This is a genomic window from Streptomyces sp. NPDC006879 (assembly GCF_042869595.1).
GTDB lineage: Bacteria > Actinomycetota > Actinomycetes > Streptomycetales > Streptomycetaceae > Streptomyces.
This window is the reverse complement of record NZ_JBIAGC010000004.1, coordinates 111,534-168,361: the sequence shown is the minus strand read 5'-3', so window position 1 is coordinate 168,361 and position 56,828 is coordinate 111,534. Positions and strand designations below refer to the sequence as shown.

Sequence of the window (56,828 nt, the reverse complement as noted above, 5' to 3'; positions counted from 1 at the left end):
GCCAGGGGGTACCGAGTTGGCGATGGAGAAATGCCAGCCGGTGGCGCAGGTTCCGCGCCCCGGGGGACCAGCGGAGCAACTCCAGCCCTTCCGCCTCCAACCCGTGCAGCAGTGCGCCGCGCACCTTGTCGGGGTCCGGGGACCGCACGGGTCGATCGGTCAGCTCGATGCTGCCGAGCCGGGTCACGCGGCGGGCCACCACGTCCCCGCTCTCCCAACGCACTTCCTCGCCCTCGGAGTACAACTGCGCGGCGGCGGTGCGGGCGCTCGCCTCGTCGATCACGGCGGCCAGGGTGACCCGCGCCGAGGCGGAGCTCACCGGTCGGTCCGCCACTGCCACCGCCAGCCACTCGGCGCCGCGCAGCCCGGAACCTGCGCCCAGCTCCGCCCCGGTGCCGGAAGCCATGAGGTACGTGCTCTCCCCGCGGCGACGGGCCACCCGCTCGGGGAAGGCCAGTGCCACCACCAGCCCCACGAGGGCGTCGTCGGTGAGCGCAGGGCCCGGTGGCGCAGCGGGTGCAACCGGGAGGGAAGCCGCCAGGCGGCCCGCCTCCGCGCGCCAGCGTCCCCGGTAGGCGTCCGAACCCGCCCGGGCCCTGCGCCAGACGGCGGCCAGGTCGTCCCCGTACTCCCGCGGCGGCTCCTCGCTCAACAGCGCCACGACCTCCGCCACCCGCCGGGCCCCGGCCACCTCCGACGCGTCCAGCAGGGCGCGGGCCAGCCGCGGGTGCAGACCGAGTCGGGAAAGGCGTACCCCGCGCTCGGTGGCCCGGCCGGTGCCGTCCACGGCCCCGACCGCTTCCAGGACCGTGCGGGCTGCGCTCATGGCGCCTGCGGGGGGTGTGTCGAGCAGCGCGAGCCCGGTGGCCCCGGGGTCCCCCCAACAGGCGGTCTGCAGGGCGAAGGCGGTCAGGTCGGCGAGCCGGATCTCGGGTGCCGGGAAGCGGGGCAGCAGGCCGTCCTCCGCTTCCGTCCAACACCGGTAAACGGCGCCCGGAGCCTCTCGGCCCGCGCGCCCCGCGCGCTGTCGGCCGGCGGCCTGGGAAGCCCGTACCGTCGTCAGCGCGCCCAGCCCGCGGGCGTGTTCGGTGCGTGGTTCCCGGGCCAGACCGGAGTCGACCACCACCCGCACTCCGGGCACCGTCAGGCTCGACTCGGCGACCGAGGTCGCCAGGATCACCCGTCGCCTGCCCTCGGGAGAGGTAGCAAGCGCGGCGTCCTGCACATGGGCCGGGGCCCGTCCGTGGACCTGGAGCAGATCTGCCTCGACCCCGCTCAACTGGGCGGCCACCCGCGCGATTTCGCCGACACCGGGCAGGAAGCACAGGACGTCTCCGTCCCGTTCGGCCAGTGCCCGCCTGACGACGGCTGAGACGTGGGTGAGCAGCGCGGGATCCACCCGCATACCGTGCGGCGGGCGTACCGGACGAGCCGGCGGCGCCCACACCACCTCCACGGGGTGCGAGACGCCCGGCGTCTCGATGACGGGCGCGTCCCCCAGCAGCCGTGCCCAGCCTGCCGCGTCCGTGGTGGCGGAGGCGGCCACCAGGTGGAGCTCGGGCCGCAGCGCGGCGCGGACGTCCAGCAGGAAGGCGGCTGCGGTGTCCGCGTCCAGGTGGCGCTCATGGCACTCGTCCAGAACGACCACGTCCACCCCGGCCAGTTCCTGATCCCGCTGGAGCCGCTGGAGCAGGACCCCGGTGGTCACCACCTCGACCCTGGTCCGCGCCCCCACCACCCGTTCCCCGCGCACGCTGAAGCCGACGGAGGCGCCGACCGGCTCGTCCAACAGCCAGGCCATCCGGCGCGCCGCCGCCCGGGCCGCGATTCGCCGGGGTTCGGCCACCAGCACCCGGCGTTCCGGGCCCCCGTGAAGCAGACCGGCCAGCGCCAGCGGCACCAGGGTCGTCTTTCCGGTCCCCGGCGGAGCGCACAGCACGGCTGCGCCGTGGGTCCGGAGCGCTCGGCTGAGGGCGGGCAGCGACTCCCGCACCGGTAGGGCCCGAAGGGCTTCGGTCCGCACCACGTGCTCAGTCCCGTACGCAGACGAAGACCGCGGTGCCGGGGATCAGGTTCCCGCGCAGCGGGGACCAGCCTCCCCACTCCTGGCTGTTCCACTCCGGCCACTCCGGCTCCACCAGGTCCTCCAGCCGGAACCCGCCCGCCACCACGTCGCGGACCCGGTCCCCCAAGGTGCGGTGGTGCTCCACGTACACGGCCCGGCCCTGTTCGTCCTGTTCCACGTAGGGGGTGCGGTCGAAGTAGGAGGCGGCCACGGACAGGCCCTGCGGTCCGGGCTCGTCGGGGAAGGCCCAGCGGATCGGATGGGTGACGGAGAAGACCCAGCGGCCCCCCGGTCGCAACACCCGGTGGACCTCGCGCATCACGTTCACCGGGTCGGCGACGAAGGGCACCGCGCCGTAGGCGGAACAGGCGAGGTCGAAGCTGGCGGAGGCGAAGGGCAGCGCGCCGGCGTCCGCCTCGACCAGGGGTACCCGGCCGCCGATCCGCAGAGCGTGCTGGAGCTGGCGATGGGAGAGGTCCAATGCGACCGGTCGGGCGCCCTGGGCGGCCAACCAGCGGGAGCACTGGGCCGCGCCGGCGCCGATCTCCAACACGTCGAGCCCCTTGAGGAGGGCGGTCGGGCCGAGCAGCTCGGCTTCGGCTTCGTCCAGGCCCTCCGGCCCCCAGACGAAACGGTCGTCGCCGAGGAAGGCGCCGTGTTCGCTCTGGTACTCGTCGGCGTTGCGGTCCCACCAGCTGCGGCTGGCCCGACTGCTCTCCGCCTCGCCGGCGCTGCGTCGGGTCGCTTCGGCTTCGTCGTATGCGCCTTCGGTGGCGCCAACCTCTTGGTTCATGGGGCCCGTCGTCGTAGTCTTCGCTGCGAATCGCCGTGTCCCGCACCCTCCGGTAGCGGGCTGTGACGAGGAAAGTCAGCACGAGTTGTGCCGGGTATGCGCTATACGCCCCCTGGTGTGCACCTTCGCGCATTGACCCTGTCCGGCTGCCCCCGTATGCTACAAGTTGCGCTGCGAGCCTGTGCTCCTCAGACCTAGCAGGCTGCGCTCGCGTCTGTAGTAGTCCCCTCGGTTTTCGGGGCCTTTCCGCTTGTGCGGAAGTCTGGGCCTCTTTGGCTGTCTGGTCGTATGCAGAGGCGATAAGGGCTCCCGGCGTAGCAGTACCTACGACTTTCTGTCCGTAACCGGAGCCCTTTCCCACATGACGAGCAGCACCGAGACCACCGCCACCACTCCGCAGGTTGCGGTCAACGACATCGGTAACGAGGAAGCCTTCCTCGCCGCGATCGACGAGACGATCAAGTACTTCAACGACGGCGACATCGTCGACGGCGTCATCGTGAAGGTCGACCGGGACGAGGTCCTGCTCGACATCGGTTACAAGACCGAAGGCGTCATCCCGAGCCGCGAGCTCTCGATCAAGCACGACGTCGACCCCAACGAGGTCGTTAAGGTCGGCGACGAGATCGAGGCCCTGGTTCTCCAGAAGGAGGACAAGGAAGGCCGTCTCATCCTGTCCAAGAAGCGTGCGCAGTACGAGCGCGCCTGGGGCACGATCGAGAAGATCAAGGAAGAGGACGGCATCGTCACCGGTACCGTCATCGAGGTCGTCAAGGGTGGTCTCATCCTCGACATCGGCCTCCGTGGCTTCCTGCCGGCCTCCCTTGTGGAGATGCGCCGCGTCCGCGACCTCCAGCCCTACGTGGGCAAGGAGCTCGAGGCGAAGATCATCGAGCTGGACAAGAACCGCAACAACGTGGTCCTGTCCCGCCGCGCCTGGCTGGAGCAGACCCAGTCCGAGGTCCGTCAGACGTTCCTCACCACCCTGCAGAAGGGGCAGGTCCGCTCCGGCGTCGTTTCCTCGATCGTCAACTTCGGTGCCTTCGTGGACCTCGGTGGCGTCGACGGTCTGGTCCACGTTTCCGAGCTGTCCTGGAAGCACATCGACCACCCGTCCGAGGTTGTCGAGGTCGGCCAGGAAGTCACCGTCGAGGTGCTCGACGTGGACATGGACCGCGAGCGCGTCTCCCTGTCGCTGAAGGCGACCCAGGAAGACCCGTGGCAGCAGTTCGCCCGGACCCACCAGATCGGCCAGGTCGTCCCGGGTAAGGTCACCAAGCTGGTTCCGTTCGGTGCGTTCGTCCGCGTGGACGAGGGCATCGAGGGCCTGGTCCACATCTCCGAGCTGGCCGAGCGCCACGTGGAGATCCCGGAGCAGGTCGTCCAGGTCAACGACGAGATCTTCGTCAAGGTCATCGACATCGACCTGGAGCGCCGCCGGATCTCGCTGTCGCTGAAGCAGGCCAACGAGTCCTTCGGTGCCGACCCGGCCTCGGTGGAGTTCGACCCGACCCTGTACGGCATGGCCGCGTCCTACGACGACCAGGGCAACTACATCTACCCCGAGGGCTTCGACCCGGAGGCCAACGACTGGCTGCCCGGCTACGAGAAGCAGCGCGAGGAGTGGGAGCGCCAGTACGCCGAGGCGCAGGTCCGCTTCGAGCAGCACCAGGCGCAGGTCATCAAGTCCCGCGAGGCCGACGAGGCCGCTGCTGCCGAGGGTGCTGCCGCCCCGGCCGCCGCCAGCAACGCCGGTGCGGGCATCTCCGGCGGTTCGTACTCCTCGGAGTCCGACGACAACGCCGGCGCCCTGGCCTCGGACGAGGCCCTGGCTGCGCTCCGCGAGAAGCTGGCCGGAGGCCAGAGCTGATCGCAGAGCTTCGCGCCCCGGCGCGAGCCTGAGCTGAAACGGTAAGGCCCGTCCCCCTCGGGGGGCGGGCCTTACCGCTTTCTGGGCCGCGGCGGGCGACGCCCGACCCTCGGGGTAGGTCGGCGGGAGGACAACCGTCGATGGGGGATCTCGACGACGGTGCGCAGCAGTTGTGCGGACAGGGGAATGGTCATGCGCCCGATGGCGTTCTGGTGCAGTGAACGCGAGGAGGAGTGGTAAAGGTGCTGGATCCAAGGGACTTGTACGAGTGGGACGAGAAGGGCCTTGCCGTGGCCGATGTGGCACTCGCCCAGGACTCAGCGGGGCTGGTGATGCTCTACCACTTCGAGGGGTACATCGACGCAGGTGAGACCGGCGAGCAGATCGTGGAACGGCTGCTGGAGACCCTTCCCCACCAAGTGGTGGCGCGTTTCGACGCGGACCGACTCGTGGACTACCGGGCCCGGCGCCCGCTGCTGACCTTCAAGCGCGACCGGTGGACCGATTTCGAGGAACCCCTGATCGAGGTCCGCCTCGTGCAGGACGCCACAGGTGCCCCTTTCCTGCTGCTCTCCGGCCCCGAACCGGACGTGGAGTGGGAGAGGTTCGCGCGGGCGGTCGACCAGATCGTCCAGCGTCTCGGAGTCCGCCTCGCGGTGAACTTCCACGGCATCCCGATGGGCGTCCCCCACACCCGGCCCGTGGGCATCACCCCGCACGGCAACCGCACCGACCTGATGCCCGGGCACCGCAGCCCCTTCGAGGAGGCCCAGGTTCCCGGCAGCGCCGAATCGCTGGTCGAGTACCGCCTGGCCCAGGCCGGCCACGACGTGCTGGGAGTCGCCGCACACGTTCCGCATTACGTGGCCCGCTCCCCTTACCCGGACGCCGCGCTCACGGCTCTGGAATCGATCACCGCGGCCACCGGGTTGGTCCTCCCGGGAGTCGCGCATGCACTGCGCACCGAAGCGCACCGCACGCAGACGGAGATCGACCGGCAGATCCGGGAGGGTGACGAGGAACTGGTCACCTTGGTGCAGGGCCTGGAGCACCAGTACGACGCGGCTGTGGGGGTGGAGAGCCGGGGCAATCTGATGGCCGAGCCGACCGAGATCCCCTCCGCCGACGAGATCGGTAGGGAGTTCGAGCGCTTCCTCGCGGAACGCGAGGGAGACGCCTGAGCGATCCTGTGTGGACCGGGGCGAGGTGTCGTGCCCACCCGCAGTATCGGGTGGGCCGACTCCGCACCGTTCAGCTCGTGATGGCGGCGCGTTCCTTGAGCTCCGCCCAGATCTTCTGGACCTGCGGCTCCAGTGCCTCCAGCGGGCCGTCGTTGTCGATCACGAGGTCGGCCACGGCAAGCCGCTCGGTGCGGGTGGCTTGCGCGGCCATCCTGGCCCGGGCTTCGGAGTCGGTCATGCCCCTCAGGGTCGTCAACCGGGCCAGCTGGGTCTCGGGTGAGGCGTCCACGACGATCACCAGGTCGTAGAGCGGCGCCAGCCCGTTCTCGGTCAGCAGGGGTACGTCGTGGACAACGATGGCCCCGGGGCCCGCGGCCTGCTGGAGGGCCTCCGAGCGGGCGCCGACCAGCGGATGCACGATCGCGTTGAGGGTGCGCAGCTTCTCCGGATCGGCGAAGACGATCGAGCCCAGTCGTGGGCGGTCGAGGGCGCCGTCAGGGGTCAACACCGACTCGCCGAACGCTTCGGCGACGGCGGCGAGCCCTTCGGTCCCGGGCTCAACGACCTCCCGGGCGATCCGGTCCGCGTCGACGACCACCGCTCCGTATCTGCCCAGCAGGCGAGAGACCTCGCTCTTGCCGGCACCGATTCCACCCGTGAGCCCGATCTTCAGCATGCTCCGAAGCCTACGGGTTGCTGTGGCGGTCGTTGAAGGGCGTCCGAGGGGGGTGATTCCAACCGTGGTCGGGTTCGTAAGGGGGGACGTCCGGACCGGGCTGGTAGTGCGGGCCCTGGTGGATATGCCGCACGATCATGAACATATCGATGATCACGACCGCCAGGAGCACTCCGCAGGCCGCTGCCCACCCCGGTCGGCCGACCAGGGAGAAGGCGACCGTGCCGGCCGCGGACCACAGCAGCCCCCACACGCTCAGCCAGAAACGCAGCCGCAGGGGGCTGCGGGCGGTCAGAGGTTCGTTTCCGGTGCGCTGCATGGTCCTCGCCTCAAGGCCATGGTCTCACCGCCTGCCTTGAGCTCTCGCCCTACGGGAGGAAAAATCCACATCAGGGCCGGAACGTACCCGCAGTGGTGCTGCGGGTCATCGACGGCGCCGGGCGCCCCTCCCGCAAGCGCGGGGGACCACGCCCCGCAGGCGGGCCCGGCCCTTGGCGGACCGACCGTCCCGACCAAGGAACACCAGGTCGCGGAGGTTGTCACCGGGCCGTCCTAGACTCGCTGGGAAGGACGCTCGGCAGTACGCCCGGCGCCACAGGACACCGTGTCTAGCCACCCGGGAAGGGGGAACCGATGACCCCGCACTCCCTGATCCGCAGGGCTGCGGTCTTCCTCCCAGCAGACGTGCCCAGGGAAGGGACGTTCGCCTTCTGGTCCCCGGACGGGGAGCCGGAGGGGGACGCCGACAGCACCCTGACCGTGGTGCTGGCCCAAGGCGCCCAGGCCACCGTGCGGACCGTCCCGGCGACCCGGCTCACCCTCACCGAGGCGCTTGCGCTGTTGGCCCACGCCCGTCGCGAGGGCACCGCCCACCCAGCTACCCGCTGCTGGGCAGCCGCGGCCCTGCACGCCCTGGGCCTCGTCGCGCGGGGAAGATTGCTGCCCGGGCTCACCGCCGCAGACCAGGACGCCTGGCGGGTCGGGCCGCTGGACCCCGAGGACGTGGCGCACCTGCGTTCGGTCGCCGCGGCCCTGCCCGTCGAGGGGTACGCGACGCCCGTGGACGGCAGTGGACAGCTCGTACTTCCCCAACCGGAGGCGCTGATCCGTGCTTTCCTCGACGCGGTCGCCGACACCCTGCCGCGCACCCCGGCTGGTGAGCACGCGTTCGGTGCGCCCTTCGCGGGAGTCGCGGCCAGGCCGCTGGCCGCGCCCGGGAGTGTCCGGGCGTGGGCGGCGCAAGTGGCCGAGGGCACGGATGCCGGTGTCGCCGTCTCGCTGCGCCTCGACCTGAGCGCCCTCACCCTCTTCGACGCCTCGGCTGAGCCCCTCACATCACACGGAGCCGAACTCGCGGGCAGCGCCCCGGTGCGCCGGGCCGGATCGGCCATCGTCCAGGTGCACAGCCGCACCGATCCAACCCTGATCACCGATGCCGCCCTCCTGTGGGCGGGTGAGGCCAGCGATCTCTTCGGCCCGCGGGCCCGGTCCGAGGCGACATTGGCCCTGCGCCGGGCCGGCCGGGTCTGGCCACCGCTGACACGGCTGTTGGAGCAGCCCGTGCCGGATGTGCTCGCGCTGTCGGATCCGGAGCTGGAAGACCTCCTTGGAAGCGCTGCCGGGCGACTCGCCGCGGCCGGGGTCAGCGTGCAATGGCCCCGGGAACTAACCCGGGCCCTGACCGTCAGGGCAGTGGTGCGACCAGCCCCGGGATCGGCCACCGACGGGACCGCCTTCTTCGAGGCCGGCACGCTCTTCGCCTTCGCATGGGAGGCGGCTCTGGGCGAAGACCGGCTGACCACCGCCGAGATGGAAGCCCTGGCTGATGCACACCGCCCCGTCGTGCGCCTGCGCGACCAGTACGTTCGCGTCGACCCCGAGCTGGTACGCAAGCTCCGCAAGCGGGACCTCGGGCTGCTTGACCCCGTCGAGGCGCTCTCCGTCGCCCTGTCGGGTTCGGTGGAGGTGGACGGGGAGTTGGTCGAGGCCGCCCCGCTGGGAGCCCTCGCGGACCTGCGCAACCGGCTGGGTGCCGGGCCGCCACCGCTGGCGGCGCCGGCGGGGCTGGCGGCCAGCCTGCGGGGCTACCAGTTGCAGGGGCTCGCCTGGCTCGCTCAGATGACCTCGCTCGGCCTAGGCGGCTGCCTGGCCGATGACATGGGTCTGGGGAAGACGGTCACCCTCATCGCGCTCCACCTGCACCGCAGAGGTGATCCGGCCACCGCGGGGCCCACCTTGGTGGTCTGTCCGGCATCGCTGTTGGGCAACTGGCAGCGAGAGATCAAACGGTTCGCGCCCGGTGTCGCAGTCCGTCGCTTCCACGGGGTGGAGCGGAGCTTGCAGGGCTTGGTGGCGGACGAGTTCGTTCTCACCACCTACGGCACCTTGCGGGCCAGCGCCGGACAACTCGCGGAGCAGCCGTGGGGTCTGGTGGTGGCCGATGAGGCGCAGCACGTCAAGAATCCGCGTTCGGCGACGGCGCGCGCCCTGCGCATGCTGCCCGGCCGAGCTCGCGTCGCGCTGACCGGTACACCCGTGGAGAACAACCTGTCCGAACTGTGGGCCATCCTCGACTGGACCACTCCGGGTCTGCTCGGCCCGCTGACCGCCTTCCGGGCCCGGCACGCCCGTGCCGCGGAACAGGGGGAGGACGCGGAGGCAGTGGCCCGGCTGGCGCGATTGGTGCGCCCCTTCCTGTTGCGGCGCCGCAAATGCGATCCCGGGATCGCACCCGAGCTGCCTCCCAAGACCGAGAGCGACCATCCCGTCTCCCTCACCCGCGAACAAGTCTCGCTGTACCGGGCCACCGTGGAGGAGACCATGGCGCTGATCGAGGGCAGCGAGGGCATCGGCCGCCGAGGTCTGATCATGAAGTTGTTGTCCTCGCTCAAGCAGATCTGTAACCATCCGGCGCAGTTCCTGAAGGAGGAGCGGCCCACGACCGCCAATCGCTCGGGCAAGTTGGCGCTGCTCGACGAACTGGTCGACACGATCGTCGCCGAAGGGGGGGCGGTGTTGGTCTTCACCCAGTACGTCACGATGGCGCGGCTGATCGAGGAACACCTGCGCAGACGGGGGGTGCCCACCGAGTTGCTCCACGGCGCGACTGCGGTGCCCAAGCGCGAGGAACTGGTCGACCGGTTCCAGGAGGGCGCCTTCACGGTGTTCCTGCTCTCCCTCAAGGCGGCCGGGACCGGCCTGAACCTCACCCGGGCCGGCCACGTCATCCACTACGACCGGTGGTGGAACCCAGCAGTCGAGGAACAAGCCACCGACCGTGCGCACCGCATCGGCCAGAGCGGACCGGTCCAGGTCCACCGCCTCATCGCAGAAGGCACCGTGGAGGACCACATCGCCGAACTCCTCACCGCCAAACGCGCCCTGGCCGACGCGGTCCTCGGCCACGGCGAGAGCGCCCTCACCGAACTCACCGACGCCGAACTCGCCGACCTCGTCGCACTGCGGAGGCCGGGATGACCGGCACCGTTGACCACCGCCGTCGTAGCTTCGACTCCGTGCCGGCAGGGCTGGAGCCGGACAGTTGGTGGGGGCATGCCTGGGTCGACGCCCTGGAGAACCGCGCCCGCGACTCCGCCCGACTCCTGCGGGGGCGGGCCTACGCGGCCGAAGGGCGTGTCCAAGCGATCACCGTCACCCCCGGGCGGATCGTCGCCTACGTCCGAGGCGGTCGGGTACGGCCCTATCGCGCCGAGCTACGCCTGGAGACGCTGGCGCCTGAGGACTGGGACCGGCTCCTGGACCTGATCGCAGCCGATCCCGCTCATCTGGCGGCCCTCCTGGCCCGCGAGGTACCCCGGGCCCTGGCTGATCTCGCAGCACGTGCCGGTGTTCGACTCCTGCCCGGCCCGGGTGACCTGCTGCCCGTCTGCTCCTGCCCAGACCACGGCAGACCCTGCAAGCACGCAGCCGCGCTCTGTTATCAGGTCGCTCGGTTGCTCGACGACGACCCCTTCGCGTTGTTGCTGATGCGTGGCCGGGGCGAGCGCGAGCTCCTGAAGGCGCTGTCCCGGCGCAACGCGGTGCAGTCCGCCCGCGAACGCCGCCCCCGGGCGCCGGCCCTGCCCGTGGTTCTCGCCGAGGACGCCATCGCCGCTCCCGTATTCGTACTGCCACCCCCGCTGCCGTCACCCAACGGCCCCGGAGTGCCGCCGGCCTATCCGGCGGCGGCCGGAGCCCCAGACCCCTTGGCCCTGGAGCACCTGGCGGCCGGCGCAGCCGCCCGGGCCCACGCCCTGCTGACCACTGGAGCCGACCCGGTGGCCGCACTGACGGAGTGGCAGGACGCGGTACGGCTGGCTGCCGCCCACCCGACCGCGGGGTTGACCGCCGGCACCCGCAAGCTCTACCGCGATCTCTCCCGGGCCACCGCGCGCACCCCCACCGAACTGGCGAGGGCGGTGGCCGCCTGGCGCCAGGGCGGTCTGGCTGCCCTGTCCGTCCTGGACGACCCGTGGGATCCTCCCGCCGGGCCCTTCGACCGGGCCCGGCCGCTTCTCCTCGCGGCCGGTCTCGGTGCGTTCCGCCCCGACCGCAACCGCCTTGCCGACGCGGGGCGTCAGATCCGGCTTGGCCGGGACGGCCTTTGGTACCCGTACGAGTCCGAGCCGGGCCAGCAGGACTGGTGGCCCCGGGGCCGTCCGTGCACGGATCCCGTCCAGGCCCTGGCCGCGCCTTAGGAGAAGGTCCGGACGGGCTACTCGAAGGAGTGATTTCCTCACGACCCATAACCCGAATGGTCCGTTCTCGGTTGATTCCGTTGCGGGCAGAAGCCCGAGGAAGACTCCGGAAAGCAGGGAACTGATGAGGCAGGTTCGCCGTAATGGCCTGATCACGGCCGTCGTCGCAGGTGGCGCCCTCGCCATCACCGGGTATGCCCAAGCGGATTCGGGCGCTGACGCGCAGACGACCGGCTCACCCGGGCTCATCTCCGGGAACGCCGTGCAACTGCCTGTGGACCTTCCGGTGAACCTGTGCGGCAACACCGTGAACGTCGTAGGCCTCCTCAACCCGGCCATGGGTAACGCATGTACGAACAAGTCCGCCGAACACCCGCACCCGCAGAGTCAGGGCAGGGGGCGGGCCGTCAGTCCCGCCTCCCACAGCTCGGCTGGTGGGGCGCACGAGGGGCGAACCGACGCCGTCAGCCATGTGACGGGCTCGGCCGGAGTGCTCTCCGGCAACGGCCTCCAACTCCCGGTGGAACTCCCGGTCAACGCCAGCGGTAACACCGTGAGCGTGGTGGGCATCGGCAACCCGGCGTTCGGCAACACTGCCGTCAACGAGTCCGCGGCCCTTCCACCGGCCCCGGAGCCCGAGCAGCCCCGACCGGTAGAGCCGGAGGTTGCCCCGCCGGCGCCCCCGGCTCTGCCGTCCACCCCGCAGCAACCGGTACCCCCCGCCGAAGTCCCTGAACGGCCCGGTTCGGGGCTTGCTCACACCGGGGCGGAGGGGATCGGGTACGCGGTGCCGGCCAGCGCGGCCCTCCTGTTCGGCGGAGTGCTGCTCTACCGACGGTCCCGTTCCGCCACGGGGTCCTGATCCGACTGCCGCCAGGCCGTCAGTACCGCCTCGATCACGGGTGCCAGCCGGGCGCGTGCTTCCAGCCGGGGGGTCCCCGCCAGGAGGAGCGCGTCGTACTCGGTGTCGTGGTGGCGTACCGACGCCCGCACCGCGGCGGTGACCGCGCCCCCATCCAGGGCGCGGCCCGCCGCGCTGCGCCCCACCCGGCCACTGCCCCTCAGGGCCGTATGAGCGGCCACCGCCCGGGCTCGCGCGGGCGGTATCCCCGGGAACAGCCGCTGGATCTCCGCGGCGAAGGCCTCGGTGAAGCGCACGTCCTCGGCGGCGCGGCGCGCACGGTCACGGGACCGGCGGTGGGCTCGGGCTTCGGCATCGGCTTCACACCGGGTCAGGGCCCGCTGGAGCGCTTCCGCTTCGACCAGCAGCCCCTGCCGCTCGTAGCGGCGTCGACGTCTGTTGAACCGCAGCACGACCGCGCACAGCGAGCTTCCCTCACGTGACCTTCGCGTGAGGGCCACGTCCCCACGCGGCAGATAGACCAGGTGCCCCAGGCCTGTGCAGTCCAGGCACTGTGGGACGCCCGCTTCGCGGACCAGCCGGAGCAGCGGTCCGTGATGACAAAGGGCACAGTGGATCGGCTTCAGCACTTCGATGACCTGAGCAGGCATATCGAGGTGATACCGCCGTCCGGCCCGGATCTCACCCCTCATCAGCCTGCATCTCAACTACGCCGCTGCCAAGGAAACTTGAGCGGGGTGAGCGGAGTCATCGGGTAGGGGCGGCGGTATCGTGTGCTGGTTTTCGGACACGGTGTCCGACCAGGTGGAGGTAGCTCATGCGTGGAGTGCAGCGGACCGATCGAGCGCGAATACGCGGGTCGTCCAAGACCGCGGGCGGTGCCGCGGTGCCGCTTCAGGTGCCCGCGGCCACTTCGAGAGCCTCGGACGACCTGGTCTCCGGCGTGATCCTGGCCGCAGGCAGCGCCGAGCAGCCGATGCGCGTCCGGACCGAGGCTTCCACCGATGTGATCGTCCGGGAGATCACCATCCAGCCTGGCGGCTCGACCGGCTGGCACTACCACCCGGGACAGTTGATCGCGGTGATCAAGTCCGGGACGCTCACCCGGACGCTGTATGACTGCTCGGTCGAGGTGACACCAGCCGGAAGCAGCTTCGTCGAGGCCTCCGGTCCACGCCACGTCCACCTCGGGCGCAACCTCGGCACCGAACCGGTGGTCCTGTACGCGACCTACGTACTCCCCCAGGGGAGTCCGCTCGCGATCGCCGCCGATCCACCCCGCTGTGCGGCGCGTACCCTTTGAACGAGCCGGTCCGGAGTGAACCCGGCAGGGCCACCGGGGCCCCGACGCTCAGACCAGTCGCCGGATCTCGCCCCGAACCCGGTAGAAGCCGGCCGCCGGGTGCAGCGCGTCCACCACATAGCGTGCGCCGGCCTGCCGTATGCCGCGCGGGAACTGCACGTTCCAGTCCTGCTCGTAGCCTGTGGACACGGCGTGTACGCGCAGCCGACCGCCGACTTGTACGCATTCGACGATGATGCCGTCCGCCGGGACTGACTCGATCGTCGCCACCGCCGTCACCGAGTCGGCCGGGGTGTACGTGGGCAGCGCGGCTCGGGACTTCACGTCCACCGCGGCCGGCACGGTCCCTTGCTGGGCGGCGGCGATCGCCGCTTCGCTGGCGTCCACGCACACCAACGAGCCGTCGGTGGTGACCAGGTAGAGCCGGTCGTCCAGGTACTGCATCGACAGTGCGGACCCACCGCCCGTACCCAGCTTCCACAGGCGGGTGCCGTCGGCGTCGAAGCAGTACACGGAGGACGAGGAGTCGCCAGCGAAGACGTGCCGCCCACCCGGGGCGGTCGCACAGGAGTAGACCGCCGTATCGCACTGGTAGGTGGCTTCGACCGCGCCGGTCCTCTTCGACAGGCGCTGGACCACGTGACGTCCCGTGCCGGCGTACACGGAGGTTTCCTCCTGCCACCCGAACAGCACCCCTCCCTGGGTGCGGGTGTGCCACAACTGCTGCCCGCCGTCGGCCGCGTAAGCCGTCACTCCGTGAGAATGCCCGTGGTACACGCCGCGGTCGTCAGCACGCACCATCCACGCGGAACGCCCCTGCGACTTGCGCGACCACTGGAACTCGTCCTCGTGGTCGATGACGGTCAGTCCGCCGGCCGCGTCAGCGACGTTGAGCACGCCCTCGTGAATGTCCAACCAGAAGATGTCCACGTCTTCGGCGATGTCGTAGGCCCCGAAGGGGAGCTTGGAGGACAGGTCGTACACGGTGCCGTCGTCGCAGCCCGCGTAGATCCAGAACTCGTCTGCGACCAGGCACTTGACCCCCTCCGGCAGTGAGTAGCGCGCCAGCACCTCCCCGCTGTGGCTCAGCGTGTACACATCGCCCGCCTGGTTGCCGACCCAACAGCGGTCCTCGTCGATGTGGATGCCGAAAGCCGAGGCTCCGGTGCGAAAGCGCCACAGCACGGGGGCGGTGGAACGGGCCGTCGACGGAGCCGAGGTGACCTGCCGTCGGGTCACCGGCCGGGCGGCCCGCCTGCCCTGCACAGCCGGTGCGTACCCCTTGCGGACCTTCTCGCCGATCTTCTTCGCCGCCGCGGCCCGGGCCTTCTCGGCCGTCGGGAAGGAGGAGGTCTGGATCGCTCCGTCAGCGCCGATCCTGCCGTAGCGCACGGTGACACTGGTGCCCTCGACCACCACTTCGTAGAACTTGTGCGCGCCTCCGCCGTCCTGCGAAAGCTCCAGATAAGTCCGCTCTCCCGACGCGCTGTTGCTCGTGCTGACGGATGACATGGCACACCCCTCCCAGGGCGGATCCCGCGGAGGTGTTCCGCGGTTGATCCACTGAGAAGAACGCTAGGGGGAGGCACTGACAACGCTGGAGGCGATGAAGAACGCGCAGGCCGCGAGGGCGGCGAGGGTCCGCAGGTGGTTCCCTACCGTCCACACCCGCAGGTACTTGCGCCAGAAGGCGGCGCTCGACGGGTCCGAGGGGTCCAGCGCGGCCAGTGCGTCGTTGCGGGGGACATGGAAGGCGATGGTCCAGATCACCGAACCGAGCAGTTGGGTGAGCGCACCCGCCAGCGCCCAACCGGTGCCTGGCCCACCCCACTTCACGAGGGCCAGCACCCCGGAGGCGGTGGCCAGCGCACCGGCGCCGAGGAAGGCGGCCAGGAACCAGAAATTGATGACGGCAGCGTTGATGGCCTGCATCGCGGCGATGCCCTGCGCCGGCGGGAGCGCCCCGAGGGCTCGCATGACGCCGGTGGAGAAGGCGTAGAAGACCCCGGCCACCAGGCCGGAGGCGACAGCCGAGACGAAGACCAGGGCGAATCCGAGGGTGTTGTCCACCGGTCCAGTTAAGTCGACGACCTGCGCGGAAGGGAGGGGTCCGGGGCAGCCGGCCCGCCGGTGGCACATGATGGGAGGGTGCGGATGGAATCGATCACCTGGGACCTGCTGGCCGACCGGCTGGCCGCGCACCTGGAAGGGTTGGACGTCGCAGGCCCCTGGCTACGGGTGGCTGTCGACGGGGCCCCGGCCGCCGGAACCGGGCCGCTGGCCGGGGCGCTCGCCGAGCAGCTCCGGGTACGGGGCCGGCCGGTGCTGGTGGCCGCCGCCGACGGGTTCCTCCGCCCGGCCTCGCTGCGGTTCGAGTACGGCAGGCAGGACCTCGAAAGCTATCTCGACGGCTGGTACGACACCGCAGCGTTGTGGCGGGAGGTCTTCGACCCCACCGCACCCGCTGGCAGCGGGCGAGTCCTGCCCGATCTGTGGGACCCGGCCCGTGACCGGGCCACCCGGAGCCCGTACGTGGAACTGCCGCCCGGTGCCGTGGTGGTGCTCCACGGGCCGCTGCTGCTGAGGCACTGGTTCCCCTTCGACCTGAGCGTGCACATCCGGCTGTCGCCGGGCGCACTGGCCCGCCGTACCGAGGAACGCGAACTCTGGACCCTACCTGCCTTCGCCCGGTACGAGGAGGAGATCGGCCCGGACCGTACGGCGGACGTGGTGGTGAAGGCCGACGACCCCCGACACCCTGCTTGGAGCGGGGTGTCCCCGCGCTGATCGGGGCCTGACCGAAGGACGGGGTACGGGCCCGCCCGGATAGGTCCGGCCATCGGGCGATGCTCCGCCTTGCGCTCGTGCCACCGGACGCCGCGGGCGGCACCACCTGATGGATGCACTAGTGGCCCGGCCGGCCGCCCGGTCGGGCCACTGCGAGGGCGCCGGTACGACAGCCGGCCCGAGCGGCCTGCAGCGGGGACGCGCCCTCCAGGCGGGCCGCGAGGAACCCGCCGGTGAAGGCGTCGCCGGCGCCGGTGGAGTCCACGGCGCGTGCAACCGGCGCCGCCACCCGTCCGGTCAGCGTTCCCCCTTCCGCGACCAGGGCGCCCCGCATGCCCAGGGTCGTCACCACCAGCGGCACCCGCTGGCTCAGGGCGGCTGTGGCCTGGGCCGGGTCGGCGCACCCGGTGAGCAAGGCGGCCTCGTCCTGGTTCGGGAGCAGGACGCCGGCGCCATCGACGGCGTCGAGGAACCGATGTGGACCGAGCTCCATGAGGAATCCGGCGGAAGCGGGATCCACGCTGACCGGAATGTCGCGGTCCTGGGCCGACCGCAGGACCAGCAGGGCCAGCGCGCGACTGGCCTCGGCGAAGAACAGGTAGCCCGAGAGGTGGATGTGGGTGGTTCCTTCGAGCAGTGCGGGATCCCAGTCTGCCGTGTCCAGGCGCAGGGCCGCCCCGTTGTCGGTCAAGAAGGTCCGCTCAGCCGCCGCGTCGACCAGGCAGACCACGGTTGCCGTGGGCGCGTCTGGATCGCGTACGAGCCGCGGCTTGACTCCTGCCCGGAGCAGTTCTCCCTCGTGCCAGTCGGCCGCTTCGCCGCCCACTCGGGCCAGCAGCTCCACCTCCGCCGCGCCTTCATGGGCGGCCCAGCACGCCGCATTGGCGCCTGCCCCGCCCGGGAGGGTACGAATGCGGGCGGCGGTGTCGGTGCTTGGGCGGAGCCGTTCGGAGTACAGCGCCACGACATCGGTGACCACGTCGCCCACCACCAGGAGCCGCTCGGTCAACGCGCTGCCCATGCGCCGGCGATCGAGGCGGCCAACTCCACGTTGCCGCGCACCGCGGACAGGTTCGCCCGCAGCGAGGCCCCGTCGGTGCCCCGGACCAGGAAGTCCAGGAGGAAGGGGGTGACTGCCTGGCCGACGATGCCCCGCTCCTGGCACTCGTCCAGTGCGCGGGCCAGCACCCGGCCGTGCGTCACCGGATCGAGTTGGTCGACTTCGGCCACCGGATTGCCCACCAACAGTGCCGACTGCGGTCCGCCGAGAATGTCCTGAGCGGCCATCACCTGGGCGACTTCCTGCGGCGTGTGCACGCTCCAGTCCACGGGCTCCCCCGAATCCCGCAGGTAGAAGCCGGGGAAACGATCCGTCCCGTAGCCGAGCACTGTCACCCCGAGCGTCTCCAGACGTTGGAGCGTGGCCGGCACGTCCAGGATCGACTTCACTCCGGCGCACACCACCGTGATCCCGGTCCGCGCCAACAGCGCCAGGTCCGCCGACTCGTCCTGCGAGGCCGTCCACTGGCGGTGCACACCACCAAGGCCACCCGTCGCGAACACCCTCAGACCGGCCCGAGCGGCCAGGTAGGCGGTACCGGACACCGTCGTGGCCCCGGTGACCCGGGCGGCGAGAGCGGGAGCCAGGTCACGGTGGCCCAGCTTGCGCACCCCTTCGTCGCCTGCGATCCGTTCCAACTGGTCCTTGTCCAGACCGATGCGCGGTACGCCGTCCACCACCGCGATGGTGGCCGGCACCGCGCCGGCGGCCCGGACCAGATCCTCCAGTTCCCGGCCGACCTGGAGGTTCCGGGGGCGCGGTAGGCCGTGCGCGATGATCGTCGATTCGAGAGCCACGACGGGAAGTCCCCGCTCCTGGGCCTCACGTACTTCTTCGGACGGGACCGGAACAAACGAGTGCTGTGACATGTCCCCATCTCTGGCGCGCCCGGGGGCCCCTCAAACGCGCCGGGCCCCGTCGGCGCCGGACTGCCGGAACGGAACGCGGCGAGGACGGCTAAGGTGACCGGCCATGACGACCCAAGATCCCTCCCAGGGCCCGGCCTCCTTCGCCGTGCACATCCCAGACGCCGTACTGGAACCCGAGCCGCTCGACCCCGAGCAGATCGTCTCCGGTACTCCCGAAGTGACCGGGAAGCTGCTGTGGCAGTCACCGGACGGCAAGCAACTGCGCGGAATCTGGCAGATCACTCCGGGCGTGGTGACCGATACCGAGGCCAACGAACTCTTCGTCGTGGTCAGCGGGCGTGCCACCATCGAGATCGAGGGGGGCGAGACCTTGGAGGTCGGCCCCGGGTCGGCGTGCGTGCTCCGAGAGGGCGACCACACGAAGTGGACCGTCCACGAGACCTTGCGCAAGGCCTACCACATCAGCCTGTGAGGTTCTTGCCCGTCGCGGCGCGGCGGTCGGCGGCCGGGTGCACGCGTCCGGTGAAGAGCGCCAGCGCCGCCATCGGGACGAGCAACACCGCCCCGGCGGCGTTGAGCCAGCCGTAGCCGGCCTGGGAAACGATCAGGCCGGCCGCCGCGCCACCGATGCCGGCCGCCGCGTTCATGGTCAGGTCGGACAAGCCCTGCACCGCGGCCCGTGCCTGCTGCGGTACCGAGTCGGTCAACAGGGCGGAGCCGGACACCAGCCCCGCCGACCAACCCAGGCCGAGTGTGAAGAGGCCGAGGGCGGTCTGCCCGTGGTTCGGGCCGGCGGTGCCGGCCAGCAGCGCGGCGAGCGCGAGCAGTCCGGCGGCCAGGCCGATCACCGGCAGCCTTCCCACTCGGTCCGACAACCACCCCATCACGGGCGAGAAGGCGTACATGCCCGCGATGTGACCGCTGATCACCAGGCCGATCAGGTCCAGGCTGGCACCGTGATGGCCGAGGTCGACCGGTGTCATCACCATGATCGAAACCATCGCGGTATGGGAGACGGCGACCGTCACCAGCGCCAGTCTGGCTCGCGGCGAGGCCGCGACGGCGGCCAGGCCCGCCCGCAGCGAGCGCCCGGCGGAGGGCTGTTCACCGGCACCCAGGAGGGCGCGCGCGGTGAGCAGGGGGTCGGGGCGCAGCAGCGTGCCCACCACGCAGGCGGCCAGCAGGAAGATCCCCGCGGCCCACAGGAAGGGGCCCGCGGTCTGGGGTATGGACGTCCCAGCGAAACTGCGCCCGGCCGGCGCCGCCAGGTTGGGCCCCAGGACGGCCCCGAGAGTGGTGGCCCAGACCACGGTGGAGATGGCACGCGCCCGGTGATCTGGGGCCGCGAGATCGGCGGCGGCGAAACGGGCCTGGAGATTGGCGGAGGAGCCGGCCCCGAACGCCGCCATGCCCAAGAGCAGCAGCGGGAAGCTGTCCAGCACCGCCCCGAGTACGACCAGCCCGGCACCGGCCGCCCCGATCAGGTAGGCCAGGACCAGACCGGGCCGGCGCCCGCGCGTGGTCATCAACGCGGCGAGGGGCATGGACAGCAGGGCAGTGCCGATCACGGAGGCGGTGGGGGCCAGTCCGGAGAGTGCCTCGGTGCCGCTGACCTCCGTGGCGAGGACAGGAGCGAGGGCGATGGCGATGGGCACGCCCAGTCCGCCGAGGATCTGGCTGGTGATGAGCACGGCACTGGTGCGCCTGCGCAGGGCGGCCAGCGCCTCGGGCGCTAGGGACGTGGGGGCAGTCGCGGGCCTGGTAGTCACCAAAGGAGTGTGCCACCCCTTACGCATTCGGGGAACGGGCTCCTGTCCGGCACCGTTGTCGGTGCTCGGCCGTACCGTGGAGCCGTGGCATCCGCCCCGTCTTTGGAAGGCGGGGCGCCGGCTCACGTCGGCTGGGGAGTAGCGGTCCACCGGCTCTTACACGATCAGTACCGGCGGGGCTGAGACCAGACCGGAGGAGCATCACGCGGGCGGACTCCTTGTCCCCGGGGGCACGACCGCGCACGCGGTGCAGGTGTAGGTGTAGGTGTAGGTACGTTCCGAAAGAGGTAGCGCGTGCTTGGTTCTCGCTCCGCGCGACGCGCAGTCCACGGGGTGTGCGCGTCGATGCACGAGATGGATGTCCCATGCGTGCTTGCGGCCCATGGTGGCCTTGGCGAGGAACTTCGGCCGGAAGTCTCGACGGCGTGCCGGGCGCGGGAGAGGCCATGGGCGTCAGACGTGGTGGTGGCTGTCTCCTTGACGCCCCAGACCACAGCGAGCACCACTCCCGTCGACGGGAGCGGCTGCATCTTGGTGGCGGCGACGAAAACCGCCCTGACGGCGATCCGACTCTCCCCGCCCTGCTCCACGGCAGTCCGATTCCTCCCCGGCTGAAGGCCGGGGCATCCTCGAAGGAACCCAGTGACCCCAACGGCACAGTCCCTCGAATGGGCCATCGTCCCGAGCGCCATCGGTCCGCTCTTCCTGGCGGCGACGCCGGCGGGTCTGGTGCGGGTGGAGTTCCACGCGCACGCCGACGGCGAGGCGCGGGCGGCTGCTCTTGGCGGGCGACTCGCCCTCGTTCCGGCGCGCCCCGCACCGGGTGCCGAGGAGCGGCTCGCCGAGCCGATACGCCAACTCGCCGACTACTTCGACGGCTCCCTGCGCTCCTTCGACCTGCCGCTCGACTGGACGCTCACCAGCGGATTCAACCGACAGGTGCTCCGTGCTCTGGCCGCCGACGTCCCGTACGGGGCGGTGGTGGGCTACGGCGACCTGGCGCACCGAGTGGGTCAGCCGGGGGCGGCGCAGGCGGTGGGGGCCGCGATGGGGGCCAACCCCTTGCCCTTGGTGGTGCCCTGTCACCGCGTGGTGGAACGGGACGGCGGAATCGGAGGGTTCGGTGGGGGGCTTGAGACCAAGCGCGCGCTCCTGGCTCTGGAGGGCGTCCTGCCGCAACCGCTCTTCTGAGAGGGGCCGGTGTCCGACGGTCACGGGTGTGCGCCCTGGCGCTCAATCGTCATTGAGCGCGCGCCGGACCAGTTCGGGCTTGTTGCTGATGATGCCGTCGACGCCCCAGGCGTGCACCCGCCGAGCCGCTTCCGCCGTGTTCACGGTCCAGGTGTGCACCTCCATCGGTTTGCCGTGGGGCCCCTTGAAGGTGTGTACAGCCGCCACGTACTGCGCCGAGATGGAGGTGTGGGAGGGATTGATCCGGTCGGTGAAGGCCGCGTAGCCGCGGATCTGGTCGGGTGCGGGGGTGCCCAGATAGGCGGTGGTCAGGTCAGGCAGCTCCCGGTGCAGGGTGCGCACGCTATCGGCGCTGAAGCTCTGTACCACCAGCCGGCGGCGCAGGCGGTGTTCGCTCAGCCAGCCCGCTTTGGCCAACGCCCGTAAGGTGTCCTGCTCGATCCCCGGATAGAGACCGGGTTCCTTGAGCTCCAGCAGCAGCCCCTGGCGGTGGTGCGCCACCTGTTCGAGCAACTGCCGCAGCGTGGGCACTCGGGTACCGGCGAAGCGTGCGGAGAACCAACTGCCGGCGTCCAGCCGCGCGATCTCCGCCGCACTGAAGTCCGCCACTCGCCAGGGCGAGCGTCCGGGGAAGACCCGTTCCGCGTCGGTGGTCCGGCTCAGGGTCGTGTCGTGGATGATGACCAGTTCCCCGTCCCGGGTGCGCTGGACATCGTTCTCCACCCACCTCGTGCCCTGACGGGCAGCCGCATCCACCGCGGCGAGGGTGTTCTCCGGGGCGACGTCCACCGCCCCTCGGTGAGCGTAGAGGGTGGGCTGGCCGCTCCGGCGGGCTTGCGGTCCCGGCTCGGTCACCCTGCCCTTCCCGCTCGACGCGTCGGGGGCGCCTGCATGCCGCTGGAGGACGGCTTTCGGCGTGAAAGTGCCCTGTGGCGCGATGGCCGCAGGGCATGTCAGGCCGAGCAGGACGGCAGCGGTCACCGAGACGGATCGTACGTACATGCTGGTTCTCCTCGTATCACCGGTTGGCGGAACCGGCTCGAAGGGGTGATGACCACCGGGAGCATGCACGGGGTCAACAACGAGAGGGCTGGAAATGGCCACGAAATGAACGAATCCATTTCGACTGCCCGAGAGAAGTGGAATCCGGACTTGGGAATCTCGCCCCAGGCGGTGCGCACGAACCCCCCACACGCCTAATGTCACGTGCAACCGGGCCCGGGCCGATATGAGTTGGGTCCGGTTCTGGCTGAGCTGTGCGGGAGGGCGGGCGTAGATGTACGGCACGATCGGGTGGAGCGGGGCTGCCGGAGGGTTCGGCCAGGCCCTGGTGCCGCACCTTGCCGCCTTCCTCGTGGCGTGCCTGGGCGGTGCACTCGGCCTAGGCTGCGCCACCCGCCCCCGGCGTGCGGGGCGCGGGTACGGGCAGGTCTGGCAGTTCTTGGGGGCGACGGCCATCGCTTCGGGCGTCTGGACGATGCACTTCATCGCGACGAGGGGAGATCCGTCCGGCGGGGCGTCGCCCGGGTCCGACGCGCTGGTGGTCAGCGTGGGACTCACGGTGGCACTCCTCATGATCACGATCGGCCTCGCCATCGCGGGCCACCCGGACGGCAGTACCCTCGCACTCCTGACCGGCGGCACGATCATCGGGCTCGGCATCGCCTCCCTGCACTTCCTCGGAATTTCCCATGGCACGCCACCCGGGCGGCTGAGCTACCACATCCCGCTCGTGGCCGTGGCGGTGCTCTTCGCGGTGGCCGCCGCCACCGCCGCCCAGTGGGCCATCCGGTTCCGCTCCCGCGGACCGGTACCGGCGTTCGCCGCGGCGCTCCTGATGGGACTGGCCGGCAGCGGCATGCACCACATCGCCATGGGTGCCCTCGACGTCCCGCCGGGCACACCACAGGCCGGCGCGCCCACGGCCGGGCAGGCGGGCAGCGGCCTCCCGCTCGCGCAGGTCGGCGGGCTGGCGGTATTGCTCCTGGTCGCCGCGATCCTCTCGTTGCGCGGGCCCAGGCGCAGACCCCGGCGCATGCCGCCCCCGGTGCTGCCCCGGCTGGGTCCGCCGCACCGTTCGGCCCCCGCACCCCACCGGCCGGCACCTCGCCAACTGCACGGCGCCGGTGCGCGCTGGCACGACGGGCGGGTACGGCCCTGACCCCGAGTGTCAGTGGGGGGCCGTACCGTGGAGACATGCGGCCCGTATCGAAGATCGAACGCACGGTGGCGCCTTTCGAGGTCGTCAGCTCCTACCAGCCCAGTGGCGACCAGCCGGCGGCCATCGCCGAACTGGAGCGCCGGATCCGGGCGGGTGAGCAGGACGTGGTGCTGCTCGGCGCCACCGGCACCGGCAAGTCCGCGACCACCGCGTGGATGATCGAGAGGCTCCAACGCCCCACACTGGTGATGGCGCCGAACAAGACCCTGGCGGCCCAGTTGGCCAACGAGTTCAGGGAGCTGCTGCCGAACAACGCCGTCGAGTACTTCGTCTCGTACTACGACTACTACCAGCCCGAGGCGTATGTTCCGCAGTCGGACACCTACATCGAGAAGGACTCCTCCATCAACGAGGAGGTCGAGCGGCTGCGGCACTCCGCCACCAACTCCCTGCTCACCCGCAGGGACGTGGTGGTGGTCGCTTCGGTTTCCTGCATCTACGGCCTCGGTACCCCGCAGGAATACGTCGACCGCATGGTCCCGCTCAAGGTCGGCGAGGAAATCGACCGGGACACCCTGCTGCGTCGCTTCGTCGACATCCAGTACACGCGCAACGACATGGCCTTCGCGCGGGGCACCTTCCGGGTCCGCGGCGACACCATCGAGATCTTCCCGGTCTACGAGGAACTGGCCGTCCGTATCGAGATGTTCGGCGATGAGATCGAGGCCCTGTCCACCCTGCACCCGCTGACCGGTGAGGTCATCAGTGAGGACCGGGAGCTCTACGTCTTCCCTGCCAGCCACTACATCGCCGGGCCGGAGCGGATGGAGAAGGCCATCGCGGGAATCGAGACCGAGCTCGCGGACCGGCTCGCGGAGCTGGAGCGACAGGGAAAGCTGTTGGAGGCCCAGCGGCTACGGATGCGGACCACCTATGACATCGAGATGATGCGTCAGATCGGCTCTTGCTCGGGCATCGAGAACTACTCGCTCCACATGGACGGCCGCGAGCGGGGATCGGCGCCCCACACCCTGATCGACTACTTCCCTGAGGACTTCCTCCTGGTCATCGACGAATCGCACGTCACGGTCCCGCAGATCGGAGCGATGTACGAGGGCGACGCCTCGCGGAAGCGCACCCTGGTCGACCACGGTTTCCGGCTGCCCTCAGCGCTGGACAACCGCCCCCTGAAGTGGGAGGAGTTCCTGGAGCGTGTCGGGCAGACGGTCTACCTCTCCGCGACCCCGGGAAAGTACGAACTCTCGCGGGGCGACGGCTTCGTGGAGCAGATCATCCGCCCCACCGGCCTGATCGACCCGGAGGTCGTGGTCAAGCCCACCGAGGGGCAGATCGACGACCTCGTGCACGAGATCCGGCAGCGCACCGAGAAGGACGAGAGGGTACTGGTCACCACCCTCACCAAGAAGATGGCCGAGGACCTGACCGACTACTTCCTGGAACTGGGCATCGAGGTGCGCTACCTCCACAGCGACGTCGACACCCTGCGCAGGGTGGAGCTGCTACGGGAACTGCGCTCCGGAGAGTTCGACGTGCTCGTCGGCATCAACCTGCTGCGCGAGGGCCTCGATCTCCCCGAGGTCTCCTTGGTGGCGATCCTCGACGCGGACAAGGAGGGTTTCCTGCGCTCAGGCACCTCCCTGATCCAGACGATCGGCCGGGCCGCCCGTAACGTATCGGGTCAAGTCCATATGTACGCGGACAAGATGACCCCGGCGATGGAGAAGGCCATCGAGGAGACCAACCGGCGCCGGGAGAAGCAGATCGCCTACAACGAGGCCAACGGCATTGATCCCCAGCCGCTGAGAAAGAAGATCAACGACATCGTGGCGACCATCGCCCGGGAGGAGCTCGACACCGAGCAGCTGCTCGGCTCCGGCTACCGCCAACCCAAGGAGGGCAAGGGCGCCAAGGCGCCGGTGCCCGCCCTGGGAGGCAAGGCGGCGGGCAAGGCCGCCCAGGGCGCGCCGCTCACCGATCGGCCTGCCGCGGAACTGGCCGCAATCATCGAGGAGATGACCGAGCGGATGCGAGCCGCCGCCGCTGAGCTCCAGTTCGAGGTCGCTGCGCGCCTGCGAGACGAGGTCGGCGAGCTGAAGAAGGAACTGAGGCAGATGCGGGAGGCGGGAATCGCCTGAGAGTCCGGGGGTCCGGTCGGGCCGATCGGACCATAGGCTGTGTCTCAGGAAAGACACAGATTCCATCGGCCCTGGGCGCGTTCAGCGGAGCCGCCTAGGGTGAGGCCAGCCGTGGCTACGGCGGGTGAGCGACGCAAGGAGAGGGGACGCGCGTGACGGTCAACATGACCAAGGGACAGGCCATCAGCCTTCAGAAGGCCGACGGAGGGAAGCTGACCTCGGTCCGGATGGGCCTTGGTTGGCAGGCGGCCAAGCGGCGAGGACTGTTCGGGTCCCGCACCCGTGAGATCGACCTCGACGCCTCGGCCGTGCTCTTCGCGGACAAGCAGCTCGCCGACGTCGTGTTCTTCCAGAAGCTGGTCAGTGAGGACGGCTCCGTCCGTCACACCGGGGACAACCTGGTGGGTGGCGTCGGGCAGGGCGGAGATGACGAGTCGATCCTCGTGGACCTCCAGCGCGTTCCGGTCCACATCGACCAGATCGTCTTCACGGTCAACTCGTTCACCGGTCAGACCTTCACCGAGGTCCAGAACGCGTTCTGCCGTCTGGTGGACGAGACCAACGGCCAGGAGCTGGCTCGCTACACCCTCGACGGCGGTGGCCCCTACACGGCCCAGATCATGGCGAAGGTGCACCGGGCCGCGGGCGGTGGCTGGACGATGACGGCGCTGGGCACGGCTGCGAACGGCCGCACCTTCAAGGACCTGCTGCCGTCGATCCTGCCGCATCTGTAGACAGACCGGGAGCAGCCGAGGGGTGGGGCAGGGCAGATGGCGGCGGAACTGGTCCGGGGGCAGAACCATCCCTTGGCGCATACTCGGGTGGAGATCACGGTCGCCGCGGGTGGGCCCGTTCTGACTGCCGTCGCGCTCGGTGACGAGCAGGGCCGGCTGAGCGGCCCCGATCGCGTCGTGCACGCCGGTACGCCGAGTCCTCCAGGGGTCGAAGTGCCTTCGCAGGCCTGCGTGGAGCCGAGGCTCCTGGTGGATCTGGGCGCCCTTCACCCCTCGGTCCAGCGGGTCAGCGTGATCCTGGCACTGCCTCCTGGCGGACCCGCCGCCTTCGGCGGCACAGCCGCCCCCTTCCTCGCCGTCACGGCTCCGGACGGCTCCGAGCTCGCCAGTTACACGGTGACCGGCCTGGACACCGAGTCAGCCCTGGTGGCTCTGGAACTGTACGTGCGGGGTGGCTCCTGGAAGGTCCGTGCGATCGGGCAGGGGTACGCGGGCGGGCTGCCCGCGCTCCTCGCTGACCACGGCCTCGTGGCGGCCACCGAGCTCGCGGCCGGCCTGTTGGCCGCCGGGGCGACCCACGGGCCCGGCCCGGGTGCGCAGCGGTCCGATGCCCCCCGTACGGCAGCCCCGGCGGCCCAGGGGTCCGGGGACGTGCCCGGGGTGGTTCCGGCCGCTGGTAGCCCCTCGACGGCGCCCATCGCACACGGACTCCAGGTCCCTTCGCAGGGTGCCGCCCCGACGGCTGTGGACTACGTCCACCCCCGCCGCCGGGTTGCGCCGGCAGCCAGCACCGAGCCCTCACCGCCGGCGCCGCCTGCACCGGTGGCCGGAGACGCCGCTGGCTGGACCATGGAGGAGCGGCTGTACAACCAGGTCTGGGGGATGTTCGAGGATCTGGCCCGTACGGTTGCCGCCTACCGCAGTGCCGTCGCGTTCGCCGAGACCCGGTTGGAGCAGGAACTCGACCAGGTGCTCTCCGATCCCCGCCATCGCCTCGGTGACGGCACCGCTGCGGCGCGCGCCGCAGCGGAGGCCAAGCACGACCGACTTCTCGAAGAGGCCCGGCGGGTCCTGGATCGTGATCTTGCCCAGCTGACCGCGGAGGCCGAGGTGGTCGAGCCCGCCCTGCCGGCTGCCTTCGCCGGGTGGGGCCACCGGCTCTGGCAGTCCTATCAGCTCCCGACCCAGGCGCCGCTCGCCCTGCGCCTGGGCGACATCCATCTGCCGGAGTGTCCGACTCTGCGCATTCCCATGCTCGTTCGGCTTCCTCTGGGGCGGGGCCTGTGGATCGACAGCAGCCCGCACTCCTCGGACGCGGCGCACAGCTGGGATTCCGCGGAGCTCTCTCGGGTGGCCGTGGAGGCGGCCGTGGCGCTTGCCGTACGGATGCTGGCCGCGCACCCCGCCGGCGACTTCCGCGTACACGTCATTGACGCGGCCGGAGCTGCTGCTGTTCCGCTTGCCCCGCTCGTGGACTCGGGGGTGTTGGCCCAACCGCCCGGGCTGGGGGCCGCGGCGGTGCACACCGTGCTGAACGGACTCACCGAGCGGGTCGACCTGGTGCAGATGGCGCTGCGGGCGGGCACCTTGGAGTCCCTACCGCCCACCGTGGATCCCGCCCAACAGCTGCTGATCGTCCATGACTTTCCGCACGGCTTCGACGAACGGGCGGTGACGCAGCTGCGCTACCTCGCCGACGAGGGCCCTGCGGCCGGTGTCCATCTGTTGCTGATCGCGGACCGGGAGGACGCGGCGGGTTACGGGCCGTTGTTGGACCCTCTGTGGCGTTCACTGATGCGCTTGACGCCGGTGCCGGGCGAGCATCTGGCGGACCCGTGGGTGGGTCACGCCTGGACCTACGAACCGCTCGCGGTGCCCCCGGGAAGCCAGGTCCTGCGCGAGGTGCTCGGGGCGGTCGTGAGGGAGCGTCCCTAAGGGGTCCTTCCTCGTTCTGTCGCCGGGGGCCGTGGCAGGCCCCGCTGGGCCCGTTGAGCGGGGTTCGGCGCATCCGGGGAGGCTGGGCCTCGGCGCGGGCACCCGGGGCAGGGCCGAGCCCGGTGCCGCAGGTGGGAGGGCCCAGGTGGCCCGGTAGGAGCGGCGAGGTCCGTCGAGCGACCTTACTGCTCTGTGTCACCTCACTCGCCCGGTCTTTTGACCCTGACAACCCCACCCTTTGGGTAAAGCTTTACCTTCACCTGGTGATCCCGTTACCCTGTCTGTGCGGAGGGGAGTACTCCCACTGCGACGTGCCCGTCAGTACGGACCGCCATCGGTCCCGGGGCGTCGGCCCACAGGTGCGCTCGCGTCCTTCGGGTGGAAGAGACCTCCGGCAGCGATGACGCTGTCCTAGAGCTGGAAGCCATCTGCCGGAGGCGTAGTGGACGTTTCGTTGACCCTGTGGGTCCTGACCATCCTGGTGCTGTGTGTCCTCATCGGCGCTGATTTCTTCATCGGCCGAAAACCGCACGATGTGTCCGTCAAGGAGGCCGGCACCTGGACGGTCGTCTGGGTCGTGCTGGCGGTGCTCTTCGGTCTGGGCCTCCTGATCCTCGGTGAGCGACAGGCCTCTGGTGAGTTCTTCGCTGGCTACATCACCGAGAAGTCGCTCAGCGTCGACAACCTCTTCGTGTTCGTCCTGATCATGGCCAAGTTCGCCGTGCCCTCCCACCTTCAGCAGCGTGTTCTGTTGGTGGGCGTGTTGATCGCCCTGGTCCTGAGGGCGATCTTCATCGCCGCCGGTGCCGCGATCATCGCGAGCTTCTCCTGGGTCTTCTACATCTTCGGAGCCTTCCTCATCTACACGGCCTGGAAGTTGATCCAGGAGGCCCGTGCCGATGAGGACGAAGAGGAATTCGAAGAGAACCGCTTGCTGAAATCAGTGGAGAAGAGGTTCGGCGTTGCCGACCGCTACCACGGAACCAAGCTGTTCATCCGGGTCAACGGCAAGCGCGTGTTGACCCCCCTGATGGTGGTCATGCTGGCCATCGGTACCACCGACGTCCTCTTCGCGCTCGACTCGATCCCGGCCATCTTCGGCCTCACCCAGGACCCGTACATCGTCTTCACCGCCAACGCTTTCGCCCTGATGGGCCTGCGTCAGCTGTACTTCCTCATCGGCGGGCTCCTGAAGAAGCTGGTCCACCTCAGCTACGGCCTGTCGGTCATCCTCGGCTTCATCGGCGTCAAGCTCGTCCTGCATGCCCTGCACGAGTCAGGGGTGGCCGTTCCCGAGATTTCCATCCCCTTCTCGTTGACCGTCATCTGTGGCGTCCTGGTGATCACCACGGTGACCAGTCTGATCGCTGCCAAGCGGATGGAGTCGCAACAGCAGGAGCGTTCGATCGACGGCGACGGCGACGGCGAGGGCGAGGGCAGCAAGGCACGCACTGAGGTCTGATCCGTTACCGGGCGCGCGGGTGTAGGACACCGGCGCGGCGGGTCCGTCCCGCACCCTGGGGCTCCCCCCTGCGCCCCTGGGTGCGAAGACCCGCTCCGCCTCAGACCGGGGCGGGGGCGGGCTCCGTCCGGGCCTCTTCGCCCAGGGCGCGCGGAGCCGTCTCGGGGAGCAGGGCGAAGCACGCCAGGGACAGCAGTGCGATGCCGGTGAGGTAGGCGGCCACGCCCCATGGCGGTCCGCCTTCACCCGCGAGGGCGGTGGCCACGATCGGGGTGAGTGCCCCGCCCAGCACCCCGCCCAGGTTGTACCCGACCGCCGCCCCGGTGCAGCGCAGCCGGGGCTCGTACAGCTCCGGCAGGTAGGCGGCAACCACCGCGAACATGGTGACCATCGACATCAGCGCGCCCGGGAAGCCGAGCGTCATGAGCAGGGGTTTGGCGCTCTGGAGCAGGGCCACCATCGGGAACATCCACAGTGCGCTGGTAGCGCACCCCACCAGGCACAACGGTTTACGCCCGAAGCGGTCGCTGAGCATGGCCAGAATCGGAGTGGCCGAGCCCTTGATGGCCACTGCGATCATGATGCAGGCGAGCATCGTGGTGCGGTCGACACCCAGGTTCTCGGTCGCGTAGGCCAGCGACCAGGTGCTGACCGAGTAGAAGACGGCATAGCCGACCGCCAGTGCCCCGGCGGTCAGGAGGACCAGCCGCCAGTGGCCGCGTGCCACCTCGGCCAGTGGGGCACTGGCCCGCTCGCCCCTGGCCGCCAGCTCACGGAACTGCGGGGTCTCCTCCAGGGAGCGCCGCAGCAGTAGGCCGCCCAGCGCCAGCAACCCGGCCGCCCAGAAGGGCACTCGCCAACCCCAGGAGCGGAACTGGGCGTCGGAGAGCCCCGCGGAGAGGCCCAACATCACGCCGTTGGCCAGCAGGAAGCCCAGCGCCGGGCCGATCTGCGGAAAGCTCGACCACAGCCCGCGCCGTCCGGCCGGTGCGTGTTCAGCGGTCAGTAGTACCGCGCCGCCCCATTCGCCGCCGAGGCCGAAGCCTTGGAGGAAGCGCAGGACGAGCAGGGCGATCGGTGCGGCCATCCCGATCGAGGCGTAGGAGGGGACACAACCAACGGCGACGGTGGCCGACCCGGTCAGTACCAGGGAGGCGAACATCACCGGCCGTCTGCCGAAGCGGTCGCCGACGTGCCCGAAGAGCATCGAACCGAGAGGACGGGCGAGGAAGCCGACGGCGAAGGTGCCGAAGGCCGCGAGGGTGCCGGCGAGAGGGGAGAAGGTCGGGAAGAACAGCGGCCCGAGGACCAGGGCAGCGGCCGTCCCGTACACGAAGAAGTCATAGAACTCGATGGCGGTGCCGGCCAGCGAGGCCAGAGCCAGTCGCAGCGGGCCGGGTGCGGAACGCCGGGGGATCGGCACCGGTGGGACGGCGGGCGGGGGCGGCTGAGGCGGGGGAGCCTGAGCAGGTGTCATGGAGGACGATGGTGCCAAAGTCGCGGGGTGCGGCCCGGTACCGGCGTACAGGACGCGCCAAACCGGTGACCCCTGTGCGAGAAGTGGGGGGCGTACGGGAATCCTCCCGCACGCCCCCTCGCCGGTGTGCTCCGTCGGCGGGTCCGTCACCAGCCGCGGGCACGCCACTTCGCGAGGTGCACCCGGATCTCTGAGGACCAGCGCAACCGCTGACGGGGCGCCAACCGGCAGATGGGCGACCTGCGCACGTTCCCCGAGGAGAACGGTGGGAGGTCGGCAGTGAGTACATCGACAAGACGTCTCCGCCCACTCGGTGAGGAACGCCCTGAGTAGGAGCGGCTGATGGTCGACGCCATCGAGGGGCCGCCAAGCAGCCGGGGGGACGACGTGACCATGGTGGGGGGCCGCCTCCTGGCCGTCGTCCTCAACGCAGCCCCGGACGACGCGCTCCGTCGGCCATGACGCCCCCGGAGCGCCGAGACGCAACGACCGCCCCCGCCCCCGCTTCGGCTTCGAGCGGGGGCGGTCGCGCGTTGGACTGTCACCAGCCGCGCTCGCGCCACTCCGCCAGGTGCGGACGCTCGTTGCCGAGGGTGGTGTCGGAGCCGTGGCCGGGGTACACCCAGGTCTCGTCGGGCAGTTCGCCGAACAGTTTGCTCTCGACGCCGTCGAGGAGGCTGGTGAACGCGGCCGGATCCTCATGGGTGTTGCCGATCCCCCCGGGGAAAGGCGGCACCACGGGCAACGGCCTGGCGCCCTAAGACCATCGCCGTGAAAGGTCGACCTGACCAGGAAGTCGAAGCCGGGAGGCAGGGGCGCTGCGCCCGGCGCTGCCGGACCGGCACTCGCCCCGGGGTACCGGAAGACTGCTCACCCCACCCCGCTCCAAAGCCCTGCAGCGGGCCGAAAGCGGCCTTGGGGGAAGGCGTCCTCGCAGCCCCCCAGCAAGGTCGACCGGCCCGCCCAGGCCCGCCCGCCCGCCGCCGAGAGCACTGGGTGTAGCGCATTCGGCTGGGGCTGCGACCAAAGTCGGTTGTGATCACTGGATCTGATGAGGCGCGCTGGCGCACGGTCACGCTCAGCTCTAGGGTGATCGCGCTGCGCGATGGTGTCGCGCTTTCACAGATCGGGTTCTCATGAGGTTTGGGCAGCAGCCCCTTTCCCGGCTCGCGTCCCGGCTCGCCGTCTGCGCTGCGGCGGCCGGGCTCGCGATGTCGGCCGCCGTGCCGGCGCAGTCCGCCCCCAGCGCTCCGGGCGTGCCCTCGGCTCCACGGCTGGCCGATGTCGAGATTGTGCAGACGACCGAGACCGTTGGTGACTACCAGAAGGTGCGTGCGTTCTGCCCGGACAGGAAGGTCGTCATCAGCGGTGGCGCTGAGGCGAAGGCGGACGGCTCCCACAACGAGTCCCTGGCTGTGGTCTCCAGCTACCCGGAGTTCTTCCCCTGGCAGGAGGAGTCAACGCTCTGGGTCGCCAGCGCCCGGAACTTCTACGGGCAGCCCACCACCGTCACCGCCTGGGCGGTGTGCGCTACGCGTCCCAGCGGCTACGAGGTCGTGCAGACGCCGTTTTCCCAGGTGCCGGTCGACCAGCCGGTCACGGCTTCCTGCCCGGCAGGCAAGGTCGCGCTCGGCGGCGGAGGCGACATCGAGGGCGACAGGAGCGCCCTGAACAAGTCGTACCCGGCCGCGTTCGACTCGTCCGGGCAGCCCAGCCAGTGGGTGGTGGCGGGCCGGAAGGGCGAGAACACCACGGTTGGTGTCGTCGCCACCGTGACGTGCGCTGACCCGCTCCCTGACGTCACCTGGTCGACGGGGAAGGCGACGTCGAACAGCCCGGTCGGCGGGTTCCTCGCGTGTAAGGACGGCCGACAGGTCGTGAGCGGTGGCGCCTCTGCGAACGGACGGGAGACCGTCCTGACCGCGTCGAGGCCCGGCCTCCAGAAAGAGGGCGCTGTCAGTGACGGCTGGTGGGGCCAGGCAGGCAGCTTCTACGAGCCGTTCGAGGCCCAGGTGTACGTGATGTGCACCAGCCGGTAGCGGGCCCGGCAAGAGCCTAGGAGGGCCCGCAGACCTTGACCGGTCATGCGGGCCCTTTGCTGTGCCGGGCGCGGGCCGGGACGGTCTTGCGGAGCGTGGGCCGGGGCCAACGCGTTGAGGCTGCCGGCTGCGCCGCGTCCTCCAGGCCCCGTGGCGCAGCCGTGCGAAACCAGTCACCGTTGGACGGTCACCAGCCTCGTGCGCGCCACTCCGCGAGGTGGGGCCGCTCAGCGCCGAGCGTGGTGTCGTCGCCGTGGCCGGGGTACACCCAGGTCTCGTCCGGGAGAACGCTGAACACCTTGGCCTCCAGGTCGTCCATGAGGGAGGTGAACTCCTCCGACTGTGTTGTCCGACCAGGACCGCCGGGGAACAGGCAGTCACCCGTGAACACGTGTGGGTGCCCGTGCGGATCGTCGTAGACCAGTGCGATCGAACCAGGTGTGTGCCCCACCAGGTGGCGGGCCGTGAGCCTGACCCGGCCGACGCTGATCACGTCGCCGTCGTCGACCGGTACGTCGGTGGCGACCGGGATGCCCTCGACGTCCGCGCGCCCCGCGTAGGTGCGGGCGCCGGTGGCCGTGACCACCTCGGCCAGCGCCTGCCAGTGGTCGCCGTGCTGGTGGGTGGTGACCACCGCTGCGATGCCGTCGTCGCCGATCAGGCTCAGCAGCGTGGCCGGCTCGTTCGCCGCGTCGATCAGCAACTGCTCGCCGGTGGCTCGGCAGCGCAGCAGGTAGGCGTTGTTGTCCATCGGGCCGACCGCGACCTTGGAGATCATCAGGTCGGCGAGTTCATGCACGTCGGCGGGTCCGCCGACCTTCACCGCTCCGGTGTACGTCATGACCGCAGCCTATAGCGGGGGCAGGGCGGGAAGCGGGCCGTCCGTGGTGACCAGGGCTGCTCCCTTGTCACCCCGCCCACTGAGCCAGGCGAGCAGTTCGGCGGGGGTGCCGCTGAGGCGTGCCGGAGTGCCGGTCGATCCGCCGGTCTGCCACTGCCGGCCGTCGGTGGCGGTGAGGATCACCGGAGGCACGTCGGCGTGCCCCGACCAGCGGTCGGCGAGGAAGCGGATCTCCCGGCTGGTGAACTCCTCCGACAGATCTCCGAGTTCGTAGCCGATGCCGAGGTCTACGTGGTGGAGTTCCACCTCGATCAGCCTGCGGAAGAGCACGTTGGCGGCGGTGTCGGTGACTCCGTTGCGCAGTTCCACCGTGCGTGACCAGTCGGCCGGTACGGACGCGGTGAGCCTGATGCGCTCATGGCTTTCGTGGAGGTCGGTGAGGTGTTCCGACAGCGGGCGGGCGGCGCCGCGTGCGATGTCGGCCTCCCGGGCTTCCGCGCTCGCGTACATAGGCCGGCCCTCCAGGACGTTCACCAGGGCGTCCGCATTGCGCGCGAGGTGGGCGAGGACGTGGCCGCGAGTCCACCCCGGGAGCCGTGACGACTCGCCGAGCGCAGCGTTGTCCAGTTTGCCGACCGCGGGGAGCAGCCGGTCCATGGCTTCCTGTAGCAGTTGCAGGTCGTGCGCATGATCACTCATGCCGCCGACGATAGCGCCGCCACCCGTTCGGGTGAAGGATTCCCTTGGTCGCCCTAATTCGAATGCGCGTGCTATAGGCTCGGTTGTCCAACCGCGGATACACCGCTGAGGTGACCCCCATACCCTGGGACGGGGGCCTGCTTCCCCCCGTCTCTCAAGAAAGGTGCGGACCGGCGTGGCCGACCGTCTCATCGTTCGTGGCGCTCGCGAGCACAATCTGAAGAACGTCTCGCTCGACCTGCCCCGCGACTCGCTCATCGTCTTCACGGGACTCTCCGGGTCGGGCAAGTCCTCCCTCGCTTTCGACACGATCTTCGCCGAGGGGCAGCGTCGCTACGTGGAGTCGCTCTCCTCCTACGCGCGTCAGTTCCTCGGCCAGATGGACAAGCCGGACGTCGACTTCATCGAAGGCCTCTCCCCGGCGGTCTCCATCGACCAGAAGTCGACCTCGCGCAATCCGCGCTCGACGGTCGGCACGATCACCGAGGTCTACGACTACCTGCGCCTGCTGTTCGCACGCATCGGGAAGCCGCACTGCCCGCAGTGTCGTCGCCCCATCTCCCGTCAGTCCCCGCAGGCGATCGTCGACCGGGTGCTGGAGCTGCCCGAGGGGAGCCGTTTCCAGGTCCTCTCCCCGCTGGTGCGCGAACGCAAGGGCGAGTTCGTGGACCTCTTCGCGGACCTCCAGACCAAGGGGTACAGCCGGGCCCGGGTGGACGGCGAGACCATCCAGCTCAGCGAGCCGCCGCAGCTGAAAAAGCAGGAGAAGCACACGATCGAGGTGGTGGTCGACCGCCTCACCGTAAAGGACAGCGCCAAGCGCCGCCTGACCGACTCGGTGGAGACCGCCCTCGGGTTGTCAGGCGGCATGGTCATCCTCGACTTCGTCGATCTGACCGAGGACGATCCCGAGCGTGAGCGGATGTACTCCGAGCACCTCTACTGCCCCTATGACGACCTGTCCTTCGAAGAGTTGGAGCCCCGCTCCTTCTCCTTCAACTCGCCCTTCGGAGCCTGCCCGGACTGCACCGGCATCGGCACCCGGATGGAGGTGGACCCGGAGCTGATCATCCCGGACGAGGACAAGTCCCTCGACGAGGGCGCCGTCTCCCCGTGGTCCCTCGGGCATACCAAGGACTACTTCGCCCGACTCGTGGGCGCACTCGCCGAGGAGTTGGGCTTCCGCACCGACATCCCGTGGGCGGGGCTTCCACAGCGGGCCAAGAAGGCTTTGCTCCATGGTCACAAGACGCAGATCGAGGTCCGCTACCGCAACCGCTACGGGCGCGAGCGCGCCTACACCACCTCCTTCGAGGGGGCCGTGCCCTTCGTCAAGCGGCGCCACTCCGAGGCCGAGAGCGACTCCAGCCGCGAGCGCTTCGAGGGCTACATGCGGGAGGTGCCCTGCCCCACCTGCGAAGGCACGCGACTGAAGCCGATCGTGCTGGCCGTCACCGTGATGGAGCGGTCCATCGCCGAGGTCTCGGCGATGTCGATCAGTGAGTGTGCCGACTTCCTCGGTGAACTGCGGCTGGACGCCCGGGACAAGAAGATCGCCGAGCGGGTGCTCAAGGAGGTGAACGAGCGACTGCGCTTCCTGGTCGACGTCGGCTTGGACTACCTCTCACTCAACCGCGCGGCCGGCACCCTCTCCGGCGGCGAGGCGCAGCGCATCCGCCTGGCCACCCAGATCGGTTCCGGGCTGGTGGGAGTGCTCTACGTCTTGGACGAGCCTTCCATCGGGCTCCACCAGCGCGACAACCACCGTCTGATCGAGACGCTGGTGCGGTTGCGCGACATGGGGAACACCCTGATCGTCGTCGAGCACGACGAGGACACCATCAAGGTGGCCGACTGGATCGTGGACATCGGCCCCGGTGCCGGAGAGCACGGTGGCAAGGTCGTGCACAGCGGGTCGCTTCAGGATCTGCTGGTCAACGCCAAGTCCATGACTGGCCAGTACCTCTCCGGCAAGAAGTCGATCGTGACTCCGGACCTGCGGCGCCCCGTGGACCCCGAACGCCAGCTGACCGTGCGCGGAGCGCGGGAGAACAACCTTCGCGATATCAACGTCTCCTTCCCCCTCGGGGTGCTGACCGCCGTCACCGGGGTCTCCGGTTCCGGTAAGTCCACCTTGGTCAACGACATCCTCTACACCCACCTGGCGCGGGAGCTGAACGGTGCTCGGGCCGTCCCGGGGCGCCACACCCGCGTGGACGGCGACGAGCTCGTCGACAAGGTGGTCCATGTGGACCAGTCGCCCATCGGTCGCACCCCGCGGTCCAACCCGGCTACGTACACGGGCGTCTTCGATCATGTCCGTCGCCTCTTCGCGGAGACCATGGAGGCGAAGGTCCGCGGCTACCTCCCGGGGCGCTTCTCCTTCAACGTCAAGGGCGGGCGCTGCGAGAACTGTTCCGGCGACGGCACCATCAAGATCGAGATGAACTTCCTGCCGGACGTCTATGTCCCGTGCGAGGTCTGCCACGGGGCGCGCTACAACCGTGAGACCTTGGAGGTCCACTACAAGGGCAAGTCCATCGCCGAGGTGCTGGACATGCCGATCGAGGAAGCCCTGGACTTCTTCGAGGCGGTGCCCACCATCGCCCGTCATCTGCGCACACTCCACGAGGTGGGCCTCGGATACGTGCGGTTGGGCCAGTCAGCCCCCACCCTCTCGGGCGGTGAGGCGCAGCGGGTGAAACTGGCGAGCGAACTTCAAAAGCGCTCCACGGGCCGGACCGTTTACGTCCTGGACGAGCCGACGACCGGGCTGCACTTCGAGGACATCTCCAAGCTGATCAAGGTACTGTCCGGCCTGGTCGACAAGGGCAATTCGGTGATCGTCATCGAGCACAACCTGGACGTCATCAAGACTGCGGACTGGGTGATCGACATGGGCCCCGAAGGCGGTTACGGAGGTGGCCTGGTGGTCGCCGAAGGCACCCCCGAAGAAGTCGCCTCGGTCGGCACCAGCCACACGGGCAAGTTCCTGCGCGACATCCTGGGCGCGGACCGGATCAGCGACGCGGCTTCGCAATCGGCTCGTAACGGCGGCACCAAGGCGCCGGCGCGCAAGTCCACGGCCAAGAAGACCACCGCGAGCGCTCCCAGGAAGACGACCGCCGCCAGCACCACAGCGGCGAAGAAGGCCACCGCGAAGGTCGGCGCCAAGAAGTCCGCGACCAGGACCACGGCCGCGAAGAAGACCGCGACCAGGGCCAAGAAGGCCTGACTCCGCCAAGAAGGCCTGCCCCGTCACCGTCATCCGCCAGCGCCGCCGTGCAACACCGAGTGGTGGGCCGGCTCGTACCTGCCGTACGGGCCTGCTCACCGCCCTGTGGGTGGGGTTCACCGGGCGTTCCACCGCGGTCTCCTCGAAGGGTCCCGGTGTGACCGCGGTGGGCGACGGGCGCAGGTCAGACCATCAGCGTGATCGGATGGATCTCGTCGGCGGCGTGCCCGGTCTTCTCGTGGATGCGCTGCACTGCCTCTGCGGACGGAGCCTGGGACAGGCAGTACACCGTTCCGGACTCCGGGTCGGCCCAGGCCTTCTCGAAGTGGACGCCCTCCTGCTTCTCGATCGCCAGGTCCGCCTGGTGAGCCTCTTTCAACTGGTCGGCCGTGATTCCCACCATCCCGTGGTGAACATCCATGTACATGCCCATGATTTCCGCACCTCCGGTCGCTGCACCCCCTCGCCTTCCATGGTGCTCCGCCGGTCTGCCGCCGGCGCGGTGGAGCAGGGGCCGCTAGGTGCTCGTCACTCCAGTTCGGTCGCGTACGGGGGGTGGGCGCCCGCGCGGGAACAGGCCAGCGCCGCAGCCCGGCAGGCATAGTCGAGGACGTCGGTCCAGGCAGCTTCGTCCAAGGCGGCCAGCGCCGGCCGGGAGAGTGCCGCCCGGTCGGACAAGCGGTGCAACAGGGCTGCGTTGACGGTGTCGCCGGCTCCGATCGTGTCAGCCACTTCCACCGGTGCTGCCGGCACTTGGTAGTGAGCGCCGTCTCGGGTGTGGACAGCCATCCCTGCGGCGCCCCGGGTCGTCACCACTGCCTCGGGACCGGCGGCCAACCAGTCCTGTACGGATCCGTCGAGCCAGGCGGCGTCCTCGGTGGACAGCTTCAGCAGGCACACGTGCGGAAGCCAGCCGTGGAAGCGGCGCCGGTACGCATCGGGATCGGAGATCAGAGCGGGCCTGATGTTCGGGTCGAGCAGTGTGAAGACACCACGCGCCGCTTCCCGGCGCAGCAAGGCCTGGTAGGCGCTCGCTCCCGGTTCCAGGACTAGCGCACAGGTGCCCAGGGCCAGTGCGCCCACCTGTTGCGGCAGCTCGGCGGGAAGGGCGAACAGTCGGTCGGCACTGCCCTCGGCATAGAACTCGTAGGCAGCCGAGCCCTGCGGGTCCAGGGACGGTACCGCCAAGGTGGTTGGCTCGGGTCCGCGCTGGACGAGTGAGAGGTCCACGCCGTCGGCGAGCAGCCCGGCCAGCAGTGCTTCCCCGAAGCCGTCCGTGGAGACGCGGGAGCAGAAGGTGGTGGCGGACCCGAGTCGGGCCAGTGCCCGTGCGGTGTTGTAGGGCCCCCCGCCCGGCCGCGGGGCCAGTGCGGGCAGCCCGCCGGGCCCGGCCGGGTGCGGCCCCGGGGGGAGGGGAACCAGGTCGATCAGGGCCTCACCGGCGACGACGATCACGCGGGGACGGTACCCCACGGGCTCGGGCGCGAGCCCGGGTAAGGTCGGGACATCCCCGCCTCACTCCGAAATCGTGGAGAACCGATGCCTGCGCAGCCAGCCGCCCGCCGTACCGTGCTGAAGGGAGCCGCCGCCCTGGCCGGTGCCACGGGGACGGCTTTCACGCTGGCCGGATGTTCCACCGCGACCAACAGCGGCGGAACCAGCCCTGCCACACCCACCGCACCGGTGGACCTCGGCGCCGCGGACGAAGTACCGGTGGGCGGTGCCAAGCTCTACCGAGAGCGGAAGTTGATAGTCAGCTGCCCGGCTGAGGGGCAGTACGTGGCGTTCAGTGCCCAGTGCACGCACGCCGGCTGTGTTCTGGACAAGATCGAGGACGGGGAGGGAAACTGCCCCTGCCACGGAAGCCGTTTCGATGTGGCCACCGGCAAGGTACTGCGCGGCCCGGCCACCGCCGCGCTGCCGCCCGTCGAGGTGCGCGCCGAGGGCGGCAAACTGATCGCGGGACCCGCCCGGAGCTGAGCCCGGTGGGCAACGGTTGGGGCGGACCGCCAGAAGCCACCCCCGAATCCGCTTGCAGGCCCGCTCATCCGCGTACCATCCTCCGAGCATGGACATTCCCCAACGGGTGATCGAACTGGACGACCTCACGTTGCGCGCGTTCAACGGCGTGGCGGACCTTCCGGAGCTCTTCCAGGTCATCGAGGAGTCGCTGGAGCATCTGCGCCCGTGGATGCCGTGGGTCGCCGAGCACAGCCTGGCCCGGACGACCGCCTTCCTGGACGGTCGCGCACAGTGTTGGGCCAGCGGCGAGGAGTTCACCTACGCGATCGTCCGGGAGGGGGCTCTGGTCGGTGCCTGCGGACTGCTCCGGCACGATGACACCCCACCGGACACCCGCGAGATCGGCTACTGGTTGCACCCGGCCGCCACCGGCCGCGGCGTGGCCACCCGGACCGCCCGCGCTCTCGCCGAACAGGCTTTTCGGCTGCCTGGTGTCGACCACGTCGAGATCGTCCACGATCCCGCCAACACCGCCAGTGGCGCCGTTCCGGCCCGACTCGGGTTCACCCCCTACCTGCGGCGCCCCGCTGAGCCCTTGGCCCCGGCCGAAACCGGTGAGGTCCAGATCTGGCGGCTGGATCGTGGCCGGGCGAGGCCGCTAGCCCCAGTCCCAGTCGATTCCCAGGATGCCCCGCCGTACCCCCGTTTCCACCAGGTGCACCGTCCGATGACGGCCGCTGGGCGTGAGGTCGAAGACTTCGGTTCGGGCCGCTCCTGAGGAAGCCTGGGCGAACCGACGGCAGCGCATCGGCAGGGCCCGTTCGTCGAAGCCGATCTGGAGGACGTACTGGCCCCCTGCGTAGTTGAACCCACGGAGGTACTCGGTGCTGGGGCCGCCGGTCCCGTCCTCGAAGCGGTAGCGGAAGAAGTGGGTATCCCCGGTCCGCAGCCGCGTGTCGAAGAGTAGTTCGGCGACTACGACCCCGGTCCGGTGATGGTGTCTGACTCGTCCGGCGCGACAGTTCTCGTCGGCCCGCACCGCCACTCGCGCCGGGTCACAGCCAGGGTCGCCGTGGTGAATCGCCAGATAGCGGTCCACGCCTTCGCGGTGGGCCCGCACCACTTGTTGGGAGTCACGCACCCGCAGTTCGCGCCGGGCACCGATGCTCACCCGCTCGTGGTGCCCCACGGTGTGCAGCCCGCCGTCCACTGGTGCTTCGAGCGCCTTGAGCAGTTCGTGCAGGGCGTCGGCGACGCTGACCAGCGACCGGTAGGGGCGGGCCGGCGGGCGTGGGTCGGGCGGCTTAAGGAGCCGCAGCAGCGTCTCCGGGGGCAGCTCAAGGATCTCCTCTAGGGCCCGTACGGCTTTGAGCGACTCGGCTCGCTGCGGTCGCCTGGCACCCTGCTGCCAGTAACAGAGGCTGGTGACGCCGACCTTGATGCCGCGGTTCGCCAGGTGGTGCTGGACCCGTTGGAGGGGCAGGCCGCGGGAGGAGAGGGCGGCGCGCAGCGCGAGGTGGAAGGGGCCGACCCTGAGTACCTGATCGAGTTCCTCGCCCATCGGTTCCGGCGGGGTCCTCCTGGCCTCGGGGAGGTCTTGCGTCCACCGCATCGGGGCTCCTCTGTGAACGTTCACCTACAGCGGGGGCCGCACGTGTGCCCGGAACTGCTTGGGCTGGTGGCGCTCCGGTTGGCGTTCACATTTCGATCTCACCGTTCACACTGCCATGGCACATGTCATTCAAGCGCGTTGACCTCATCACGACAACACCTTGATGCTCCTGCACAGCGTCCGGACGCGCTCCTCCGATCCCCAGGCCCCCACACGGGAGGAACGCGATGCGCAAGCGAAACAGACGGCTGGTCCCAGCAGCCGTACTCACCGTGCTGCTGTCCGCCCTGCCCACCGCCGTGGCCACCGCCAGTGCCGCGACGGGCCCGCAGAGCGGACCGTACACACCGCCGACGGCAGCCGCCCCGGCCGTGCCGACCCCCGCGCCAGCCGTCGATCGTCCGGCGCTCCCCACCGCCGTCGCCGACCGCCGACTTCCCATCACCATGCAGGCCCAACAGAAGTCCAACTGGTGCTGGGCGGCAGCCGGAAACACCATCGCCACCTGGTTCGGTCGCAACTACACCCAGAACCAGTTCTGCAACGCCGCCTTCCACCGCCGGCAGGGCTATGAGTGCCCCAACAACCAAGCCACACTGGGCAACGTCCAGAACGCTCTGGACTGGGCCGGCATCAACCCCGGCTCCTACGTGTCCGGATGGCTGCGTTACTCCACCGTGCAGACCGAGATCAATGCCGGCCGCCCGATCGAGACCCGCATCCAGTGGTCCGGTGGGGGTGGTCACATGCACGTGCTCTACGGCTACGACACCGACGGCAGCTACGTCTACTGGGGTGACCCCTGGCCCTCGAACTACCGCTACAACTGGGCCTCGCACGCCTGGTACGTGAACAACAGCACCTTCTCCTGGACCCATTCCCTCTACCGGATCGGGGCGTGAGAGCCATGACCAGAGCAGCGCCCACGGCCGTGGTACTCACAGCCCTTGCGGCTGCCCTGCTCGGCCCGGCCCAGCAGGCCTTCGCCGGCGACGCGCAGCCCCTGCCGGTGACCGCGCAGAGCCGTGTCGCCGCGCGCCAAGCGGCAGCCTCTCCCGCGACCTTGGCCACCCTGTCGCGGTTCTTCGCCCGTGAGGGCAGGGTGTCGATCGAGGCTGCCCGCCCCCGTATCGAAGGCACGACGGTGGCGGTTCACTACCTGTCACCCGACTTCGTGGCGGGCAAGGCCGGTGCCCCCGTTGCCAGGTTGGAGTTCCTGGCCAGCAAGGCGGTCTCGGCGGACGGACAGCTGGCCACCCTGTGGACGGTCGCGACGGGCGGTCGTTGGGAGGTGGTGAACATCGCCACCGGCGACGAGGAGTTCCGCTATGCCGCGCGGGGTGCGGCCAAGCTCCCGGGTGGGACCGTCTTCAGGGAGCCCCAGACCGACTCCTGGTTCGTGGTCAGGGACACCCGAGTACTACCGCTGGACCAGGATGCGGTCCGGGCCGTCGGGGCGGATGGAACCACCTTGGCCGCCTACCGGGCCAGGGTGACCGAGGCCTACGGCGACAGACGGCCCGGCTCGCCCTATGCCCGGTCCGGCCGGGCGGGCGGCCCCCCACCTGCGGTGGCGAGCGCCGACGCCGCGTTCGAGGACCCGGGCTACGACCTGCCGGCCGCCGCGGGAGCGGCGGCCGGGGCATTGGCTCTCGGAGTGCTCCTCGCCCTCCTCGGGCGACGTGTCCGGCGTGGTCGGATGAAGCCGTGACCTTCGGTTGAAGCCGGGGCAAAGCCCTGACGACCGGGCCCGGCGCCGGGCCCGGTCGTCAGAGCCCGCAAGTAGGGTGGGAACATGGCCGACCCTTCCAGCTACCGCCCCAAGCCGGGCCAGATCCCGGACTCTCCGGGTGTCTACAAGTTCCGCGACGAACACCGGCGGGTGATCTACGTCGGGAAGGCCAAGAGCCTGCGTCAGCGGCTCGCCAACTACTTCCAGGACGTGGCGGGCCTGCACCCGCGCACCCGCACGATGGTGACGACCGCAGCCTCCGTCGAATGGACCGTGGTGTCCACTGAGGTGGAGGCGCTCCAGCTCGAATACTCCTGGATCAAGGAGTTCGACCCCCGGTTCAATGTCAAGTACCGCGACGACAAGAGCTATCCGTCCCTCGCGGTGACTCTGGGCGAGCAGTACCCGCGGGTCCAGGTGATGCGCGGCCCGAAGAAGAAGGGGGTGCGCTACTTCGGACCGTACGCGCACGCCTGGGCGATCCGTGAAACCGTCGACCTGATGCTGCGGGTGTTCCCCGTCCGTACCTGTTCCGCCGGGGTGTTCAAGCGGTCCAAGCAGATCGGCCGTCCTTGTCTGCTCGGCTACATCGGTAAGTGCTCCGCTCCGTGCGTCGGTCGGGTCACCCCGGAGGAACACCGTGAACTGGCCGAGGAGTTCTGCGACTTCATGGCCGGTCGTACAGGCACGTACCTGCGCCGCCTCGAAGGGCAGATGCGCGAGGCCGCCGAGGAGATGGAGTACGAGCGGGCGGCCCGGCTGCGCGACGACATCGAGGCCCTGCGCCGCGCCATGGAGAAGAACGCCGTGGTCCTCGCGGACGCCACCGATGCCGACCTGATCGCGGTGGCCGAGGACGAGCTGGAGGCGGCCGTCCAGATCTTCCACGTCCGTGGCGGCCGGGTACGCGGTCAGCGCGGCTGGGTCACCGACAAGGTCGAGGCGGTGGACACCTCGGGTCTGGTGGAGCACGCCCTGCAGCAGCTTTACGGGGAGGAGCACGGCGAGGGGGTTCCCAAGGAGGTCCTGGTGCCGGCCCTGCCGGAGGACGAGGTGGCCGTCGCGGCCTGGCTCGCCGGGCGCCGCGGTTCCGCAGTCTCCCTGCGGATACCGCAGCGGGGCGACAAGAAGGACCTGATGGAGACGGTCCGTCGCAACGCGGTGCAGTCCCTGGCGCTGCACAAGACGAAGCGGGCCAGCGATCTGACCACCCGCTCCCGTGCCCTGGAGGAGATCGCCGAGGCGCTGGGGCTGGACGGCGCGCCGCTGCGCATCGAATGCTTCGACATCTCCCATCTGCAGGGGCAGGACGTGGTCGCCTCGATGGTGGTTTTCGAGGACGGCCTGGCGCGCAAGAGCGAGTACCGGCGCTTCCAGGTCAAAGGCTTCGAGGGGCAGGACGACGTCCGTTCCATGCACGAGGTGGTCTCGCGCCGTTTCCGCCGCTACCTCCAGGAGAAGCTGAAGACCGGCGAGTGGTCCCCGCAGGAGGACGTCGCCCAGCCCAGCGACCCGGCTGACCAGGCAGCCGATGACGAGGGCCGTCCCAAGCGGTTCGCCTACCCGCCTCAGCTGGTGGTGGTGGACGGCGGCCAACCACAGGTGGCCGCGGCCCAGCGGGCGCTGGAGGAACTCGGCGTGGACGACGTGGCCGTCTGCGGACTGGCCAAGCGGCTGGAGGAGGTCTGGCTGCCCGGCGAGGACGACCCGGTGGTGCTGCCGCGCAGTAGTGAGGGGCTGTATCTGCTGCAGCGGGTGCGCGACGAGGCCCACCGCTTCGCCATCCAGTACCAGCGGGGCAAACGGGGCAAGAGGCTGAAGAGCAGCCCGCTGGATGCGGTGCCGGGGCTCGGGGAGACTCGTAAGCAGGCACTGATCAAGCACTTTGGTTCGGTGCGGAAGCTGCGGCAGGCGACAATCGAGGAGATGTGTGAGGTCCCGGGCGTCGGACGCAAGACCGCCGAGACCGTGGCCACCGCGCTCGCGCAGGCGGCCCCCTCCGCACCTGCGGTGAACACCGCGACAGGAGAGATCATTGAAGAGGAGGCGCCGGCCGTTGCCGGAGCCTTGCGTGACCGGGGGACCGACCTGGGGGCTGAGCGATGAGCGGGGCCAAGGACATGACTGAGCACGACCGAGACGGAGAACAGGTGAGTACGGGCACGAGTGCGGAGGCCAACGACGCCTCCGAGGCGATCATCCCGGAGCTGGTGATCATCTCCGGCATGTCCGGGGCCGGCCGCAGCACCGCGGCGAAGTGCCTGGAGGACCTCGGCTGGTTCGTGGTGGACAACCTGCCGCCCGCGTTGATCCCCACGATGGTGGAGCTCGGCGCCCGGTCGCAGGGAAACGTGGCCAGGATCGCGGTCGTGGTGGACGTGCGTGGCCGTCGGTTCTTCGACAACCTGCGCCAGTCACTCGCCGACCTCGACGCCAAGGGCGTCACTCGCCGCATCGTCTTCCTGGAGTCCTCCGAGGAGGCGCTGGTGCGCCGTTTCGAATCGGTGCGCCGGCCCCATCCGCTCCAAGGGGACGGCCGGATCGTGGACGGCATCGCAGCGGAGCGCGAACTACTGCGCGAGTTGCGTGGGGACGCCGATCTGGTGATCGACACCTCCTCGTTGAACGTCCACGAGCTGCGGTCCAAGATGGACGCCCAGTTCGCCGGCGACGAGGAGCCGGAGCTGCGGGCCACCGTCATGTCCTTCGGGTACAAGTACGGACTGCCGGTGGACGCCGACCTCGTGGTCGACTGCCGCTTCCTGCCCAACCCGCACTGGGTGCCGGAGCTGCGCCCCTTCACCGGCCTCAACGAGGAGGTGGCGGGGTACGTCTTCAACCAGCCCGGTGCCAAGGAGTTCCTGGACCGTTACGCGGAGTTGCTCCAGCTGATCGCGACTGGTTACCGACGGGAGGGCAAGCGGTACGTGACCATCGCCGTGGGGTGCACGGGCGGTAAGCACCGCAGTGTCGCCATGTCCGAGAAGCTGGCCGCCCGTCTGGCCTCCGAGGGAGTCGAGACCGTCGTAGTCCACCGGGACATGGGGCGCGAGTGACCGGCAGGACTCCCAGGCTGCGGCGACTGCGGCGCAGCCGCCCCGAGCGCTCCGAAGCGCCCCGGGTGGCGGGCCGCAAACGCGGGGCGCACCCGAAGGTCGTCGCGTTGGGCGGGGGGAGAGGGCTGTCGGCGTCCCTGGCGGCGTTGCGCAGGATCACCGGGGATCTGACCGCAGTGGTCACGGTTGCCGATGACGGCGGCTCCAGCGGGCGGCTGCGCGAGGAGCTGGGTGTGCTGCCCCCCGGCGACCTGCGCAAGGCGCTCGCCGCGCTGTGCGGTGACGATGACTGGGGTCAGACCTGGGCCCGGGTCATCCAGCACCGCTTCCAGTCCCGGGGTGACCTGCACGAGCATGCCGTGGGCAACCTGCTGATCGTGGCCCTCTGGGAGCAGTTGGGTGACCATGTCAGTGCGCTGGATCTGGTCGGCCGGCTCCTCGGGGCCCAAGGCAGGGTGCTGCCCATGTCGGCGGTGCCGCTGGAGCTGCAGGCTCTGGTGCGAGGGCATGATCCTGCCCGCCCGGACGAGGTCGACACCGTGCGGGGCCAGGCCACGGTGGCTCTGACCCCCGGTGAGGTGCAGTCGGTCTATGTGGTGCCGCACGATCCTCCGGCCGTGCCGGAGGCCGTCGAGGCGGTCCTGGATGCGGACTGGGTGGTCCTCGGTCCGGGGTCCTGGTTCTCCTCGGTCATCCCGCACCTGTTGGTGCCGCAGTTGTATGAAGCTTTGATGGAGACCAAGGCCCGGCGCGTGCTCTCGCTGAACCTGGCGCCGCAGCCTGGTGAAACCGAGGGCTTCTCCCCGCAGCGTCATTTGGAGGTTTTGGCCCGACACGCCCCTAAACTCGCCCTGGACGTGGTGCTGGCCGACCAGGCTGCCGTGCCCGACCGCGAGTCCCTCGCCGACGCCGCCCAGCGCTTCGGTGCCGCGGTCGAGCTGGCTCCGGTCGCCGCCGCGGGCGGTTCCGCCAAGCATGACCCGGAGCTGTTGGCCGCCGCGTACGACCGTATTTTTCGGATGCATGGAAGGATCGGCCCATGGCGATGACGGCAGCGGTGAAGGATGAGATTTCCCGGCTTCCCGTCACCCGGACCTGTTGCAGGAAGGCGGAGGTCTCGGCGATCCTCCGGTTCGCGGGCGGACTGCACCTGGTCAGCGGTCGGATCGTGATCGAGGCGGAGCTGGACACCGGGATCGCGGCCCGCCGGCTGCGCAAGGACATCCTGGAGATCTTCGGCCATTCCTCGGACCTGGTGGTGATGGCGCCGGGCGGGCTTCGTCGTGGCAGCCGGTACGTGGTCCGGGTGGTTGCCGGCGGCGACCAGTTGGCCCGGCAGACAGGCCTGGTGGACGGTCGTGGGCGGCCGATTAGAGGTCTCCCCCCCCAGGTGGTCTCCGGGGCGACCTGTGACGCCGAGGCGGCCTGGCGCGGGGCCTTCCTGGCGCACGGCTCGCTCACCGAACCGGGCCGGTCCTCGTCCCTGGAGGTGACCTGCCCAGGTCCGGAGGCCGCGCTGGCGCTGGTCGGTGCGGCCCGCCGGCTCTCCATCGCCGCGAAGGCCCGGGAGGTGCGGGGGGTGGACCGGGTCGTCGTCCGTGACGGTGATGCGATCGGCGCCCTGTTGACGCGCCTGGGGGCCCACGAGTCGGTCTTGGCCTGGGAAGAACGGCGGATGCGCCGTGAGGTGCGGGCCACCGCCAACCGGCTGGCGAACTTCGACGACGCCAATCTGCGCCGTTCGGCGCGGGCCGCGGTGGCTGCCGGGGCCCGGGTCCAGCGGGCGCTGGAGATCCTGGGCGAGGAGGTCCCGGAACACCTTGCGGCGGCTGGTCGGCTGCGCATGGAGCACAAGCAGGCGTCCCTGGAGGAGCTTGGTGCCCTCGCGGACCCGCCGCTGACCAAGGACGCGGTGGCGGGTCGCATCCGGCGGCTGCTCGCCATGGCGGACAAGCGGGCGCAGGACCTGGGAATTCCCGGTACCGAGTCCAATCTGACCGAGGAAATGGCCGACAACATGGCGTAGCTCCGCGTCCTGAATCCAGACGGAACGGCCCCTTCCGGGAGAATCACCCTTTCTGGAAGGGGTCGTTTCGCGAGCGCCTTATTGACATGATCATGCGGTGTCGTGAGCCTGTCGTCTGATCGCTTTCGTGGTAGACGACAGCAAGGGGTGCACATGAGGCGCAGAGCGAGATCGATACTCGCCGCGAGCGCAATGCTGTTGGGGTCCCTGGCAGCCATCCCAGCCGCCCAGGCCGACTCCACCGTCGGCACCGATCCCGCCGCGGACGCGGTGCGGGTCTACGACGCCGACATCACCCAGGCGCAGGTCCCGCTCGTCCTCGCCGCCGGCCAGGACGCCCATGAGCTGAGCGCCCGCGCCCCGGCCAAGGGAACCGCACGCGTCGAACTCATCCTCACCCGGTCCCAGGCCGAGGTCCTCAGTCGGCAGGGCGTGGGCCTCGTCGAGCGCCGCCTGCCCTCCCGGGCCGCACTGCGCGCCGATGCGGCCGCAGACCACGTCTTCCGTCCGTACAGCGGTCGAGGCGGGCTGCAGGAGGAGATCTTACGGACCGGAGCCGCCTTCCCCGACCTGACCAAGGTGGTCTCGATCGGCAAGTCCGTCCAGGGCAAGGACATCCTTGCGATCAAGGTCAGCAAGGACGCGGATCGGGTCAAGGACGGCGCCAAGCCGGCGGTGCTCTACATGTCCAACCAACACGCGCGCGAGTGGATCACCCCGGAGATGACCCGGCGGCTCCTGCACCACTACCTGGACAACTACAACCGGGACCGGAAGATCACTCAGTTGGTGAACAAGGCGGAGCTGTGGTTCGTCCTCTCCGCCAACCCCGACGGGTACGACTACACCCACGCCCCGGGCGGTCGGCGGTTGTGGCGCAAGAACCTGCGGGACAACGACGGCGACGGCAAGATCACCACTTCCGACGGGGTGGACCTCAACCGCAACTTCGCCTACAAGTGGGGCTACGACAACGAGGGTTCCTCACCCAGTCCCTTCAGTGAGACCTACCGCGGGCCTCGGGCCTCTTCCGAGCCCGAGACCCGGGCACTGGACCGGTTCCAAAAGCGCGTCGGCTTCGAGTACGGCATCAACTACCACTCGGCGGCCGAGCTGTTGCTCTACGGAGTGGGTTGGCAGGTCGCCACCCCGACCCCGGACGACGTGCTCTACCGGGCACTTGCCGGCACCCCGGAGAAGCCGGCTGTCCCCGGCTACTACCCGCAGGTGTCCTCGGAGCTGTACACCACCAACGGCGAGGCCGACGGCCATGCGGCAAACGTCAACGGGACCATGATGTTCACCCCGGAAATGACGACCTGTCAGACGGCCTCACGGATCGATCCCAACGACGCCTGGCGGCCAGAGGACTGCCAGTCGGGCTTCAACTTCCCGGACGACGAGAAGCTGATCCAGGCCGAGTTCGCCAAGAACGTCCCGTTCGCCCTCTCGGTGGCCGAGACCGCCCTGCACCCTGACCGGGCGAGCTCCGTGGTCGGCACCGACGCGCCGGACTTCACCCCTGAGGAGTTCAGCACCTCCTACGCCCGCGGCGGCGCCCAACAGGTCGCGGTCACCGCTCGCAAGTCCTTGAAGCGCAAGGAACTCCGCTACCGGGTCAACGCCGGCCGGGCCAAGAAGGGAGCGCTGCGCCCCTGGAAGGGGGGCGAGGTCTTCGGTGGTGAGGACAACATCCGGTTTGACTCCTACCGCGCCAAGGTCACCGGAGCCCGACCCGGTGACCTGGTCGAGGTCTGGTTCACCGGACGGGACCGTAGCGGCAAACGGGTGTCCAGCTCGCACTTCACCTACCAGGTGGCGAAGTCGCCGCGGGCCGACGTCCTGGTGGTCGCCGAGGAAGGCGCACCCCAGCAGTACGCCCGAACCTATGTGGACGCCCTGCGGGCCCAGGGCCGCCGGGCCGCGGTCTGGGACGTGGCGGCCCAAGGCGCCCCGCACCCCCTCGGTGTGCTCTCCCACTTCCGCACGGTCGTCCACTACACCGGTGCACAGGCGCCCGGCGGAGACACTCAGCTCGCCCTGCGTTCCTACCTCAACGAGGGCGGCAAACTCATCGAGGCCGGTGAGCTCGCCGGTGGCAGTGCCCGGGTCGGTCGCGGCGCCACCAACGACTTCAGTCAGTACTGGCTGGGGGCCTACGGCCGCAGCAGTGCCCCCGGGGCCACCGGCCTGACCGGAGCGGGAGTGCTCAGCGGCGCCAGCGGCGCCTTGGCAGACGCCCCCGGGAACCCGCTCAACTCGCCGGGCGCCTACACGATCACCGCGGACGCTCTCGCTCCCGGGCAGTTCCCGCAGTTCAAGAGTGCTCAGGCCGGCCGGTACGCCGGGGTGGTCAACCCCTACGCCCCGCCCAGCGGACAGTGGATGGCCGCCGCGACCCACGAGGACGACGACTACAAGCGGCTGTCCCGCATCGTCGACCTGACGGCCGTGAGCGCCGCCGACCGGCCGGAACTGCGGATGGCGCTGAACTGGAACACCGAGCCCGGCTACGACCACGCCGTCCTCGAAGCCCACGCGGTGGGCGGCGATGACTGGACCGCGCTCCCCGAGGCGGGCGGTTCGACCAGCAGCACCGTGCCCGAAGAGTGCGCGGCGGGCTTCTTCCTCAACGGTCACCCCTTCCTCGGCCACTACCTGACGCTCTCCGCCGGTGGCTGCGCCGCCACCGGAAGCAGCGGGCAGTGGAACAGCTTCACGGGATCCTCCGGTGGTTGGAAGCAGGTCGCCTTCGACCTCAGTCGATACGCGGGCCAGAAGGTGGAGCTCTCGCTCGCCTACGTCACCGACCCCGGCTCGGGCGGCCGAGGCGTCTTCATGGACGACGCACGCTTGATCGTCGGTGGGCAGGAGCGTGAGAGTGAGGGCTTCGAGTCCTCCCTGGGGCCCTGGGTGGTGGCCGCCGCCCCGGCCGGCAGCCCTGAGGTGCCGGGGGACTGGGTCCGCTCCGGCGAGCTGTTCACGTCCTACGCCGCCGTCACTACGCGTGACACGGTGCTGCTCGGTTTCGGCCTGGAGCACCTGTCGGAGCCACGAGATCGAGCGGTACTCATCGGTAAGGCGCTGCGCGCCCTGCGCTGAGGCCCCACCTCTCGTCACCTGGTGACTCGGCGTGACGGGCCCTGGGCTTGCGGGACCCGTGCCGGAACGGCCGGCACGGGCCCCGCGCGGGCCCCGATGGGCGCGCGATGTCACCGCGAGGCTCACGGAGAGGTAGGGTCGTAAGCGGTCGGGGACATCCCATACAGCTCGCCGGCGTCCAGACCGGCGCACCAACGAGGAGATCGGTTCGTGACGATCCGCGTAGGCATCAATGGTTTTGGCCGAATTGGCCGTAACTACTTCCGGGCGCTCCTGGAGCAGGGAGCGGACATCGAGATCGTCGGTGTCAACGACCTTACTGACAACGCGACCCTGGTGCACCTGCTCAAGTACGACACCATCTTGGGCCGCCTCAAGCACGACGTCAGCCACACCGCTGACACCATCACGGTGGGTGGCAACACCTTCAAGACCTTCGCCGAGCGCGACCCCGCGAACCTCCCCTGGGGTGAGCTGGGCGCCGACATCGTCATCGAGTCGACCGGCATCTTCACCAAGAAGGCGGACGCGGCCAAGCACCTGGCCGCGGGTGCGAAGAAGGTCCTCATCTCGGCTCCGGCCAAGGACGAGGACATCACCATCGTGATGGGCGTCAACCAGGACAAGTACGACGCGGCCAGCCACCACGTCATCTCCAACGCCTCCTGCACCACCAACTGCGTGGCCCCGATGGCCAAGGTCCTCGACGAGAACTTCGGCATCGTCAAGGGCATGATGACCACGGTGCACGCGTACACGAACGACCAGCGCATCCTGGACTTCCCGCACTCCGACCTGCGTCGCGCCCGCGCCGCCGCGGAGAACATCATCCCGACCTCCACCGGTGCCGCCAAGGCCACCGCCCTGGTCCTCCCGCAGCTCAAGGGCAAGCTGGACGGCATCGCCATGCGCGTTCCGGTCCCCACCGGCTCGGTCACCGACCTGGTACTGGAGCTCGACCGCGAGGTCACCCGGGACGAGATCAACGCGGCCTTCCAGAAGGCTTCCGAAGGCCAGCTGAAGGGCATCCTCGACTACACCGAGGACGCGATCGTCTCCTCCGACATCGTGAACTGGCCCGCCTCCTGCACCTTCGACTCCTCCCTGACCATGGTCCAGGGCAAGCAGGTCAAGGTCGTCGGTTGGTACGACAACGAGTGGGGCTACTCCAACCGTCTCGTCGACCTCACGGTCTTCGTCGGCGGCCAGCTCTAAGACCTCAGGCACCAGGCAAGGCAGTTTGATGTGAGCACAGGGCTCGGGCAGCGCAACGAAGCGCGGCGCGGGCCCTGTTGCTTGCCCGATCAGGGCTTCCGCACCATTTCCCGGCTGACCGGGCTTTCAGGTCTTCCAGGGCTTTTTAGGAGTCATCACATATGAAGACGATCGACGAACTTCTCGCCGAGGGCGTCGCGGGCAAGCGGGTCTTCGTCCGCGCCGACCTCAACGTGCCGCTGGCGGAAGGAGCCATCACCGACGACGGCCGCATCCGCGCCGTACAGCCGACCATCGCCAAGCTCGCCGGCGCCGGTGCCCGCGTGGTCGTGGCCTCCCACCTGGGCCGCCCCAAGGGCGCCCCGGACCCGGCCTTCTCGCTCGCCCCGGCCGCCAAGCGGCTCGGTGAACTGCTCGGTGCGGAAGTCGCGTTCGCCACCGACACGGTCGGCCCCGCGGCTCGGGCCACGGTGGACGCACTCGCCGACGGCCAGGTCGCCGTCCTTGAGAACCTGCGCTTCAACGCCGGCGAGACCGCCAAGGACGACGCCGAGCGGGGCGCCTTCGCCGACCAGCTCGCCGAGCTCGCCGACCTCTACGTGGGTGACGGCTTCGGCGCGGTCCACCGCAAGCACGCCTCGGTGGTCGATCTTCCCGCGCGGCTGCCGCACGCGGCCGGCTACCTGATCGCCACCGAGGTCGGTGTCCTCAAGAAGCTCAGCACGGACGTCAAGCGGCCCTACGTGGTGGTGCTCGGGGGCGCCAAGGTCTCCGACAAGCTCGCCGTCATCGACGAGCTCCTCGGCAAGGCCGACCGGCTGCTGATCGGCGGCGGCATGGCGTACACCTTCCTCAAGGCCAAGGGCTACGAGGTCGGCATCTCGCTGCTGCAGGAAGACCAGCTGGAGAAGGTCACCGAGTACATGGAGCGGGCCGAGCGCAACGGCGTGGAGCTGGTGCTCCCCGTGGACATCCTCGCCGCATCGCAGTTCCCGGACCTCAAGACGAAGGCCCCGGCGGACTTCATCACCGTCGCCGCGGACCAGATTCCCGCCGACAAGGAGGGCCTGGACATCGGCCCCCGCACGCGGGAGCTGTATGCGTCGAAGATCGCCGACGCCGAGACCGTCTTCTGGAACGGACCGGTCGGCGTCTTCGAGCACCCCGACTACGCGGGGGGCACCCAGGCCGTCGCCCAGGCGCTGCTCGACAGCAAGGGCTTCACCGTCGTCGGAGGCGGCGACTCGGCCGCGGCCGTGCGTACGCTCGGCTTCGACGAGACCGCTTTCGGTCACATCTCGACCGGTGGTGGCGCCAGCCTCGAATACCTCGAAGGCAAGACGCTCCCCGGCCTCGCCGCACTGGAGGACTGACACTTCATGACTGCTCTCGACAAGGGCCGTACCCCGCTGATGGCGGGCAACTGGAAGATGAACCTCAACCACCTTGAGGCCATCGCGCATGTCCAGAAGCTCGCCTTCGCCCTCACCGACAAGGACTACGACGCGGTAGAGGTCGCGGTACTCGTGCCGTTCACCGACCTGCGTTCGGTGCAGACCTTGGTCGACGGCGACAAGTTGAAGATCAAGTACGGCGCCCAGGACATCTCGGCGCACGAGTCCGGTGCGTACACCGGCGAGATCTCCGGTGCGATGCTCTCCAAGCTCAAGTGCGCGTTCGTGGCCGTCGGCCACAGCGAGCGCCGCCAGTACCACGGCGAGAGCGACGAGCTCTGCAACGCCAAGGTCAAGGCCGCCTTCCAGCACGGGATCACCCCGATCCTGTGTGTCGGAGAGGGCCTGGACGTCCGCAAGGCCGGCAACCAGGTCGCTCACACCCTGGCCCAGGTCGACGGCGGGCTCAAGGACCTTCCGGCCGAGCAGGCCGAGACGATCGTGATCGCCTACGAGCCGGTCTGGGCGATCGGCACCGGCGAGGTCGCCACGCCCGAGGACGCGCAGGAGGTGTGCGGAGCCATCCGCGGCCGTCTGGCGGAGCTGTACGGTCCGGAGCTGGCCGGGAAGGTCCGAATCCAGTACGGCGGCTCGGTGAAGTCGGCGAACATCGCCGCGATCATGGCGCAGCCCGATGTGGACGGCGCCTTGATCGGCGGCGCGGCGCTGGACGCGGACGAGTTCGTCAAGATCGTGCGCTTCCGCGACCAGTGAGTATGCGGTAGGGCGGATCCGTCGTACCCTTGCGGGGGCCAGTGAGCTGAGAGTAGCCGCTGGCCCCCGCCCAGATTTCCACGAAAGTAGGGTCCAAGCCGTGATTATGGGGTTCTCGATCGCCCTGATCGTCTTCAGCGCTCTGCTGATGCTGCTCGTGCTGATGCACAAGGGGAAGGGCGGCGGTCTCTCGGACATGTTCGGCGGCGGCATGCAGTCCTCGGTCGGCGGCTCCTCGGTGGCCGAGCGCAACCTCGACCGCATCACCGTCGTGGTCGGTCTGCTGTGGTTCGCCTGCATCGTCGCGCTTGGCCTGCTGATGAAACTGGACAGCTGACCTGGAAGTAACTCCGGCCATTGGACGGGCGTTGGGCCTTACGTAGACTGAGGCGCCCGCGGTGGGATTCACCAGACGATCGCGGCACCATCACGCAGGGAGTTACGACCGTGGCAAGTGGCAACGCGATCCGTGGAAGTCGGGTCGGTGCGGGGCCGATGGGTGAGGCCGAGCGCGGCGAGTCCGCGCCCCGCCTACGCATTTCCTTCTGGTGCTCGAACGGGCACGAGACGCAGCCGAGCTTCGCCAGCGATGCGCAGGTACCGGACAACTGGGACTGCCCGCGATGCGGCTTCCCGGCGGGCCAGGACCGCGACAACCCGCCGGCTCCGCCGCGCACCGAGCCCTATAAGACACACCTCGCCTACGTCCGTGAGCGGCGCTCCGACGCCGACGGCGAGGCGATTCTCGCCGAAGCGCTCGCCAAGCTGCGCGGCGAGATCTGAGCGTTCGGGTGCCCGCGGACTCCGCGCGCACCTGACCATCGGGCCCGGCCCGGGACGGCGACACTCCGTCCCGGGCCGGGCCCGATGCGTGCGGTGGTGCCTCTCGCCATCCTTTAGGTTGGGACCCGGCGGGGCACCGAGCAGGACGGGAAGAAGGCTGATGTCCGAGATGAACGCAGGCGGTCGCACCAGGTTGAACCGGACCCCCGAGTGGGCGGCACTGGGCAAGCACCGGGAACAGTTCGCAGACACCCATCTGCGTGAGCTGTTCGCCGCGGACCCGGACCGCCCGACCGGCTACACCCTGACGGTCGGGGACCTGCACATCGACTACTCCAAGCACCTGGTGACCGACGAGACCCTGGGCCTGCTGCGCGAGCTGGCGCAGGTCACCGGCGTGACGGAGCTGCGGGACGCGATGTTCCGCGGTGAGAAGATCAACACCACTGAGGGCCGAGCGGTTCTGCACACCGCCCTGCGCGCACCGCGCACCGCGGTGATCGAGGTGGACGGCGAGAACGTGGTACCCGCGGTGCACGCGGTACTCGACAAGATGACGGCCTTCGCTGACCGGGTGCGGTCTGGGCGGTGGACGGGGCACACCGGCCGACGGATCCGCAACGTCGTCAACATCGGCATCGGGGGCTCCGACCTGGGACCGGCGATGGCGTACGAGGCCCTGCGGTCCTTCGCCGAACGCGATGTGACGGTCCGTTTCGTTTCCAACGTCGACGGCGCCGATCTGCATGAGGCGGTCCGGGACCTGGACCCGGCCGAGACGCTCTTCGTCATCGCCTCCAAGACGTTCACCACCATCGAGACCATCACCAACGCGACCTCGGCCCGTGGCTGGCTGTTGGACGGACTGGGGGGTGACCAGGCCGCGGTGGCTCGGCACTTCGTGGCCCTGTCGACGAACGCCGAGAAGGTGGCGGAGTTCGGCATCGACACGGCGAACATGTTCGAGTTCTGGGACTGGGTCGGCGGGCGTTACTCCTACGACTCCGCGATCGGCCTGTCCCTGATGATCGCGATCGGCCCGGACCGCTTCCGCGAGATGCTCGACGGCTTCCACCTCGTCGACGAGCACTTCCGCACCGCGCCGCCCGAGCAGAACGCGCCGCTGCTGATGGGGCTGTTGGGCGTCTGGTACGGGGCGTTCTTCGACGCCCAGTCCCACGCCGTGCTGCCGTACTCGCACTACCTGTCCAAATTCACCGCGTACCTCCAGCAGTTGGACATGGAGTCCAACGGGAAGTCGGTGGACCGGTCGGGGCAACCGGTGGACTGGCAGACCGGCCCGGTGGTCT

At 69.8% G+C, this 56,828-nt stretch carries 48 protein-coding genes and 1 pseudogene (2 of these 49 cut by a window edge); 31 read left to right on the top strand and 18 right to left on the bottom strand.

The window, feature by feature from the left end; translation table 11 throughout:
* Both hrpB and ACFYMC_RS05215 read right to left on the bottom strand, forming a co-directional pair.
* Positions 1–2,026 carry the 5' portion of an ATP-dependent helicase HrpB gene (gene hrpB / locus ACFYMC_RS05220; RefSeq protein WP_388519060.1) on the bottom strand. It extends 494 nt beyond the left edge of the window, so the window shows 2,026 of its 2,520 coding nt (coding positions 1–2,026); it begins with the start codon at positions 2,024–2,026; its stop codon lies off the left edge, out of view.
* Between the two features lie 4 nt (positions 2,027–2,030).
* Positions 2,031–2,858 carry a class I SAM-dependent methyltransferase gene (locus tag ACFYMC_RS05215; protein WP_388519057.1) on the bottom strand — a complete coding sequence of 276 codons (828 nt, stop codon included), beginning with the start codon at positions 2,856–2,858 and terminating at the stop codon, positions 2,031–2,033.
* Between the two features lie 361 nt (positions 2,859–3,219).
* Between ACFYMC_RS05215 and rpsA the strand changes: the two genes are divergently transcribed.
* Positions 3,220–4,728 carry a 30S ribosomal protein S1 gene (gene rpsA, locus ACFYMC_RS05210; RefSeq protein WP_388519054.1) on the top strand — a complete coding sequence of 503 codons (1,509 nt, stop codon included), beginning with the start codon at positions 3,220–3,222 and terminating at the stop codon, positions 4,726–4,728.
* 242 nt (positions 4,729–4,970) lie between these two features.
* Positions 4,971–5,909 (top strand): PAC2 family protein, encoded by a 939-nt coding sequence (locus tag ACFYMC_RS05205; protein ID WP_388519051.1) that lies wholly within the window; start codon positions 4,971–4,973, stop codon positions 5,907–5,909.
* Between the two features lie 70 nt (positions 5,910–5,979).
* On the opposite strand, the gene coaE is transcribed toward ACFYMC_RS05205, so the two are convergent.
* Together coaE and ACFYMC_RS05195 are read right to left on the bottom strand one after the other, a co-directional pair.
* A complete protein-coding gene (gene coaE / locus ACFYMC_RS05200) occupies positions 5,980–6,585 on the bottom strand; it encodes a dephospho-CoA kinase (RefSeq protein ID WP_388519048.1) in 606 nt (201 codons plus the stop codon).
* A 10-nt stretch (positions 6,586–6,595) separates the two neighbouring features.
* Complete coding sequence (locus ACFYMC_RS05195; protein WP_388519045.1) at positions 6,596–6,904, bottom strand: DUF6343 family protein; 309 nt, start codon at positions 6,902–6,904, stop codon at positions 6,596–6,598.
* A gap of 314 nt (positions 6,905–7,218) precedes the next feature.
* Between ACFYMC_RS05195 and ACFYMC_RS05190 the strand changes: the two genes are divergently transcribed.
* From ACFYMC_RS05190 to ACFYMC_RS05180, 3 genes are all read left to right on the top strand, one after another.
* Positions 7,219–10,062, top strand: coding sequence for a DEAD/DEAH box helicase (locus ACFYMC_RS05190; protein ID WP_388519042.1), 2,844 nt, complete (start codon positions 7,219–7,221; stop codon positions 10,060–10,062).
* Positions 10,059–11,282, top strand: coding sequence for an SWIM zinc finger family protein (locus tag ACFYMC_RS05185; protein WP_388519040.1), 1,224 nt, complete (start codon positions 10,059–10,061; stop codon positions 11,280–11,282). The genes ACFYMC_RS05190 and ACFYMC_RS05185 overlap by 4 nt, the downstream gene beginning before the upstream one ends.
* Positions 11,283–11,406: 124 nt before the next feature.
* Complete coding sequence (locus ACFYMC_RS05180; RefSeq protein WP_388519037.1) at positions 11,407–12,144, top strand: chaplin; 738 nt, start codon at positions 11,407–11,409, stop codon at positions 12,142–12,144.
* Here the strand turns inward: ACFYMC_RS05180 and ACFYMC_RS05175 are convergent.
* Positions 12,111–12,794, bottom strand: a complete 684-nt coding sequence (locus ACFYMC_RS05175; RefSeq protein ID WP_388519034.1) for a DUF2293 domain-containing protein — start codon at positions 12,792–12,794, stop codon at positions 12,111–12,113. The genes ACFYMC_RS05180 and ACFYMC_RS05175 overlap by 34 nt on opposite strands.
* Positions 12,795–12,961: 167 nt before the next feature.
* Here ACFYMC_RS05175 and ACFYMC_RS05170 point away from each other — a divergent pair, with 167 nt between their 5' ends.
* Positions 12,962–13,447, top strand: a complete 486-nt coding sequence (locus tag ACFYMC_RS05170) for a cupin domain-containing protein (protein ID WP_388519031.1) — start codon at positions 12,962–12,964, stop codon at positions 13,445–13,447.
* A gap of 48 nt (positions 13,448–13,495) precedes the next feature.
* On the opposite strand, the gene ACFYMC_RS05165 is transcribed toward ACFYMC_RS05170, so the two are convergent.
* On the bottom strand, positions 13,496–14,959 hold the full coding sequence (locus tag ACFYMC_RS05165; RefSeq protein WP_388519028.1) for a WGR domain-containing protein: 1,464 nt from the start codon (positions 14,957–14,959) through the stop codon (positions 13,496–13,498).
* A gap of 63 nt (positions 14,960–15,022) precedes the next feature.
* Positions 15,023–15,517: a DUF1772 domain-containing protein gene (locus ACFYMC_RS05160; protein ID WP_388519026.1), complete on the bottom strand. Its 495-nt coding sequence runs from the start codon at positions 15,515–15,517 to the stop codon at positions 15,023–15,025.
* Between the two features lie 78 nt (positions 15,518–15,595).
* Here ACFYMC_RS05160 and ACFYMC_RS05155 point away from each other — a divergent pair, with 78 nt between their 5' ends.
* Positions 15,596–16,234 (top strand): uridine kinase, encoded by a 639-nt coding sequence (locus ACFYMC_RS05155; protein ID WP_388519023.1) that lies wholly within the window; start codon positions 15,596–15,598, stop codon positions 16,232–16,234.
* Between the two features lie 118 nt (positions 16,235–16,352).
* Here ACFYMC_RS05155 and ACFYMC_RS05150 read toward each other — a convergent pair whose 3' ends face one another.
* Positions 16,353–17,255 (bottom strand): carbohydrate kinase family protein, encoded by a 903-nt coding sequence (locus tag ACFYMC_RS05150; protein WP_388519021.1) that lies wholly within the window; start codon positions 17,253–17,255, stop codon positions 16,353–16,355.
* On the bottom strand, positions 17,240–18,163 hold the full coding sequence (locus tag ACFYMC_RS05145; RefSeq protein WP_388519018.1) for a pseudouridine-5'-phosphate glycosidase: 924 nt from the start codon (positions 18,161–18,163) through the stop codon (positions 17,240–17,242). Before ACFYMC_RS05145 ends, ACFYMC_RS05150 begins: the two co-directional genes overlap by 16 nt.
* Before the next feature lie 103 nt (positions 18,164–18,266).
* On the opposite strand from ACFYMC_RS05145, the gene ACFYMC_RS05140 reads away from it, so the two are divergent.
* On the top strand, positions 18,267–18,635 hold the full coding sequence (locus tag ACFYMC_RS05140; RefSeq protein WP_388519015.1) for a cupin domain-containing protein: 369 nt from the start codon (positions 18,267–18,269) through the stop codon (positions 18,633–18,635).
* Here the strand turns inward: ACFYMC_RS05140 and ACFYMC_RS05135 are convergent.
* Positions 18,625–19,959, bottom strand: a complete 1,335-nt coding sequence (locus ACFYMC_RS05135) for an MFS transporter (protein ID WP_388519013.1) — start codon at positions 19,957–19,959, stop codon at positions 18,625–18,627. The two genes, ACFYMC_RS05140 and ACFYMC_RS05135, sit on opposite strands and share 11 nt — an antisense overlap.
* 615 nt (positions 19,960–20,574) lie before the next feature.
* Here ACFYMC_RS05135 and ACFYMC_RS05130 point away from each other — a divergent pair.
* Positions 20,575–21,123 carry a methylated-DNA--[protein]-cysteine S-methyltransferase gene (locus ACFYMC_RS05130; RefSeq protein WP_388519011.1) on the top strand — a complete coding sequence of 183 codons (549 nt, stop codon included), beginning with the start codon at positions 20,575–20,577 and terminating at the stop codon, positions 21,121–21,123.
* A 42-nt stretch (positions 21,124–21,165) separates the two neighbouring features.
* On the opposite strand, the gene ACFYMC_RS05125 is transcribed toward ACFYMC_RS05130, so the two are convergent.
* Complete coding sequence (locus ACFYMC_RS05125; protein ID WP_388519008.1) at positions 21,166–22,125, bottom strand: glycerophosphodiester phosphodiesterase; 960 nt, start codon at positions 22,123–22,125, stop codon at positions 21,166–21,168.
* A gap of 274 nt (positions 22,126–22,399) precedes the next feature.
* Between ACFYMC_RS05125 and ACFYMC_RS05120 the strand changes: the two genes are divergently transcribed.
* From ACFYMC_RS05120 to ACFYMC_RS05100, 5 genes are all read left to right on the top strand, one after another.
* Positions 22,400–23,284 (top strand): MHYT domain-containing protein, encoded by an 885-nt coding sequence (locus ACFYMC_RS05120; RefSeq protein ID WP_388519005.1) that lies wholly within the window; start codon positions 22,400–22,402, stop codon positions 23,282–23,284.
* Between the two features lie 35 nt (positions 23,285–23,319).
* A complete protein-coding gene (gene uvrB / locus ACFYMC_RS05115) occupies positions 23,320–25,440 on the top strand; it encodes an excinuclease ABC subunit UvrB (RefSeq protein ID WP_388519002.1) in 2,121 nt (706 codons plus the stop codon).
* A gap of 152 nt (positions 25,441–25,592) precedes the next feature.
* Complete coding sequence (locus tag ACFYMC_RS05110) at positions 25,593–26,174, top strand: TerD family protein (protein WP_388518999.1); 582 nt, start codon at positions 25,593–25,595, stop codon at positions 26,172–26,174.
* Positions 26,175–26,210: 36 nt separating this feature from the next.
* Positions 26,211–28,109 (top strand): TerD family protein, encoded by a 1,899-nt coding sequence (locus ACFYMC_RS05105; protein ID WP_388518996.1) that lies wholly within the window; start codon positions 26,211–26,213, stop codon positions 28,107–28,109.
* Between the two features lie 442 nt (positions 28,110–28,551).
* Entirely contained in the window at positions 28,552–29,571 is a 1,020-nt protein-coding gene (locus tag ACFYMC_RS05100) for a TerC/Alx family metal homeostasis membrane protein (RefSeq protein WP_388518993.1), read from the top strand.
* A gap of 100 nt (positions 29,572–29,671) precedes the next feature.
* Here ACFYMC_RS05100 and ACFYMC_RS05095 read toward each other — a convergent pair whose 3' ends face one another.
* Both ACFYMC_RS05095 and ACFYMC_RS05090 read right to left on the bottom strand, forming a co-directional pair.
* Positions 29,672–31,048 (bottom strand): MFS transporter, encoded by a 1,377-nt coding sequence (locus tag ACFYMC_RS05095; RefSeq protein ID WP_388518990.1) that lies wholly within the window; start codon positions 31,046–31,048, stop codon positions 29,672–29,674.
* 541 nt (positions 31,049–31,589) lie between these two features.
* Positions 31,590–31,775 (bottom strand): annotated as a pseudogene (locus tag ACFYMC_RS05090) (MBL fold metallo-hydrolase); the annotation flags it as partial.
* A gap of 409 nt (positions 31,776–32,184) precedes the next feature.
* Between ACFYMC_RS05090 and ACFYMC_RS05085 the strand changes: the two are divergent.
* Positions 32,185–33,087, top strand: coding sequence for a hypothetical protein (locus tag ACFYMC_RS05085; RefSeq protein ID WP_388518987.1), 903 nt, complete (start codon positions 32,185–32,187; stop codon positions 33,085–33,087).
* Between the two features lie 187 nt (positions 33,088–33,274).
* Here the strand turns inward: ACFYMC_RS05085 and ACFYMC_RS05080 are convergent, their stop codons facing one another.
* Positions 33,275–33,928, bottom strand: a complete 654-nt coding sequence (locus tag ACFYMC_RS05080) for an MBL fold metallo-hydrolase (RefSeq protein ID WP_388518984.1) — start codon at positions 33,926–33,928, stop codon at positions 33,275–33,277.
* A gap of 9 nt (positions 33,929–33,937) precedes the next feature.
* Positions 33,938–34,627: a maleylpyruvate isomerase family mycothiol-dependent enzyme gene (locus ACFYMC_RS05075; protein WP_388518981.1), complete on the bottom strand. Its 690-nt coding sequence runs from the start codon at positions 34,625–34,627 to the stop codon at positions 33,938–33,940.
* Positions 34,628–34,802: 175 nt separating this feature from the next.
* Here ACFYMC_RS05075 and uvrA point away from each other — a divergent pair, with 175 nt between their 5' ends.
* Positions 34,803–37,862, top strand: coding sequence for an excinuclease ABC subunit UvrA (gene uvrA / locus ACFYMC_RS05070; protein ID WP_388518978.1), 3,060 nt, complete (start codon positions 34,803–34,805; stop codon positions 37,860–37,862).
* Positions 37,863–38,046: 184 nt separating this feature from the next.
* On the opposite strand, the gene ACFYMC_RS05065 is transcribed toward uvrA, so the two are convergent.
* Both ACFYMC_RS05065 and ACFYMC_RS05060 read right to left on the bottom strand, forming a co-directional pair.
* A complete protein-coding gene (locus ACFYMC_RS05065) occupies positions 38,047–38,295 on the bottom strand; it encodes an SCO4226 family nickel-binding protein (protein ID WP_388518975.1) in 249 nt (82 codons plus the stop codon).
* 95 nt (positions 38,296–38,390) lie between these two features.
* A complete protein-coding gene (locus ACFYMC_RS05060; protein ID WP_388518973.1) occupies positions 38,391–39,317 on the bottom strand; it encodes a carbohydrate kinase in 927 nt (308 codons plus the stop codon).
* Between the two features lie 84 nt (positions 39,318–39,401).
* Between ACFYMC_RS05060 and ACFYMC_RS05055 the strand changes: the two genes are divergently transcribed.
* Both ACFYMC_RS05055 and ACFYMC_RS05050 read left to right on the top strand, forming a co-directional pair.
* A complete protein-coding gene (locus ACFYMC_RS05055) occupies positions 39,402–39,842 on the top strand; it encodes a Rieske (2Fe-2S) protein (protein WP_388518970.1) in 441 nt (146 codons plus the stop codon).
* An 88-nt stretch (positions 39,843–39,930) separates the two neighbouring features.
* Positions 39,931–40,602: a GNAT family N-acetyltransferase gene (locus ACFYMC_RS05050; protein WP_388518968.1), complete on the top strand. Its 672-nt coding sequence runs from the start codon at positions 39,931–39,933 to the stop codon at positions 40,600–40,602.
* Here the strand turns inward: ACFYMC_RS05050 and ACFYMC_RS05045 are convergent.
* Positions 40,483–41,436, bottom strand: coding sequence for a hypothetical protein (locus ACFYMC_RS05045; RefSeq protein WP_388518966.1), 954 nt, complete (start codon positions 41,434–41,436; stop codon positions 40,483–40,485). The two genes, ACFYMC_RS05050 and ACFYMC_RS05045, sit on opposite strands and share 120 nt — an antisense overlap.
* 227 nt (positions 41,437–41,663) lie before the next feature.
* Here ACFYMC_RS05045 and ACFYMC_RS05040 point away from each other — a divergent pair, with 227 nt between their 5' ends.
* From ACFYMC_RS05040 to pgi, 13 genes are all read left to right on the top strand, one after another.
* Complete coding sequence (locus tag ACFYMC_RS05040) at positions 41,664–42,338, top strand: papain-like cysteine protease family protein (protein WP_388518963.1); 675 nt, start codon at positions 41,664–41,666, stop codon at positions 42,336–42,338.
* Positions 42,339–42,343: 5 nt separating this feature from the next.
* The gene (locus tag ACFYMC_RS05035) at positions 42,344–43,147 is read left to right on the top strand and encodes a hypothetical protein (RefSeq protein ID WP_388518960.1); all 804 of its coding nucleotides are present in this window, start codon (positions 42,344–42,346) and stop codon (positions 43,145–43,147) included.
* A gap of 84 nt (positions 43,148–43,231) precedes the next feature.
* Positions 43,232–45,274 (top strand): excinuclease ABC subunit UvrC, encoded by a 2,043-nt coding sequence (gene uvrC / locus ACFYMC_RS05030; protein ID WP_388518957.1) that lies wholly within the window; start codon positions 43,232–43,234, stop codon positions 45,272–45,274.
* A 14-nt stretch (positions 45,275–45,288) separates the two neighbouring features.
* Entirely contained in the window at positions 45,289–46,224 is a 936-nt protein-coding gene (rapZ, locus tag ACFYMC_RS05025) for an RNase adapter RapZ (RefSeq protein ID WP_388518954.1), read from the top strand.
* Complete coding sequence (gene yvcK, locus ACFYMC_RS05020; protein ID WP_388518951.1) at positions 46,221–47,273, top strand: uridine diphosphate-N-acetylglucosamine-binding protein YvcK; 1,053 nt, start codon at positions 46,221–46,223, stop codon at positions 47,271–47,273. The genes rapZ and yvcK overlap by 4 nt, the downstream gene beginning before the upstream one ends.
* On the top strand, positions 47,264–48,250 hold the full coding sequence (gene whiA, locus ACFYMC_RS05015; protein WP_388518948.1) for a DNA-binding protein WhiA: 987 nt from the start codon (positions 47,264–47,266) through the stop codon (positions 48,248–48,250). The genes yvcK and whiA overlap by 10 nt, the downstream gene beginning before the upstream one ends.
* A gap of 153 nt (positions 48,251–48,403) precedes the next feature.
* Positions 48,404–51,352, top strand: a complete 2,949-nt coding sequence (locus ACFYMC_RS05010) for a M14 family zinc carboxypeptidase (protein WP_388518945.1) — start codon at positions 48,404–48,406, stop codon at positions 51,350–51,352.
* Positions 51,353–51,562: 210 nt separating this feature from the next.
* Positions 51,563–52,567: a type I glyceraldehyde-3-phosphate dehydrogenase gene (gene gap, locus ACFYMC_RS05005; protein WP_388518942.1), complete on the top strand. Its 1,005-nt coding sequence runs from the start codon at positions 51,563–51,565 to the stop codon at positions 52,565–52,567.
* A 161-nt stretch (positions 52,568–52,728) separates the two neighbouring features.
* Complete coding sequence (locus tag ACFYMC_RS05000; RefSeq protein ID WP_388518939.1) at positions 52,729–53,940, top strand: phosphoglycerate kinase; 1,212 nt, start codon at positions 52,729–52,731, stop codon at positions 53,938–53,940.
* A gap of 6 nt (positions 53,941–53,946) precedes the next feature.
* Complete coding sequence (gene tpiA / locus ACFYMC_RS04995; RefSeq protein ID WP_388518936.1) at positions 53,947–54,735, top strand: triose-phosphate isomerase; 789 nt, start codon at positions 53,947–53,949, stop codon at positions 54,733–54,735.
* A gap of 106 nt (positions 54,736–54,841) precedes the next feature.
* Positions 54,842–55,072, top strand: coding sequence for a preprotein translocase subunit SecG (gene secG / locus ACFYMC_RS04990; protein ID WP_388519270.1), 231 nt, complete (start codon positions 54,842–54,844; stop codon positions 55,070–55,072).
* A gap of 110 nt (positions 55,073–55,182) precedes the next feature.
* Positions 55,183–55,518 carry an RNA polymerase-binding protein RbpA gene (locus ACFYMC_RS04985; protein WP_073790820.1) on the top strand — a complete coding sequence of 112 codons (336 nt, stop codon included), beginning with the start codon at positions 55,183–55,185 and terminating at the stop codon, positions 55,516–55,518.
* A gap of 169 nt (positions 55,519–55,687) precedes the next feature.
* Positions 55,688–56,828, top strand: the 5' portion of a protein-coding gene (gene pgi / locus ACFYMC_RS04980; RefSeq protein WP_388519267.1) for a glucose-6-phosphate isomerase. The gene runs 512 nt beyond the window's last position; 1,141 of the gene's 1,653 nt are visible here — the first part of the coding sequence; it begins with the start codon at positions 55,688–55,690; its stop codon lies beyond the right edge, outside the window.

What these genes read in the sequence shown, in the direction of transcription:
- ACFYMC_RS05140 (WP_388519015.1), top strand. Translation starts at nt 18,267, where the DNA reads ATGACGACCCAAGATCCCTCCCAGGGCCCGGCCTCCTTCGCCGTGCAC.
- ACFYMC_RS05135 (WP_388519013.1), bottom strand. Translation starts at nt 19,959, where the DNA reads ATGCGTAAGGGGTGGCACACTCCTTTGGTGACTACCAGGCCCGCGACT.
- uvrB (WP_388519002.1), top strand. Translation starts at nt 23,320, where the DNA reads ATGCGGCCCGTATCGAAGATCGAACGCACGGTGGCGCCTTTCGAGGTC.
- ACFYMC_RS05000 (WP_388518939.1), top strand. Translation starts at nt 52,729, where the DNA reads ATGAAGACGATCGACGAACTTCTCGCCGAGGGCGTCGCGGGCAAGCGG.
- ACFYMC_RS05105 (WP_388518996.1), top strand. Translation starts at nt 26,211, where the DNA reads ATGGCGGCGGAACTGGTCCGGGGGCAGAACCATCCCTTGGCGCATACT.
- ACFYMC_RS05120 (WP_388519005.1), top strand. Translation starts at nt 22,400, where the DNA reads ATGTACGGCACGATCGGGTGGAGCGGGGCTGCCGGAGGGTTCGGCCAG.
- ACFYMC_RS05215 (WP_388519057.1), bottom strand. Translation starts at nt 2,858, where the DNA reads ATGAACCAAGAGGTTGGCGCCACCGAAGGCGCATACGACGAAGCCGAA.
- ACFYMC_RS05170 (WP_388519031.1), top strand. Translation starts at nt 12,962, where the DNA reads ATGCGTGGAGTGCAGCGGACCGATCGAGCGCGAATACGCGGGTCGTCC.
- ACFYMC_RS05175 (WP_388519034.1), bottom strand. Translation starts at nt 12,794, where the DNA reads ATGCCTGCTCAGGTCATCGAAGTGCTGAAGCCGATCCACTGTGCCCTT.
- ACFYMC_RS05035 (WP_388518960.1), top strand. Translation starts at nt 42,344, where the DNA reads ATGACCAGAGCAGCGCCCACGGCCGTGGTACTCACAGCCCTTGCGGCT.
- ACFYMC_RS05150 (WP_388519021.1), bottom strand. Translation starts at nt 17,255, where the DNA reads ATGGGCAGCGCGTTGACCGAGCGGCTCCTGGTGGTGGGCGACGTGGTC.
- ACFYMC_RS05190 (WP_388519042.1), top strand. Translation starts at nt 7,219, where the DNA reads ATGACCCCGCACTCCCTGATCCGCAGGGCTGCGGTCTTCCTCCCAGCA.
- ACFYMC_RS05125 (WP_388519008.1), bottom strand. Translation starts at nt 22,125, where the DNA reads ATGTACGTACGATCCGTCTCGGTGACCGCTGCCGTCCTGCTCGGCCTG.
- ACFYMC_RS05065 (WP_388518975.1), bottom strand. Translation starts at nt 38,295, where the DNA reads ATGGGCATGTACATGGATGTTCACCACGGGATGGTGGGAATCACGGCC.
- ACFYMC_RS05010 (WP_388518945.1), top strand. Translation starts at nt 48,404, where the DNA reads ATGAGGCGCAGAGCGAGATCGATACTCGCCGCGAGCGCAATGCTGTTG.
- ACFYMC_RS05180 (WP_388519037.1), top strand. Translation starts at nt 11,407, where the DNA reads ATGAGGCAGGTTCGCCGTAATGGCCTGATCACGGCCGTCGTCGCAGGT.
- tpiA (WP_388518936.1), top strand. Translation starts at nt 53,947, where the DNA reads ATGACTGCTCTCGACAAGGGCCGTACCCCGCTGATGGCGGGCAACTGG.
- ACFYMC_RS05145 (WP_388519018.1), bottom strand. Translation starts at nt 18,163, where the DNA reads ATGTCACAGCACTCGTTTGTTCCGGTCCCGTCCGAAGAAGTACGTGAG.
- whiA (WP_388518948.1), top strand. Translation starts at nt 47,264, where the DNA reads ATGGCGATGACGGCAGCGGTGAAGGATGAGATTTCCCGGCTTCCCGTC.
- ACFYMC_RS05055 (WP_388518970.1), top strand. Translation starts at nt 39,402, where the DNA reads ATGCCTGCGCAGCCAGCCGCCCGCCGTACCGTGCTGAAGGGAGCCGCC.
- ACFYMC_RS05040 (WP_388518963.1), top strand. Translation starts at nt 41,664, where the DNA reads ATGCGCAAGCGAAACAGACGGCTGGTCCCAGCAGCCGTACTCACCGTG.
- ACFYMC_RS05185 (WP_388519040.1), top strand. Translation starts at nt 10,059, where the DNA reads ATGACCGGCACCGTTGACCACCGCCGTCGTAGCTTCGACTCCGTGCCG.
- ACFYMC_RS05165 (WP_388519028.1), bottom strand. Translation starts at nt 14,959, where the DNA reads ATGTCATCCGTCAGCACGAGCAACAGCGCGTCGGGAGAGCGGACTTAT.
- ACFYMC_RS05195 (WP_388519045.1), bottom strand. Translation starts at nt 6,904, where the DNA reads ATGCAGCGCACCGGAAACGAACCTCTGACCGCCCGCAGCCCCCTGCGG.
- coaE (WP_388519048.1), bottom strand. Translation starts at nt 6,585, where the DNA reads ATGCTGAAGATCGGGCTCACGGGTGGAATCGGTGCCGGCAAGAGCGAG.
- ACFYMC_RS05050 (WP_388518968.1), top strand. Translation starts at nt 39,931, where the DNA reads ATGGACATTCCCCAACGGGTGATCGAACTGGACGACCTCACGTTGCGC.
- ACFYMC_RS05075 (WP_388518981.1), bottom strand. Translation starts at nt 34,627, where the DNA reads ATGAGTGATCATGCGCACGACCTGCAACTGCTACAGGAAGCCATGGAC.
- ACFYMC_RS05045 (WP_388518966.1), bottom strand. Translation starts at nt 41,436, where the DNA reads ATGCGGTGGACGCAAGACCTCCCCGAGGCCAGGAGGACCCCGCCGGAA.
- ACFYMC_RS05085 (WP_388518987.1), top strand. Translation starts at nt 32,185, where the DNA reads ATGAGGTTTGGGCAGCAGCCCCTTTCCCGGCTCGCGTCCCGGCTCGCC.
- ACFYMC_RS05080 (WP_388518984.1), bottom strand. Translation starts at nt 33,928, where the DNA reads ATGACGTACACCGGAGCGGTGAAGGTCGGCGGACCCGCCGACGTGCAT.
- secG (WP_388519270.1), top strand. Translation starts at nt 54,842, where the DNA reads ATGGGGTTCTCGATCGCCCTGATCGTCTTCAGCGCTCTGCTGATGCTG.
- ACFYMC_RS05095 (WP_388518990.1), bottom strand. Translation starts at nt 31,048, where the DNA reads ATGACACCTGCTCAGGCTCCCCCGCCTCAGCCGCCCCCGCCCGCCGTC.
- rpsA (WP_388519054.1), top strand. Translation starts at nt 3,220, where the DNA reads ATGACGAGCAGCACCGAGACCACCGCCACCACTCCGCAGGTTGCGGTC.
- uvrC (WP_388518957.1), top strand. Translation starts at nt 43,232, where the DNA reads ATGGCCGACCCTTCCAGCTACCGCCCCAAGCCGGGCCAGATCCCGGAC.
- rapZ (WP_388518954.1), top strand. Translation starts at nt 45,289, where the DNA reads ATGACTGAGCACGACCGAGACGGAGAACAGGTGAGTACGGGCACGAGT.